The following is a 56,841-nucleotide window of genomic DNA, read 5'->3' on the forward strand; positions in this document are numbered from 1 at the left end:
TCCGTAAAGCGACGGGGTGGAAAGCAGGACCTCATGGCGGCCGAGCCGGCAGTGAATTAACCACCAGATACAGCTGCGGTCCAGCGCGAATAGTGCCGAATCAAATATGCACGGTTACCAGTAGTCGCGAGAGAAGGAGTGGGAATGGCGGATGCAGCTGAGGCGGTGGTCGCCTCGCCCGCTCCCCGAATCGGTCTCGAACTATCCTCTTTGATCTAGGAGCTGAGCCTCGCCTCCATCCTTTCCGAATGTTCCTGGAGCCACGCCCGCCGCCATCTTTGGCGTGTTCTTGAAGCAATTCCTGCCAACATCCTCGGCGGCGATGTGTCGACGGCAGCCCGCTGCTGGACGATGAGTTTTTCGCCCGGCGCCAAGTGCGGCTCACTTGCAGGTCGCTGGCGGCGATCCGCAGCGCCCGTCGTCGGCCCGGCGCAGGACCCGCGAACCTGATCAGCCGGGTACTCCCCTCCCCTGACGCGACGTCCTGCGAGTGGCGGTTTGGCTAACTAGACTGCTCGACGCGTTTCGCGAGTTGACGGATGACCGTGCCCCAACCGTCATGGAATCCCAGCTGCTCGTGCTGGTCCCGATCGGCGATGTTGCGGTGCATGGCCGTGGCGGTGTACTCGGTCCCTTCCGGGTGCTCTTTCATGGTGATGACTGCGGTCAAGAAGGACACTTCCGCCGGCCGCCATCCGGAGACAAGCGCGTCCGTGAAGACAATCCGCTCAAGCTCATCGATGGCGAGGAAGCAGCCGGTGATGTGCGGGGCAAATGCGCCGCCGCCCTCGCTGATTTCGGTGCGGAAGGCACCACCGGGCCTGAGGTCCATCTCCCGCACGCGGCAGACCTGCGGTGCGGGGACCCACCATTGCTCGAAGCTCGTGGGATCGGCCCAGGCATTCCAGATGGCCGAACGTGGGGCCTTGATGATGCGGGAAACGGTGAGGTCCAGCTCGGGATGAAGAGATGTGGTCATGCCGATGCTTCCTTATCTTGAGGCGTCATCTTGAGACGTCATAACGAACTGCTCGAGACGGTCGGTGCGGGACTCCCAGATACGTCGTTGCTCACTGAGCCACGTTTCTATGTCCTCGAACGATTTCGGCTCTAGGGTGCACACGCGCACTCGGCCTGTTTTGCGGGTCGTGATCCACCCAGTGTCCTGGAGGTAGCGGATGTGCTTCATGAACGACGGCAGCGCCATGTCAAAGGGCGCCGCCAGCTCGCTGATGCTCGCCGGCCCAGCCCCCAGCCGGCCGAGCACCGCCCGCCGGGTGGGATCGGCAAGGGCGTGGAAGACGCCGTCGAGCTCCCCTGAATACTGAGCCATATGGCTAAGTTACCGCCTCCGCAACGCTAAGCGCAAGGGCTAAGTTTCTACGCTGCGTTCACTGACGGCGTAGCAGTATCCGGATTAGCGTCGGTCTTGAAATCGTTCCATCTTCACAGCAGTCGTACTCAAGGATTTCCATGGACACCAATGGAATGGGCCCGGACCGTTCCTCTGACAACGATCCGATGGACACCTACTCGGAGACAGTCATGCGTGTGGCCCAAATCGTCACCCCGCATGTTGCCGCGATCGACGTGAGAAACGGGCCCGGCAGCAGGATCCCGGCCGGCAGCGGCTCCGCCGTGGTCTTCACCGCGGACGGCTTTATGTTGACGAACGCCCATGTGGTTGCGGGCGCAAAAGCCGGCTCTGCCGCCTTCGCCGACGGTGAGGTCACGGAGATCGAGATTGTCGGCGCCGACCTCCTGTCCGACCTCGCAGTCATTCGAGGCCTGTCGAACACGCCGACGCCCGCCGAACTGGGCGACGCCGAGTCGCTTCGAGTTGGTCAGCTGGTCATCGCCGTGGGCAACCCGCTGGGGCTGGCCGGATCGGTCACCGCAGGCGTTGTCAGCGGGCTTGGTCGTTCGATTCCCACCCGGTCCCGTCGTGGCCGGCACGTGATCGAAGACGTGATCCAAACCGATGCAGCACTCAACCCCGGCAATTCCGGCGGCGCACTCGCCGACAGCCATGGACGCGTGGTCGGCATCAATACCGCCGTCGCCGGTACCGGTTTGGGATTGGCAGTTCCGATCAACGCCACAACGCGGCGCATCATCTCCGCACTCATGAGTGGCGGCCGGGTACGACGCGCTTACCTTGGCCTGGTGAGCACGCCGGTACGCCTTCCGGTGCACATGGCCCTTCGCTCGGGGCAGCGGGATGCGCTGCGAGTGGTGGAAGTCATGGCCGGCTCCCCCGCCGAACACGCCGGGATCAAACCAGGCGATCTTGTGGTGGACGCCGGACGGCGCCACGTCTCCAGCGCGGAAAGCCTGCAGAAGTTGCTCTTTGCCGACGCCATCGGCGTTCCGTTTCCGATGACCGTCCTGCGGTCCGGAGCCTTGGTGGATGTCATAGCCATGCCCGAGGAAATGGCAGAGGGCCTCTAGCCGCGGACGACGAGGCGGCTGCGCGGCCGGTTCCGGGAGGCTGGAGCTGTCAGTAGCTGCCGTTCCACACGGCCATGGCGGTCAGGACGAATCCAGTCACCGCGCCGATGACGGCTAGCCAGCCGGCGATGAGCATCGTGAGGTGCCTGGAGTGGTCCTGCGTCAGCCGTTCGCCGTGGGGGTGCGAGAGCACGATGGAATCCGCGGCCAGCAGGAAAACCACCAGTCCCACGAGAGCCATGCTCCACGCGAAAAATTCCAGCCAATGCACCAATGGACCAACCGGAGTAAACATACCTACGGTATACGCCCGCGATTCGTCGGCCACAAGGCCTAGCGCCCGCACCGGCCTCCGCAGACACTGACAGGATCCGCCATGCCCTGCAGGCAGGGAGACTAACCGGCGAAGATGGACGGTTGCCGCCCTGTCCACGGCATCGCCTGTTCCAGCTCAGCCGCCACCTGCAGCAGAAGGACCTCGCCGCCCATAGGCGCCACCAGCTGCACGCCGATGGGGAGCCCCTCCCGGCTCTCCCCCAACGGCAAGCTGATGGCTGGATGTCCGGACACATTAAAGACCGCAGTAAATGGCCCGTAATCAAAAAGCTTGCGCAGCCAGGCCCGAACGTCGCCCTCCGGGTCGTCGTAGTCGAGCGTGCCGTGGCGAAGCGGCAGTTGGGCGAGCGTCGGCGTGACCAAAAGGTCGTGGACCTCAAAGAACCGGTCAACCGCTGCCGTGATCCGCTGCTGGGCCTGGGTTGCAGCATGGAGCGCGCCCGCGCCGGCTGCCTGCGCCTCGACCAGAACCTTCCTCGAGACTGCTTCCAGCAGGGACGCGTCGACCGGCCGGGGCGCCGACAGCACCGCACGGCCGGCGGCATAAATCGCCAACATTTCGCCCTCAACTATGTCTTCGCTGTCCAGCCTGGGCTTTCCCGGCACGAGGGAATGCCCGATCCACTCCAGCATCTCCGCAGCAGCCACCGCTGCGGCTGCCACTTGATGGTCGACGGCGGTGGTATTCCACGGCTCGGTGCTGATGCCTATCTGCAGCCGGCGGGGGGCGCGGGAGATGGCGGTGACATGGCGTCCGCTCCCCCACGTTGGCTCCCCCCGAAGGGACAGGCCGACGGCATCCAGCAGGTGCGCCGTGTCGCGGACTGATTTGGTCACCGCGAATTCGACGGCGGGTTCCTGCGCCGGCGCACTCAGCGTCGCGGTGCGGGGTGTCCGCCCCCGGCTCGGTTTCAAGCCGATCACTCCGCAACTAGCGGCCGGAATCCTCAGCGAGCCCGCGCCGTCGTTGCCATGCGCCAGAGGGACCGCACCGGCAGCGACCAGTGCCGCAGCACCGCCGCTGGACCCTCCCACGCCCCGGTCCAGCGCCCACGGATTCCGTGTGACGCCGTACCGCCGGGATTCGGTGGCAAAGCTCAGGCTAAGCTCCGGGGCGGTTGTTTGGCCAAGGGTCGCCAGTCCTGCCGAACGGAAGCGCGTCATCAGCTGGTGGTCCTGGGTGGCAACGGCGCCCCGGATCGCCCGGCTGCCCAGGCTGAATGGCATGCCGCGGGCAAAGGGAGAGCTGTCCTTGACCAGGAGAGGCACGCCGGCTAAGCAGCCGTCGGCGTCGTACTCTTGCGGCTCGTCGAGCAGCGGCGAGGTTAGGGCGTTGAGGTCCGGATTGACGGACTCGACTGCGGCGCGTGCGCACTCCACAACCTCTTCGGCCGTTAGTTCGCCGCGGAGCATCAAATCCCGGAGTCCCACGGCGTCGAGCAGGGCGTACTCGTAGGACTCCAGAGCTGCTCCTGAAGGTGCGTTGGTAACGGGCTATCGGGTCATAAGCCTACCGTCGCCGGTACCCGCCGCCGCAGCCGTGCCCACCGGACCCACTGCTACCCGGCGTCGTAAGCGCGCTGAAGTTCGTCGATATCGATCTTCTTCATCTGCAGCATCGCTTCCATGGCGCGCTGGGCCTTCTGCGGATCCGGTCCGCCGATCAGCCGCGGCAGTGCGGAAGGAATGATTTGCCAGGACAACCCGTACTTGTCCTTAAGCCAACCGCACTGGCTTTCGACGCCGCCGTCTGCGGTCAGGGCATCCCAGAGCCGGTCGACCTCGGCCTGGTCCTCACAGTCCACCTGCATCGACACCGCCTCATTGAAGGAGAACTGCGCTCCCCCGTTCAGCGCAGTGAAAGACTGGCCGTCCAGTTCGAACTCTACGGTCAAGACCTGCCCTTCCGTTCCGGGGCCGCTCTCGCCATAGTGCGTCACGTCGAGAATATTCGAGTTCTTGAACAACTGGACGTAGAACTGCGCCGCTTCTTCTGCTTCACCGTCAAACCAGAGACACGGTGTGATCTTCTGCATGATGAGCTCCTCCCTGTGTACTGGACGCACCTGACTGGACGCAGCACATGTGTTAGGCGTACCAGAACCATCCGACCGGCGCCCACGAGTCGGGCACCTCGTGCCCGCTGAAGGAACCGCATCTGCTGCAGCTGTAGCTGGCGGTTGCCGGTACCCGCTGGCCGCCCGGAAGCAGGCGATACGGAGTGAATTCCTCGACGATGAGAAATTGGTCGGTGCCGCAGGATTGGCAGTCGGGCGCATTCGGGACGTCCGGGCTGGACTGGCCGGAACGCCCGCCGATAGTCAACGTCATGTCGGCCTCCCGGTTCAGCCCGCGGCGCCGGCCATGGCCAAACCTGCCGCAGCCCCGCTGCCCGGCGGATCGATGACCCGGAGGCGGCAAGCCTCCCCGGCCGGGTCCACGTAGCCGGGCAAATGCTCGCTTTGGCTGCAGTTGTGCAGCTCCTCAAGTGCTGCAGCTTCAATGCGAGCGTGCTGCAGGTTGATGATGACGCCCAAGCCGGAAGCCAGTGCACTAGTGCGCCGGACCAGCGAATAAAGCGCCACAATGTTTCGGGTTGTCACATGTCCGCGCACTTCAATCTGGGCGGATTCCCTGTCCATGTCCACACGAACGACCACACGCAATTTGGGATCCATAGTCAGTCCCCTCAAGAGTTCCCCAAGGCCGCTCCTTGACCGAAGACCATAATAGGGGGGGGATGTGACGTGAGCAACAAAGCTCGTAAAATGTTTCGGAATGGACGACACGCGGGCCCCTAAGCCCACCGGCTGATGGTCCGCCCTCCGGAGGTGGCTGCCATGAGTGAGGCCGGTTCAGAGGCACAGCTAGTCGACGCGGTGCAAGACGCCCTGCTCAACAGTGACGATCTGCAAGACTTCCTTGATCAACTCGCCGCGCACGCCGCCGCCGCTATGAATACAGGCGGCCACATTGCCTGCAGTGCGCTGGTGCTCCGCGGCCGCCAAGAACGCACGGTGTCCGCTGCAACCGGGCCGGTCCTTTGGGCGGAGTATCAGGCAGGTTACGACGACGGTCCCGGGCTGAGTGCCCTGCGCACCGGAACCGCGGTACTGGTGTACGACGTCGCTGCGGAGACACGGTGGAATGCTTTGATGGCGGACGCGTCGGCCGCCGGGATCGGCTCTATCCTGGCCGTCCCGCTGCGCGTTGACGTGGGCGGCTTGGGCGCCGTGCTGTCCTTCTATGACCGCGAAGGGTATGGCTTCGACGACCGTTCCGTTGCTGCAGCAGCCGACTTTGCACACATTGCGGCCAAACCCCTCCTGCTGGCGGAACGGCTGGACCGGATGGTCCAGCGAACCACGCATCTGGTGGCGGCCTTGGAATCCCGCACCACCATCAACCTGGCTGCCGGCATCGTGATGGGCCAGAATTCGTGCAGCCAGCTTCAGGCCATGGAGATTTTGCGCCGTGCGTCGAACGCACGCAACGTCAAACTTCGAGACGTTGCCCAGGGGATCGTCGAGCCGCTGGCCGGCGCTGCGGCCACGCGCTTCGACGACTGACCGGCTATTGCCCGGCTCATCGCACCAGCACCGCAATGCCGGTGGCCGCCGCCGCCCAGAGGACGCTCGCGAACGTGCCGAGGATGAATCGCTCGGCCGCCCCGGACTGGCCGAGCTCTGAGTACCGGCCCAAGCCCTTCACCGCCAGGACAACAGCCAGGCCCTCCGGCCAGTCGGCCAACAGCGTCGAAGCAATGGCCGTCCGCTCGAGCACTCCGATCCAGGCGCCTCCGCGCAGAACCGGAGACTCCTCCGGGTCGCTGTGGTTCTCCGGGTGGGAGGCATTGAAGGACAACCGCAGGATGGTGACTGTGGCAGGGCCGCCGCCGATGGCGGCCGCCGCCACACCCAAGGCATAGGCGACTGGTCCCAGCCCGCCCTGGCCCAGCACCGCCAGCAGCGCCGCGACCCCCAGCAGCAGCAGGGAGAGGCCGCTGGCAGCGTAGAGCCAGCGGTTACCCGCCCCCTGGAACCGCTCGAAGTACATTGGACCGGCCACGGCAGCAGCCATGCAGAGCACCACCAGCGCCACAGCGCTCATCGATCGGCTCCTTCCAGCAGTGCCAGTGCCACCGATTGCCCCCGGCGCCATTCGTGCCAGAGTCCACTATGCAGCCTGCTTGAGACAGCTTGCTGTGTGATGCCCAGCCGTTCGGCGATTTGCTGCTGGGTGAGTCCTTGATCACTGAGCTCGCCGGCTTCTCGCGCCTCCTTACTGCGCTTGCGTGCCACGGATACCAGCAACTGCAGCACAGCTTCCGCATGCCCGGCTTCCTTTCGGGCACCGGAGACGGCGATGTTCCCCGGGGCGGTCTTGGCTGCGGTCACCGCTTCCCGCGCACGCTCGAACGCCTCACCCGAGCCGGCCCGCGTGGACTCCGGCAGCGGGTCATCCACGGTGCCGATGCCAATGCCGACGCTCCAGTTGTTGCTGGCGGCCAAACCCAGCGCGATTGCCCCCGCCACCGAGGCGTCGGCAATGACTGCCTGCATCTCATCCCCTGCAGTGCGTTCAAAACCGCGGAGCAGCGGGCGGGCGGAATCTGAGTTCAGGACGTCAACTGCGTCCTCCACCAGATCCTCGCGGCTTCGGGACCGACGCTGGTCAACCGTCAGCACAAACATACAACCCTGCTTCCTTGTATCTATTCTCACAAGTATGCAGGCTTGTGGTTCGGACCGCAAGCCAACGCCGCTATTCCCCCGGCTCGTGGCTGACGAGACCCACCAGGTTCCCTTCGGAGTCACGGACAAATGCCATCCATTCATCCGTTCCGGCAGGCCCCAACGCATCATCGACATGCCGGAAGATGACGTGCGGCTCTTCGACTACCGTGATTCCACGCCCGCGCAGTTCCTCTACGTAGTTTCTGACCGAGTCCACCTGCAGGTACAAGAGTGCCGCCGGCGCTCCAACCTCCAACAGCAGCCGGACGCCGTCGAGATCGAAGAACACCAACCCCGGCGGATCAAAGATGCCGGCTGGCGGATACCCCAATAATTCGGTGTAGAAAGCAGTTGCTCGGTCGAGGTCTTGCACACCCAAAGCAACCTGCGCCAGCTTCATGCTGTCCCTCCCCTCGGTCGCCCTGGTTCCGCCCTCTGGCCGCCTAGCCGAATCGTACGCCCGCGCGCGGCCGATAGTCTGGAGTGGTGACTGAAACTTCCCCCCGGCTTCACGCTGGCCTGCCGCTGGTAGCAGGGTCGCTGGCCCTGGATCTGGCAGCCATCGTTCTTTTTGCGGCAGCCGGCCGAAACACGCATGAACACGGCCTTGCCGTCGTCGGCATTCTCCTGACCGCAGCCCCGTTCCTGATCGGGGCACTGATTGGCTGGGCGGTTGTGCGCGGCCGGCGCCGGCCGATCGCGCTCTGGCCCACCGGCGTCGCGGTCTGGCTGGCCGCAGTGGTCCTGGGTCTTGCTCTGCGCGGCCTGGCAGGAGGTGGGCTCGCAGTATCGTTCCAGATCGTGACGTTCCTGGTGCTCGGCGCGCTGCTGCTGGGCTGGCGCGCGCTGGCGACACTGGTCATCAAACTACGCTTCCGCCGACGGGTGGAATAACCTCGGTGGTAGGAAAGATTCCGCTCCAGCAGAAAGGCAGTGCAGTGGCTACAGCATTCGTTCTCATCCGGACCGATGCAACCCGGATCCCGGAGTGCGCGCAGGAAATCTCCGAGATCGAGGGCATCAGCGAGGTCTACTCGGTCACCGGCGAATGGGACTTGATCGCTGTGGCCCGTGTAGCCAAGCACGACGACCTGGCCGACGTGATCGCCGACCGCCTCTCGAAGGTCAAGGGCGTTCAGGCCACCACAACACACATCGCCTTCCGTGCCTATTCAAAGCACGATCTGGATGCCGCGTTCTCGCTCGGATTCGAGTAGGGCAGCCAGCCGCGGAAGTGCCCCGGAGGCCAGTTCACGGAAACTGGCCTCCGGGGCACTTCCGCTTTAAGCGGTCGGCCGCGCGCACCTGCCGCCAGTAACCGGCAGCAGCAGTAATCAGCGCGTGGCGTCGATCCAACGCTGCAAGGCCCCGGCCGCAGCCCCGCTGTCGATGGCCGAGTTGGCGCGCGCCAGACCGTCCGCCAGCCGTTCCAGCAGCGGTGCGTCCGCGGCCATGTCATTGGCTACCAGCGCTGCCGCAGCATTCAGGACGACGGCGTCCCGCACCGGACCCTTATCCCCGGCCAGGACGCGGCGTACCACCTCGGCGTTCGCAGCCGCATCGCCGCCGCGCAGGTCCTCCAGGGTGGCCCGGGCGATGCCCAGGTCCAAGGGATCCAAGTCATACTCTGTGACGGCGCCGTCCCGGACTTCCCACACCGATGAAGGACCCGTCGTGGTCAGCTCGTCCAGCCCGTCCCCGCCGCGGAATACCAGCGCGCGGATGCCGCGGGCAGCCAGCACGCCGGCGATCAGCGGCGCCAGCCGGGCGTCGGCGACGCCGATGGCGGCCGCCGTGGGGTGCGCCGGATTGGTCATCGGTCCCATGAAGTTGAAGGCCGTGGCCACTCCGAGTTCTCCGCGGACAGCGCCCGCGTAGCGCATGGACGGATGGAAGACCTGGGCAAAGCAGAAGGTGATGCCGGCGTCGACGGCTGTTTGCGCCACCCGCTCCACCGGGAGGTCAAGGCGGACGCCCAGGGCTTCAATCACATCTGCTGAACCGGAGGACGACGACGCCGCCCGGTTCCCGTGCTTCACGATCCGGGCGCCGGCCCCAGCGCACACCAAGGCAGCCATGGAAGAAATGTTGACGGTGTTCTGCCGGTCTCCGCCCGTGCCGACAATGTCCAGCTTCTCGCCGGGAATGTCGATCGGCCGCGCGTTGCCGACCATGGCCTCCACCAGCCCTGTCAGTTCGTCGACGGTCTCACCTTTCGCGCGCAACGCGACCAGGAAGCCTGCCATCTGCGCATCGGTGGCCGCGCCGGACATGATGGCATTCATCGCCCACTCCGTTTGAGCGGTCGTAAGGTCCTGCCGCGAGATCAGGGCTGAAATCAGTTCCGGCCAGGTGGGTGTGTTCTGAGCGTTCGGTTCCGTCGTCACTTCACTAGGTTATCTACGTTTTGTAGAAACTTCCGGATTGTTAACTTCCGCGCCGTTCCGCGGAATACTGCGGGTTGGGAACCCAAACGCCGCGCCACGCGTTCGAATGCATTGGTGAACTAGGCGGATTTATAGACATAATGGCCTTGTGACAACTGCAACCCACGCCCCCAGCACCCCGGCGCATCCAACGCTGAACCGCCCCAACCTGGTTTCTGTAGGAACCGTTGTGTGGCTCTCCAGCGAGCTGATGTTCTTTGCCGGTCTTTTCGCCATGTACTTCACCCTCCGCGCCACTTCCGGCGAGATGTGGGCGATTGAAACCGAAAAGTTGAACGTTCCATTCGCGCTGGCCAACACCATCGTCCTGGTGTCCAGCTCCTTCACCTGCCAGTACGGCGTCTTCGCCGCAGAGCGCCTGCAGGCCCGCCGCACCGGCGGTCTCCTCAATGTCGCCAGGTGGGGCATGGTCGAGTGGTTCCTGTTGACCTTCTTCCTCGGTGCCATTTTCGTCTCCGTCCAGGCCTACGAATACGCGATCCTCGTCTCCGAGGGAGTCTCGCTGTCCTCCAACGCCTACGGGTCAGCGTTCTACATCACTACCGGCTTCCACGGCCTTCACGTCACAGGCGGGCTCATCGCCTTCCTGCTGATCATCGGCCGCGCCTATGTCGCTAAGAAGTTCGGTCATTTCGAAGCCACATCCGCCATCGTCACGTCGTACTACTGGCACTTCGTCGACGTCGTGTGGATCGCTCTCTTCATCATCATCTACTTCCTGAAGTAGACGGCCAGGGCCCGCATCGTGCAGGCCCGACCCGGCCGAACATCTACGCACACGCACCGCAGAGTTAGGAACCATCAAGTGAAGGCACTCTCCCAGAGGCGACGACACCCCCTGGCGGCCGTTGCCCTGTTGCTCTTGGGATTGCTGGTCACCGGCGGCTTGTACGCCGTTGCTGGCAATGTCAACGAGGCCAAGGCCCAGACCACCAACTTTTCCGCGCAGGACATCGAAGAGGGCGAAAAGCTCTTCGTGGCCAACTGCGCAACTTGTCACGGAATTGGTGCAGTCGGGGCCCCGGAGGGTGCACACGGCAACCAGGCAGGCCCGGCACTGATCGGTGTCGGCGCTGCCGCTGTCGACTTCCAGGTGGGAACCGGCCGCATGCCGATGCAGATGTCCGGACCGCAGGCCCAGGTTAAGCCGAACCAGTTCGACGAAGAGCAGACCAGGCAGCTGGCTGCGTACGTGGCATCGCTCGGCACGGGTCCGGCCATCCCGGACGAAGACATTCTCGATGTCTCCAAGGGAGATCCCGCCGCCGGCGGCGAGATCTTCCGCGTCAACTGCGCCATGTGCCACAACGCTTCCGCCGCAGGCGGCGCTCTGACACGCGGCAAGTTCGCCCCCGCCCTGGCCGGCGTCAGCGAAGCACACATTTACGAAGCCATGGCCACGGGCCCCCAGAACATGCCGGTGTTCAACGACGCGAACATCTCCCCCGAGGAGAAGCGCGATGTCATCGCCTTCCTGAAGACGATTGAAGAACAGGGCACCCCGGGTGGCTTCTCGCTCGGCTCGCTCGGTCCGGTCTCCGAGGGCCTGCTGATGTGGACTGCCGGATTGGGTGTCGTCATTGCGTTCACCATCTGGCTGACCCAGCGGTCTTCATAACCTTCGCTTCCGGCGGCCTGCAAAGGCCGCCGCACAAGCGTCACCAGTCATATATGTTTTTGAACTATTTACAGAAGGATGAGAGGGATCATGGGCGACCATAGTCACGGCAGTCCGAGCACCTCGGGCACCGTTGCTACGGCTGGTCAGAGCGACGTGGAGAAGTTTCAGGATCCTGGACTTCCGCCGCATCGCCCGCGCCGTGCCGACAAAGATCCCCGGGCGGAAAAGCGCGCCGAACGCCAGGTTGCGATACTCTTCGTAATCTCCATCATTGGCACCGTACTTTTCTTCGTCGGGTACTTTGGCATCCGTTTGGATGACACCATCGCAACGCTGCGTTTTCAGAACTTCACCTTGGGCATGGGCACGGCCTTCGCCATGCTGGGCATCGGCGTCGGCATTGTCCACTGGGCCAAGACCCTCATGCCTGACCACGAAATCGTGGAAGAGCGCCACGAGGTCCGCACCGAAGAGGACCGCCGGGACGCAGAACAGATCATTGGCCAGGTCCTCGACGAATCGGGCATCTCCCGCCGTCCGCTGATCCGCAACACGCTGATCGGCGCCGGTGTGCTGGCCATCCTGCCTGCCATCGGAATCTTCCGCGACCTCTCCAAGGACCTGAACCCGGAGGTGCTGCGGCACACCATGTGGGATGCCGGCGTCCGCCTGACCCGCGACCCGAGCGGCACCCCGATCAAGGCCTCCGATGTCACCATCGGTTCCGCCTTCCACGTTATCCCGGAAGGGCTGAACGAAGCCGAGCACAAGCTTGAGGAGAAGGCCAAGGCCGTCGTCCTCTTGATGCGCCTGAACCCCGATGAGCTGCATGTCTCCCCCGGTCGTGAAGACTGGAACTACAATGGCATCGTTGCTTACTCGAAAATCTGCACCCACGTTGGATGCCCGGTGGCGCTGTACGAACAGCACACGCACCACCTGCTCTGCCCTTGCCACCAGTCGACCTTCGACCTGACCCAGGAATGCAAGGTGATCTTCGGCCCCGCCGCGCACGCCTTGCCCCAGCTTCCGATCAGCGTTGACGACGAGGGCTACCTGGTCGCCACCAGCGACTTCCATGAACCTGTTGGACCGAGCTACTGGGAGCGTGGCTAAGCATGAGCGCTTCAACTGATACTTACACACCCAAAACGCGGGTCGGACGGATCACCAACTTCGTCGACACCCGCGTCGGCGGCTCCTCGATCGTCAAGGAATTCGGACGCAAGATCTTTCCGGACCACTGGTCCTTCATGTTCGGCGAAGTCGCGCTGTACTCGTTCGTCATCCTGCTGCTCTCCGGCACGTTCCTGACGTTCTTCTTTGACCCGTCGATGGCGGAGACGCACTACAACGGACCGTACGTCCCGCTCAAGGGCGTCGAGATGTCCGTCGCGTACCAGTCCACCTTGCAGATCTCCTTCGAGGTCCGCGGCGGTCTCTTCATGCGCCAGCTGCACCACTGGTCGGCACTGCTGTTCGTCGCCTCGGTGTCCTTCCACATGCTGCGCGTCTTCTTCACCGGCGCTTTCCGCCGGCCGCGCGAGCTGAACTGGGTTGTCGGCTGCGTCCTGCTGATCCTGGCCCTGGCTGCCGGCTTCACCGGCTACTCGCTGCCCGACGATCTGCTCTCCGGAAACGGCCTGCGCATTATCGACGGCGTGATCAAGGGAATTCCGCTCGTTGGTACCTACATCTCCCTGCTGCTCTTCGGCGGCGAGTTCCCGGGTACCGACATCGTGGGACGCCTCTACGTGCTCCACATCCTGCTGGTTCCGGCGCTGATCCTGCTGATGATCGCCATCCACCTGTTCATGGTCGTGGTGCACAAGCACACCCAGTACCCCGGCCCTGGCCGTACCGAATCCAACGTTGTCGGTTTCCCGGTTGGCCCGGTCTACGCAGCCAAGGCAGGCGGCTTCTTCTTCGTAGTCTTCGGCATCCTGGCCGTCATTGCGGCCAACTTCCAGATCCTGGCGATCTGGGACTACGGGCCCTACGACCCCTCCCCCGTCTCCGCCGGTACCCAGCCTGACTGGTACATCGGCTGGGTGGATGGCGCGCTGCGCCTGATGCCCGGTGTGGGCGAGTTCGTCATCTTCGGTCGGACCGTCTCGCTGAACGTGCTGCTCCCGGCGCTTGCGCCGGCCGGCCTGCTGTTCACCCTGATGTTCGCTTGGCCGTGGATCGAACGCTGGGTCACCAAGGACAACCGCGAGCACCACATCCTGGACCGCCCGCGCAACGCTCCGTTCCGCACCGGCATCGGCGTTGCAGGCGTCGTGTTCTACTGTGTGATGTGGGCTGCTGCCAGCTCGGACCTGATCGCCACGCACTTCCACGTGTCGCTGAACGACGTGACGTACTGGCTGCGCGCGCTGTTCTTCCTGGGCCCGATCCTCGGCTTCATCATCACGCGCCGCATCTGCCTTGCACTGCAGCGCAAGGACCGCGAGATCGCACTGCATGGCCGGGAGACCGGACGCATCGTCCGCCTGCCGCACGGCGAGTTCATCGAGGTCCACGAGCCGCTGAACGACTACAAGCTGTACCGTCTGGTCAACTTCGAGTCGCCGCAGGTGCTCCCGGCACAGCCGAACAAGGCCGGCCACATCAAGCGCACTGAGAAGCTGCGCGGCGCCGTGTCGCGGTTCTTCTTCGAGGATCGCGTGGCACCGGTAACCCCGGCCGAGCTGGAGGCTGCCCACAGCCACCATGCCGAGGTTGAGGCCCCCGCCGAAAAGGCAGAAGTCAGCGGCCACTAAAGTACCGTCTGCATGAGAATGGCCCCGGACTGAGTCCGGGGCCATTCTTGTATCTACGTCGGGAACGTCTGTCGGGACCACCCGTCGGCCGGAACTACCGCGTCACGGCGTTGTAGGACCCTTTCTGGGCCCCTAATACCTCTTCATGTTGTAGGCACGCGGCGCGCGTCCCCCAGGCCGTTGCAGCGGCACCCAGAGCTTGTAGCGGTCGGCCCTGTAGTACGAGATGGAAAAGTCCACCATGGTTTTGGACACGTAGGCATGCCGCTGGATTTTCAAGAGCGGCGAGCCGATGTCCACATTCAGCAAGCGGGCGATGGACGGCTGCGCTGCGGTGGCCTCAATGGTGTCCTCGCCCCACTCCATAATCAGCCCGTAGCGTTCGCTCAGAACGTTGTACAGCGACGGCGGCGGGCCCTCGTCCAGGATGCCCGGCACCCGTTGGGCGGGGATGAAGTTTTCGTCCACGCTCATAGGCTCGGCATCGGCCAGCAATTGGCGGCGAAAGCGTACTACCGGCTGGCCCTCCTCGATCTGCAGTTCACGGGCAACCAACGGCGTGGCGCCGATCTGTTCAAAACTGAGCACCCGCGCGTCCGGCACCATCCCGCGGCGCTGCATCTCTTCCGTGTACGAGGTCAGCTTGACCTGCAGGTCCAGCTTGGGCTGGCGTACAAACGTACCCAGGCCCACGATGCGCTCGAGCACCTGCTCGGCAACGAGCGAGTCGATTGCTTGCCGAACGGTCATCCTCGCCACGCCGAAGCGCTCGGTAAGATCCCGCTCCGACGGGAAGGCGCTGCCGGGTTCACAGCGATCCTGGGCATGACGGCGCAGGATGTCCCGGAGCTGGACATGCTTCGCAGTGCGAGAGGTAACGTCGATATCGCCTTCGATCGCAGCCGAACTGATGGACACGCGGCCTCCCTGCTCAGGTGATGGGGTCGAAGCCATTCTATCCCGGTCTAGACCAGCCCTGCGGCAGCGTGGGAGCGTCCCGGGCATGCGAAAGGGCCCGGAACCAAACGGTTCCGGGCCCTTCAGGTAGTGCTATGTGCTTAGTGGGCGTGGTCTCCACGGCTGTACTCGTAGACCCATCCGATGATGGCTACGGTGGTCAGGCCGATGGAAATGTAGACGATCCACCAGCCGACTGCCAGACCCATGAAGCCGGAGGCGGCACCAAGGCCCAAGACCAGCGGCCACCAGCTCCACGGGCTGAACATGCCCTGCTCGCCGGCACCCTCATGGATCTCGGCGTCGACCCGGTCCTCCGGACGGGGTCCGACACGCCGTGCCGTGAACCAGAGGTAGCCGCCGATCATCAGCGACAGTCCGGCGGTCAACCAGAGCGCCAGGTAACCGACAGGTTCGTGCCAGTGCCCCATGAAGCCGTAGACGGTGCCGACAATGGCGAAGAACGGCGCAAGCGCGATGAATAGCCAGGCTTCAATCTTCACAGTTATGCGTCCTTCTGGTCAGCGGGACCGGCCAGCTGGGCCGCCGGCACCGGAGTCGTCGGGGTGTGCCGCGGTGCGAGCTCCGGGTGGTGCAGGTCCAGCGCCGGGCGCTCCGACCGGATGCGGGGCAGCGAGGTGAAGTTGTGCCGCGGCGGCGGGCAAGAGGTGGCCCACTCCAGCGAGGCACCAAAGCCCCAGGGATCGTCAACTTCGACCTTCTTGCCGTTGCGCCAGGTGATGTACACGTTCCAGAAGAACGGGATCATCGAAGCGCCCAGCACGAACGAAGCGACAGTGGAGAACTGGTTCATTGCGGTGAACCCGTCTTCCGGCATGTAGTCCGCGTAGCGGCGGGGCATGCCCTCAACACCCAGCCAGTGCTGGATCAGGAAGGTGCCGTGGAAGCCGAGGAACAGCATCCAGAAGTGGATCTTGCCCAGACGCTCGTTGAGCATCTTGCCGGTCCACTTGGGCCACCAGAAGTAGAAGCCTGCGAACATGGCGAACACGACGGTACCGAAGACCACGTAGTGGAAGTGTGCCACCACGAAGTAGGTGTCGGAGACGTGGAAGTCCAGCGGCGGCGAAGCCAGGATGATGCCGGTCAGGCCACCGAAGAGGAAGGTGGCCAGGAAGCCCAGGCTCCACAGCATCGGTGTTTCGAACGTGATCGATCCGCGCCACATGGTGCCGATCCAGTTGAAGAACTTCACGCCCGTGGGGACCGCGATGAGCATGGTCATGAAGGCGAAGAACGGCAGCAGGACCGATCCGGTGACGTACATGTGGTGTGCCCACACCGTCACGGACAGGGCAGCAATCGCGATGGTCGCGTAGACCAGACCCTTGTAGCCGAAGATCGGTTTGCGGCTGAACACCGGGAAGATTTCGGACACGATGCCGAAGAACGGCAGGGCGATGATGTACACCTCGGGGTGGCCGAAGAACCAGAACAGGTGCTGCCAGAGGATGGCGCCGCCGTTCTCCGGGTTGAAGATGTGTGCACCGAACCGTCGGTCAGCACCAAGCGCGAACAGGGCGGAGGCCAGCGGCGGGAACGCCATCATGACCAGGATGCCGGTGACCAGCGTGTTCCAGGTGAAGATCGGCATCCGCCACATGGTCAGGCCCGGGGCCCGCATGGTGATGATGGTGGTGATGAAGTTGACCGAGCCAAGGATGGTGCCGAAGCCGGACAGCGCCAGGCCGAAGACCCAGAGGTCTCCGCCCACGCCGGGCGAGAACGTGGTGTTGGACAACGGCGCGTATGCGAACCAGCCGAAGGAGGCTGCGCCCTGCGGGGTGATGAAGCCGGCGACGGCGATGACGCTGCCGAACAGGAAGAACCAGAAGGCCAGCGCGTTCAAACGCGGGAAAGCTACGTCCGGGGCGCCGATCTGCAGCGGCATGATGACGTTGGCGAAGCCGGCGAACAGCGGGGTGGCGAACATCAGCAGCATCACCGTGCCGTGCATGGTGAAGAGCTGGTTGTACTGTTCCTTGGTCTGCAGGATCTGCATGCCCGGTTCGAACAGTTCGGCACGGATGACCAGGGCCATCACGCCGCCGAGGCAGAAGAAGATGAATGACGTGATCAGGTACATGTACCCGATGGTCTTGTGGTCCGTGGAGGTGATCCAGTTGACGACGATGCGCCCCTTGGACCTCGGGACGACGCGCGGAGCTACCGTGGTACCCCGGTCGTCAGCTGTGTATTCGTACGTTGACACTTGTGGCCCTCGCTCCTTTACTTCGACGCTTCAGCGTAGGGGTTGCGGTCGTACTCTTCGCCGATCTGGCCGTCCTTGAGCCGCGCCATCTGCGCCTCGAACTCAGCCTCGGAGACCACAGCGACGCGGAAGAGCATTTCGGAGTGGAATTCGCCACAAAGCTCGGCGCACTTGCCGTCGTAGATACCCTCACGGGTCGGGGTGAAGTTCAGGTAGTTGGTCTTGCCCGGGACCATGTCCACCTTCTGCAGGAAGGCGGGAACCCAGAACGAATGGATGACGTCGCGGGAGTTGATCTCCAACTCCACGCTCTTGTTCACCGGCAGGTAAAGCGTCGGCAGGGTCTCCGGAACGCCGGTCTCACCGGTCAGGTGTGCCTGCACGCCAGCGAAGTACTTGTCCTGCTTGACGTAGTTGAAGTCCCAGGCCCACTGCTTGCCGCGCACGTCGACGACGACGTCCGGGTTGTCCGTCCGCGTGGTCAGGTTCGTGGTGGTCTTGTCCGTGAAGTAGAAGAAGACCAACACCATGACGATCGGGACCGCGGTGTAGAAGATTTCGAGCGGCAGGTTGTAGCTGAGCTGGCGGGGGTAGCCGGTCTCGCCCTTTCGCCGGCGGTAAGCGATGATGCACCAGAGGATCAAGCCCCAGGTCAGGACACCAACAGCCAGCGCGGCGATCCAACCATTAACCCACAAATCGATGATTTCCGGAGTGTGGTTAGTAACGTCCCGCTGCGTGGGCAACCAGCCCAGTTGGACTTCTTCTGAACATCCCGTCAACAACAACGCACCGACTGCGCCCAGACCAGTGGCCTTGGCAATTCTGGCGCGTCGACTGCCGGTTCGAACCTGCGAACTCACAGACGGCCCTTCCTCTTTGTTTCGTGCAAGTGATGGGGCCATGGCAGAGCAAAGCCCTGGCCTCATATCCAGTTTTACTACTCACTGTAGAGCTTACCCGCACACATGACTTTCATGTGACAGGCTCCCCTGTGCGTCGGCCGCTGCTGCAGCCGGGGAACGCCCCCGCCAGCTGTTAGTGGAACGAGTCCCCACAGGCGCAGGAGCCACCGGCGTTCGGATTGTCGATGGTGAATCCCTGCTTGGAGATGGTGTCCTCGAAGTCAATCGAGGCGCCGGACAGATAAGGAACGCTCATCTTGTCCACGACCACCTCAACGCCGTCGAAATCACGGACTGCGTCGCCGTCGAGCATCCGCTCGTCGAAATACAGTTGGTAGATCAGGCCGGAGCATCCGCCGGGCTGGACCGCAACCCGCAGGCGCAGGTCGGTACGGCCTTCCTGTTCCAGGAGACTGCGCACCTTCCCCGCTGCCACGTCGGTCAGAGCCACTTCATGCGTGGGCAGTTCTGCGGTTTCTTCAGCCGTGGTGGGGGCGGATGAGTTGGTCGTTGCGCTCATTGCACTTCCTTATCTATAACGGGCCGTCCGGTGACCTGCTGCTATTACTCAGTGGTGCGTCGGGCTACCGTTCCATCGTACGTCCCGACGCCCAAAATGGGATAACTTGGCCGGCCTCCGAGCCTTTCTGGACTCCGCTTCAGATGCCGTGCTCATTCACCCGCGCCAGCAGCAGCGCCTGAGCCAGGACCGCGTTGCGGAAGTCCCCCAGATGCAGCGACTCATTGGCCGAATGCGCCCGCGAATCGGGATCCTCCACACCGCTGATCAGGATCTGTGCCTGCGGATAGATCTCCGTCAGGTCAGCGATGAACGGGATCGATCCGCCCATGCCGGCCTCCACCGGCCGAGTGCCCCAGGCCTGTTCCAGCGCCCACAGCGCGGCCTGGGCCGCGGGTGCGGCGGTATCGGTGGCGAAGGCCTGGCCCCGCTCCCCCGGCACGAACGTGGCCTCGGCCCCGAACGGCGCATGGGCAGCCACGTGGGCCGCTACCGCATCCATCGCCTGATCCGGGTCCTGGCCCGGCGCGAGGCGCAGGCTGATCTTGGCCCGGGCCGCAGGGATCAGCGTGTTGGAAGCCAGCTCCACACTGGGAGCGTCGATTCCGATCACGGAGAGGGCCGGCTTGTTCCACAGCCGGTCGGCGATGCTGCCGGTACCGGCCAGCTGCACTGACTCCAGCACCGAGGAATCGCGACGGAAGTCCTCTTCCGGGTAGTCGACCGACGCGGGCGAAGCAGAGACTAGCCCGTCGATGGCGACAGCGCCGTCGTCGTCGTGGAACGTGGCGATCAGCCGCGCGAGCAGGGTGGGCGCATCCAGCAGCGGACCGCCGAACATGCCTGAATGGACGGCGTGTTCCAGTACGCGCAGTTCCACCGTGCCGTCGACGAGGCCGCGCAGGCTGGTGGTCAGGGCAGGAACGCCGACCTTCCAGTTGCTGGAGTCGGCCACGATGATGGCGTCGGCCCGCAGCAGCTCGCGGTGGGTCTCGAGGAAAGAACGGAAGGTCGGCGAACCTGCTTCCTCCTCCCCCTCGAAGAAGAAGGTGACGCCGACGCCGAAGTCGTCGCCGAGGACCTCCAGCAGCGCCCGCAACGAGGCGAGGTGGACCATGATTCCGGCCTTGTCGTCGGCGGTGCCACGACCGTAGAGCCGCCCGTCGATCTCCGTGGCCTTGAACGGTTCGGTCCGCCACAGGGCCGGATCCCCCGGCGGCTGCACATCGTGGTGCGCGTACAGCAGGACGGTCGGCTTGCCCGCTGCTGCCGGACGGCGGGCCACCACCGCAGGGCCGCCGTCCGATTCGCCGTTCGGCACGCTGAGGATCTGCACGTCCTCCAGCCCGAGCTCGCGGACCAAGCCGGCTACGGCGTCGGCGCTGCGGACCAAATCCTGCGGATCGAAGGCCGCCCAGGCGATGCCGGGGATGGAGACCAGCTGCTCCAGCGAGGAGATGGTGCGCCCCATGTCGGAGTCGACCGCGGCGGCGAGTTGTTGTACGTTCACATTGGTCATAGCCGCCACCCTACCGCCCGCCCAGCGCCTCGCGCCGATGCCCGCAAGGCAGCCGCCGGGCCGGTGCTTCACAGCTGGCGGATAGGCGCGGCCGGTCCGGTATTCTTGACTGGTGTTCGGACGTAAAAAAGAGGCTCCCACGCCCCAAGAAACCATCGACCAGGCCAGCCCGGCCCAGCCCAAGGACGGCAAGGGCGCGCCAACACCTCGGCGCAAGGACCAGGAAGCTGCGCGGAAGCGCCCGCTGGTCCCGAACGACCGCAAGGCAGCGCGCGACGCCAACCGGCTTGCCCAGGCGGACCAGCGGCTGAAGATGCGCGAGGCGATGAACACGGGCGACGAGCGTTACCTGCCGTTCCGCGACAAGGGCCCGCAGAAGCGCTTTGTCCGCGACTTCGTCGACGCCCGCTGGGTGCTGGGCGAATTCCTGATTGTCTTCGCCCTGATCTTCGTGATCCTCAGCTTCGTCCGCGACCTCAACGTGCAGGCCTTCATCCTGGTGGGCTTCTGGGTGCTGCTGGGGCTGGTGGCCGTCGACGCGTTCATCCTGGGCCGGCAGCTGAAGAAGCGCCTGACCGCCAAGTTCGGCGAGGTGGAGCGCGGCGCCGTGTGGTACGGCGTCATGCGCGGACTGCAGTTGCGCCGGATGCGCCTGCCGAAGCCGCAGGTCAAGCGCGGAGAATACCCCAGCTGATTCTGCGCGGAGAACACCGCATCAAGGGTCGGGAGCAACGTTGCTCCCGACCCTTTTTCATGCCCGATATGCTTGCCGGCCGAGTGGGGGCCGGCTTCGGTCTAGTCAGCGCCGCAACTTCGCCAGGCCCCGGTTGATCCGGCTGGCCCAGAATGGCCCCTCGTACAGGAATGCCGTGTAGCCCTGCACCAGCGTGGCACCGGCATCCAGCCGCTCCTGGACGTCGTCGGCCGTCTCCACGCCGCCCACCGCCACCAGCACCAAGTCAGGTCCGACGGCGGTGCGCAGCCGGCGCAGCACCTCAAGCGACCGCTGCTTCAAGGGAGCACCGGACAGGCCTCCGTCGCCGCAGGCAGCGACCTTGGCGGGGTCGGACACCAAACCGTCGCGGGCAATGGTCGTATTGGTCGCGATAATCCCGTCCAGCGCCAGTTCCAGCGCCAGCCGGGCGACGTCGTCGATGTCCTCGTCGCTGAGGTCGGGGGCGATCTTGACCAGCAGCGGCACATGCCGCCCGGCCGCCGTATCGGCCGTCTCCCGGACTGCCTGCAGCAGCGGCCGCAACGTCTCGACGCTTTGCAGCAACCGCAGGCCCGGCGTGTTCGGCGAGGACACATTGACCACCAGGTAGTCGGCAGATGAGGCCAGCAGCCGGGTGCTCTTCAGGTAGTCCTCGGTGGCGTCGTCCAGTTCCACCACCTTGGTCTTGCCGATATTGACGCCGATCACCGGGCGCAGCTCACCATACCGGGCGGCAAGGCCGCGTCGTGCGGCGGCGATCCGCGGTGCGACCGCCGCCGCGCCGTCGTTGTTGAATCCCATCCGGTTAATCACGGCGCGGTCCTCGATCAGCCGGAACAGCCGGGGCTGTGCGTTGCCAGGCTGGGCGCTGCCGGTGATGGTGCCGACCTCCACCGCACCGAAGCCCAGATCCGCCAGCGCCTCGATGCCGTGGCCTTCTTTATCGAAGCCGGCAGCCAGGCCGAACGGCGACGGGAAGCGCAGTCCCAGGGCCTCGGTGGCCAGTGACGGATGCGGATGGGTCAGCCGCCGCAGCACGGCCCCGGCACCGCAGCGGTGTGCGGTCCGGATGAGCTGGAAACCGATTCGGTGTGCGCGCTCGGCGTCCATCCAGGAGAACGCGGCGCGGAAGAAGGCTGGGTACAGGCGCATGGTCCTAGTTTTCCGTGTGCGGGCCGCCGCACCAAACCGTGTCGCCTGAGGAGTTAGCATGGGGTCAGCGACCGTGGCGAAAGGAAGGACCACCCTGGCGATGGCAGCCGACTGGCAGGAAGACATGCTCGGTGCGGAGTTCGAGTCCACCGTCCTGCAGGTTCCGGCCGTGGACGGGGCACCGCAGCGGGCCACGCTGGTCCGCTATCTGCCTCAGTCCCCGCAGCGCTCCCCCGGCGGCCATGCCGTGCTGTACGTGCACGGCTGGAGCGACTATTTCTTCAACACCGAGTTGGCCGGATTCTGGCACCGACAAGGGGTGGCGTTTTACGCGCTGGATCTGCACCACCACGGCCGCAGTCTCCAGGAGGGCGAGCCCGCCGGCTTCGTCACGGATCTGCGCCAGTACGACGACGAGATCTCCCTGGCGCTGGAACTGATCGGCGAGGAAACCGGCGGGTCGGAGACCAACATCACGCTGATGGGACACTCCACCGGAGGGCTGGTGGCGTCCCTGTGGGCGGCCGAACATCCGGGCCGGCTGCGTGCGCTGGTGCTGAACAGCCCCTGGCTGGAAATGCATGGCAGCTCCTTGGTCCGCCGTGCAGCGGGAGCCGTGCTTGAACCGTTGGCCCGGATGAAGCCGGAGGCCGAGATCAAACTCCCCGTCCGGGGCTTCTATTACCGCAGCATCAGCCGCACGGCCGAGGGCGAGTGGGACCTGGACCCCAGGCTGCGTCCGCCGGAGTCCTTTCCGGTGCGGGCCGGCTGGCTCAGCGCCATCTGGGACGGGCAGGCGAAGGTTGCGAAGGGCCTCGACCTGGAGATTCCGGTGCTGGTGATGTCCTCGACGCGCAGCATGAACGGACCGGTGTGGCATGAGGACATGAAGAACACCGACGTGGTGCTCGACATCCGCACGATGACCGAACGGGCGGTGCGGCTGGGCAGCAGCGTCACCATCGAGCAGGTGCAGGATGCCGTGCACGATGTCTTCCTCTCACGGTCGGACGTGCGCGACGACGCCTATGCTCGGCTGCAGCGCTGGGCACAGGCTTACATGCTGGGCACGAGCGAACGCCCGGCCCTTCCACCGCAAACCGCCTAGGCGCCGCCGGCGGCGGCAGCGTCCACAGCTCCCCCGTACCGGCGGTCGCGGCGGGCGTAGATGTCGATGGCCTCCCACAGCGTGCGCCGGTCGACATCGGGCCACAGGGTATCCATGAACACCATCTCGGCATACGCCGACTGCCAGAGCATGAAGTTGGAGAACCGCTGCTCCCCGGAGGTGCGCAGGAACAAGTCGACGTCCGGCAGGTCCGGCTCGTCAAGGTAGCGCTGGATGGTCTTTTCCGAGACCGACGACGCACGCAGCCTCCCGGCCGCAACGTCGGCGGCGATGGCGGCAGCGGCGTCGGCGATTTCCGCCCGGCCGCCGTAGTTCACGCACATGGTCAGGGTGCAGGTGGAGTTCCCGGCGGTCTGGCGCTCGGCGACCTCCAGTTCGTTGACCACCGACTTCCACAGCCGCGGCCGACGGCCGGACCAGCGGATGCGCACACCCCACGCGTCCAACTGGTCGCGCTGGCGCCGCAGCACGTCGCGGCTGAAGCCCATCAGGAAGCGCACCTCCTCCGGGGACCGCTTCCAGTTCTCGGTGGAAAAGGCGTACACGCTGACGTGTTTGACGCCGATCTCGATGGCGCCGGCCATCACGTCCAGCAGCGCGGCTTCACCGGCCCGGTGCCCCTCGGTGCGCGGCAGGCCGCGCTGGTTGGCCCAGCGGCCGTTGCCGTCCATCACAATGGCCACATGGTCCGGAACCAGCGCCGCAGGCAGGGTGGGCGGCTGGGCGCCGGACGGGTGCGGCCAGGGCTGCTGTGGTTGCCGGGAAGTTGGGGTCACACTCGCTCCACATGCTTGAGGGATTTCAGGGTTCGTTCCAGATGCCACTGCAGATAACTGGCCACCAGCCCGGCGGCCTCGCGGCGCGGACCGGTGGCCGAGGCGTCCGCCGCCGGCCAGTCGGCCGAGAGCAGGGCGGCTAGCAGCTCCATGGTTTGCGGCGCGGGCGAGGCCGATCCAGGCGGACGGCAGTCATGGCAGACCGCACCGCCCAGCGGCGCGTTGAAGGCGCTGTGCGGACCCGGAGCACCGCAGCGGGCACATTGGTCAAAACTGGGGGCCCAGCCTGCGGTCGCCAAGGCACGCAGCAGGTAGGAATCGAGGATCAGTTCGGGCGCGTGCACGCTGCGGCTCAGCGCGGAGAGCGCGCCGATGACCAGCCCGTACTGCGCGCTGGCGGATTCGCCGTCCACGTCGGTGAGTTTTTCCGCGGTCTCGCAGATCGCGGCCGCGGAGGTGTATTTGGTGTAGTCGGCGGCGATGTCCCGGCCATAGGGGCCCACCATCTGGGCCTGCGTGACAATGTCGAGGCTGCGTCCGGAGACCAGTTGCAGGTCCGCCACCATGAACGGTTCCAGCACCGCACCGAATTTGCTGCTGGTGCGGCGGACACCCTTGGCTACCGCCCGGATTTGGCCGTGCTGCTTGGTGAGCAAGGTGATGATGCGGTCGGCTTCGCCGAGTTTGTGGGTCCGCAAGATGACGCCCTGGTCCCGGTAGGTACGGGAGGCGAAAGATCTGTTGGACACCGTTCTATTCTCCCACTAAAGCGGGCCTTCCCGCCGCGGTACGGCAGGAAGGCCCGCAATGACGGTTTCGGCGCCGGAGCTAGAGCGAACTGACGCTCTTGGCGGCTTCGTCGCGGATGGCGCGGTTCACCGCGGACACCACGGCCTTCAGCGAAGACATCGTGGTGTTGGTGTCGATGCCGACCCCCCAGAGCACCCGCTCGCCCACGGCGCACTCGACATAGGCTGCTGCCCGGGCGTTGCCCCCTTCGGACAGCGCATGCTCGGTGTAGTCCAGGACCCGCACGTCCACGCCGTCCTGGCGGAAGATCTCCAGCAGTGCGGCGATCGGTCCGTTGCCCTCGGCCGTGCGGCGGCTCTGCACTCCGTCCACGCCCATGGTGGCGGTCAGCTGGAAGGTCCCGTCCTCGGCGCTGTCGGTCTTCACCGAGCCCAGGGTGTAGTGGCCCCAGCTGTTCTCCGGGGTGGGCAGGTACTCGTCGTTAAAGACCTCCCACAGCTGCGCCGGGCTGACTTCGCCGCCGACGGTGTCCGTGCGGCGCTGGATCACGCCGGAGAATTCGATCTGCGCCCGGCGCGGCAGGTCCAGCTTGTGCTCGTGCTTGAGCAGGTAGGCCACGCCGCCCTTGCCGGACTGCGAGTTGACCCGGATCACCGCTTCGTAGCTGCGGCCCAGGTCCTTGGGGTCCACCGGCAGGTACGGTACGGCCCAGGTCAGTTCGTCAACCGTCTTGCCCTGTTCGGCGGCGTCGGCTTCCATGGCCTCGAAGCCCTTCTTGATGGCGTCCTGGTGGGAGCCGGAGAAGGCGGTGAAGACCAGATCCCCGCCGTACGGGGAGCGTTCGGGCACCGGCAGCTGGTTGCAGTATTCCACCGTGCGGCGGACGTCGTCGATGTTGGAAAAGTCGATCATCGGGTCGATGCCCTGGCTGAACATGTTCAGCCCCAGGGTCACCAGGTCCACGTTGCCGGTCCGCTCGCCGTTGCCGAACAGGCAGCCCTCGATCCGGTCGGCGCCGGCCAGGTAGCCCAGTTCCGCCGCCGCCACGCCGGTCCCGCGGTCGTTGTGCGGGTGCAGTGAGAGGATCACATGCTCCCGGTTGGACAGGTTCCGCGACATCCATTCGATGGAATCGGCGTAGACGTTCGGCGTGGCCATCTCCACCGTGGCCGGCAGGTTCAGGATCACGTTCCGGTCCGCCGAGATTTCAAAGACGTCGGTGACCGCGTTGCAGATCCGGGCGGCGAACTCCAGTTCGGTCCCGGTGTAGGACTCGGGCGAGTACTCGTAGGTGATCTCGGTGCCCTTCAGGCCCTCTTCGTACTTGCGGCACAGCCGGGCGCCCTGCAGGGCGATGTCCACGATGCCGTCCTGGTCCTCGCGGAACACCACGCGGCGCTGCAGCACGGAAGTGGAGTTGTACAGGTGAACGATGGCGCGGCCGGCACCGGCGATCGATTCGTAGGTGCGCTCGATCAGATGTTCGCGGGACTGCGTCAGGACCTGGATGGTGACGTCGTCGGGGATCCGGTCGCCTTCGATCAGTTGGCGGACAAAGTCGAAGTCGGTCTGCGACGCCGAGGGGAACCCGACCTCAATCTCCTTGAAGCCCATGCCCACCAGCAGGTCGAACATTTTGTGCTTGCGCTCGGGGCTCATCGGGTCGATCAGCGCCTGGTTGCCGTCGCGCAGGTCCACGGCGCACCAGCGCGGGGCCTTGGTCATCACCTTGTCCGGCCAGGTGCGGTCCGGCAGTTCTACAGTGATCTGGTCCTGGAACGGAATGTACTTATGGATGGGCATTCCGGAGGGCTTTTGTGCGTTTCGCATTTTAGTGTGTGGCCTTTTCTCATGAGAGCTAATTGAAGAATTTTGGCCGGGCAACACAAACTCCGCAGCGAGGGTTCGGCCTGTCAAACAGTAGTTCGCGTGGCCTCGCCGCGGCAGCTAAGAAGGAGCATTCCTGCGCGCACAATTTCACACTAGCACGGTGCGTAGGATGTGAGGGAAACGCTGACACAACTATGAAATGAGGCGCCACATGAGCCGCTCCGGAATCGTATTGTCCAACGTCGACCCGGCCGTCCGCCCGCAGGACGACCTCTTCCGGCACGTCAATGGCACGTGGCTCGCGGTGACCGACATCCCGGACGACCGCGCCTTGGAAGGCTCCTTCACCGCCCTGCGCGATGCGTCCGAAGAGGCCGTGCACGCCATCATCGAAGACGCCGCCAAGCATCCCGACCCGGCCAGCCCGGCCGGCAAGATCGGCATGCTGTATGCCGGCTTCATGGACACCGCAACGGTCGAGGCCAAGGGCTTCTCCCCGTTGGCCGAGCAGTTTGCCGCCGTTGCCAAAATCTCCGACCGGGACGGCCTGCGTGAGGTCATCGGGGCCTTCAGCCGTAGCGGCGCGGCCTATCCGTTGGCCTTCTTTGTCAACAACGACGCCGGCGACCCCACCCGCTACGTGATCTACCTGTATCAGGCCGGGCTCGGCCTGCCGGACGAGGCCTACTACCGCGAGGAGGAATTCAGCCCCATCCGCGACGCCTACCTGGACTACGCCGGGAAGATGCTGCAACTGGCCGGCTTTGATCCGGCACAGGCCGACGCAGCGCTGGACCTGGAGCACAAACTGGCGGCCGGCCACCTGGATAAGGTTTCCTGCCGCGACCCGCAGCAGACCTACAACCTGCGCACCGCCGAACAGGTGGAAGCGGTGGCCGGATGGATGCCGGAATGGCTGGCCGCACTGGGGCCGGAAGCAGCCGGCGCTGCCGATATGGTGGTCTGCCAGCCGGAATTCCTGCGCACGCTGGACGCATTGCTGGACAGCGAACCTCTGGAAGCCTGGCAGGCCTGGCTGCGCTTGCAACTGCTGACGACGGCGGCACCCTACCTTCACGACGAGGCGGTGCAGACCCACTTCGGCTTCTACGGCCGTACGCTGAGCGGTACTCCGGAACTGAAGGAGCGGTGGAAGCGCGGGGTGGCGCTGGTGGAAGGTGCCCTCGGCGAAGCCATCGGGGAGGAATACGTGGCCCGGCATTTCCCGCCGACGCACAAGGCACGAATGGAAGAACTGGTCGGCAACCTGCTGGCAGCCTACCGGGAAAGCATCTCCGGCCTGCCATGGATGACCGAGGCCACGATCGCGAAGGCGCTGGAGAAGCTGGCAGGCTTCCGGACCAAAATCGGCTACCCGGAAAAGTGGATCGACTATTCCAGCTTCGTGCCGGTGGAGGATGTCTGGGCCAATGTCCACGCCTCCAATGAGTTTGAGGTCCGCCGCAATCTGGCCAAATTGGGCGGTCCTATCGACGACGCCGAGTGGCACATGACCCCGCAGACGGTCAACGCGTACTACATGCCGACCATGAACGAAATCGTCTTCCCGGCCGCGATCCTGCAGCCGCCCTTCTTCGACGCCGACGCCGATGCTGCCGCCAACTACGGAGCCATCGGCGCGGTCATTGGCCACGAAATCGGCCACGGCTTCGACGACAAAGGCTCGCAGTACGACGGCACCGGCGCGCTGCGGAATTGGTGGTCGGACGAAGACCGGGCTGCCTTCGAACACCTCACCGGCAAGCTGGTGGCGCAATACGCGGCGCTCAGTCCGGCGGAGGCTCCCGGCAGCACTGTCAACGGCGAACTCACCCTGGGCGAGAACATCGGCGACCTCGGCGGCCTGGCCATCGCCTACCGCGCCTACCAACTGAGCCTGCAGGGCGAGGAAGCCCCGGTGGTCGACGGGCTGACCGGCAGCGAGCGGTTCTTCTACTCCTGGGCCGAATGCTGGCGCCAGAAGATCCGCTCCGAAGAGGCGGTGCGCCGGCTGGCCATCGATCCGCACTCCCCGAACGAATTCCGCTGCAACCAGGTGGTGCGCAACCTGGATGCCTTTCACGACACGTTCGGAACGGCCGAGGGCGACGGACTCTGGCTCGACCCGGAGCAGCGGGTCCGGATCTGGTAGCGCCGGCTAGAAGGCGCCGGACTGCTGACAGGTCACCTGATCGGCGGTCTGGCCCTTGAAGCCGCCTGCCACACCGCCGGTCTTCGCCAGCTGTTTACCGCTGGCGAAGTCCTGCCCCACCGACAGCGCGACGCCGTAGTAGTCGCCGGAGACCAGTACGTTGGCCTGCGGAACGTTGAGTTCCTTAGCCAGGGACTGGGCAACCTGTTCGAAGCCGGCGGAGTAGAACAGCTGGGTGGTTGTCCGCTCCGCGTCGCCGGCCACCGGAGCGGCCAGCAGGTAGCCCAGTTCATGCAACTGCTTGGCCATTTCCTCGCCGCGGTCCGCTGCACCGGAGGCATTGATCACCTGGACAGGCTGCACGGCCGGATCGAAGGCCGGCACGTCCTCACCGGCCGTGGGGTCGTTCCCGGGGGCGGTGGATGCGTCGGCGGCAGCACCGCCGTCGTCGCTGTTCGGCGTTCCGGCGCCCGTATCGCCGGTGGCGCCGTCGGTGGCCTGCGCGTCGGAGGACTGGGCACCGGAGGATCCGGCGGCGTTCACCTCGGGGGCGGTGACGTCGCCGTCTTTGCGCAGGATCCGGAACAGCTCCTGCGCCGGTTCCTCGTCCAGGACCAGGCGGTTCTCGTCCACCGGAGAGGCCTGGGTGGGCAGCGAGACGAAGGCGACCTTGCCGAGATCCACGGACTTGATCCGGTCCGCCAGCGCCAGCAGCCGGGGAATTTCCGCCAGTCCCTCGTCCACGGTCAGGTTGCTGACCACTGCCTCGGCAATGGAATACAAACGGGGCACATTGGTCAAAGTCCCCTCGGACTGGATCTTGCGGGCCATCGAGGCCAGGAAGCTCTGTTGTGCCCTGATCCTGCCGCGGTCTCCGCCGTCGCCGAAGGAGTGGCGGGTGCGCAGGAACGCCAGCGCCTGCTCGCCCTGCACCGAGCTGACGCCCGCCGGCAGCTTCAGCTTCGAGTAGCTGTCGTTGATCGGTTCGTTGACGCAGACGTCCACGCCGCCGATGACGGTGGAGAGTTCCTTGACCGCGTTGAAGTCGGCCATCATGAAGTGGTCGATCTCCAGTCCGGTCATCTCGTTCACTGCCGCGACGGTGCAGCCCGGGCCACCGTAGCTGAGGGCGGCGTTGAGCTGGGCAGACTGCTGTTCCGGATAAACCTGGCCGGTCTCCGGATCCGTGCAGCTGGGGATCGTAGTGAGCAGGTCACGGGGCAGGCTGACCACGGTGACGCGTTTGCGGTCCGCGGACATGTTGACCAGCATCATCACGTCCGATTTGCCCCAGCCCGACGACGAATCATTCGAGCCGTACTTGCCGCCGGTGCCGTCCCGCGTGTCCGTCCCCAGGACGAGGATCTGCACGGGATCCCGGCTCAGATCCACCGGAAGACCCGGCCCGCCGGTGCTCAGGTTCAGCGGCGACGTGGTGATGCTGTCGCGCAGGCCGACGATTTTGAAGACGACGACGCCGACGCCGGCCGCCAGCGCCAGGGCCAGCACACCGGAGACGATCTTCAGCCACAGCAAACGGGGGCCCCGGCCCATGTGGCGCGGGGTGGAACGCCGCGACGGTCCGGGCCGCTGCGGGGTTGGCCCGGTCGGGGTCTGCGGTTCATCACTGGAGCTGCCGCGATGAGCCACTGGCTTTCCCCTCAATCCATTGAAAAATTTGATGCACAATTGGCCTACGCGAACGCAGGCCGCTAAGTATTGTACGGCCTGCAGCTGGGTAAAGTTCCCGGATTAAGCCCCAGCCTAGAAACCCAGGCGTACCAACTGCTTGGGGTCGCGCTGCCAGTCCTTGGCGATTTTCACATGCAGGTCCAGATAGACCCGGGTGCCGAGCAGGCCCTCGATCCCCTTGCGGGCCCGGGTGCCGACGTCGCGCAGCCTGGCCCCGCCCTTGCCGATGATGATGGCCTTCTGTGACGGACGTTCCACGAACAGGTTCACCCGGACGTCCAGCAGCGGGTTGTCGGCGCTGCGGCCTTCGCGCGGAACGATCTCCTCCACCACCACGGCCAAGGAGTGCGGCAACTCGTCGCGCACACCCTCCAGCGCGGCCTCGCGGATCAATTCGGCCACCATCACGGCCTCCGGTTCATCCGTGAGTTCGCCGTCCGGGTACAGCGGCGGCGACAGCGGCATCTGTTGGACCAAGACGTCGGCGACGGTCTGGACCTGGTCGCCCTTGGCGGCGGACACCGGCACGATGGCAGCGAATCCCTCCGCACCGAAGACTTCGGTACCGAGTCCGGCCACCGACAGCAGCTGCTCGGCCAGCGCCTGCTTGTCCACCAGATCGGTCTTGGTCACCAGTGCCACCACGGGCTTGCGGGCCAGGCCGGCCAACTGGCTGGCGATGAACCGGTCGCCGGGGCCGATCTTCTCATTGGCCGGCAGGCAGAAACCGATCGCATCGACTTCCGAGAGCGTATCGGCCACCAGGTCGTTCAGCCGCTGCCCCAGCAGGGTCCGCGGCCGGTGCAGTCCGGGGGTATCCACCAGCACCAGCTGGGCGTCCGGCCGGTGCACGATCCCGCGGATGGTGTGCCGGGTGGTCTGCGGCTTGGCGGACGTGATGGCCACTTTCTGCCCGACCAGGGCATTCGTCAGCGTGGACTTGCCCGCGTTGGGCCGGCCCACCAGCGAGACAAAACCGGCGCGGTAGTCGTCCGGCCAGCCGCTGGACGGCATCGCCATGGGCTTTCCAGCATCGGATGTGTTCTCTGTCATCGTTCCCTCTCAGTCCCGGGCAGGCGCGCGGTGTCAGTGGCGGCAGCTCCGTCGTCGTGGCTGGACTGCGCCTCTGGCGGCGCGTCGTACCAGGCCAGCACGTGGCTGACGCGGTTGCGCCGCCCCTCCAGCCGTTCCGCGCGCAGGTGCAGGCCGTCCAGCAGGACCTCGCTGCCCACGATCGGCACCCGGCCCAGGCTTTTGGCCAGCAGCCCGCCGACCGTGTCCACCTCTTCATCGTCCAGCTCCAAGCCGAACAGTTCACCGACGTCGTCGATGCCGGTGCGGGCGCTGACGCGGAACCGTCCGTCCGGCAGCGCTTCGATCTCGGGGCGCTCGGTGTCATACTCGTCGACGATTTCGCCGACGATCTCTTCGATCAGGTCCTCCAGCGTGACCAGCCCGGCGGTTCCGCCGTACTCGTCGATCACGATCGCCACATGCGTGGACTCGCGCTGCATTTCCTGCAGCAATTCCCCCACCGCCTTGGACTCCGGCACGTAGCGGACCTCGCGGCAGATCTGGTCCACCAAGATGCCGGCGCCGTGGTCGGCCCTCCCATGGATCCGGGCAGCGACGTCCTTCAGGTAAAGGATGCCGCGGACCTGGTCGGCGGTGTCCATGATCACCGGGATGCGCGAGTAGCCGGACTGCAGGAACAGCGTCATGGCCTCCTGCAGGGTGGAGCCGGAATCGATGCTCAGCATGTCCGTGCGCGGCACCATCACCGACTTGACCTTGGTGTCGCCCAGTTCGAAGACCGAATGGATCAGTTCCGCTTCCGTGTCCTCGATCATGTCCGATTCGTTGGCCCGGTCCACTAGTTCGCGGAACTCTTCTTCGGTGAAGAAGGCGGCGTCGGCGCGGGGCGCGTTCGGCGCAACCGCACTGCCCAGGCGCACCAGCCACTGCGGCACCGGCCCCAGCACCGCGCACAGCATCCGGACCAGCAACGCGGTGGAGAGCACCACGGCGCTGGCGTGCATCCGGCCCAGCTGGCGCGGCGAAACCCCGACCAATACGAACCCGACGCCGGCCATGGTGGCGGTGGCGAGCAGACCCGCCAACCAGATGTTGTCCAGCAGATCGTGGAAGAGCAGCGCGATGGCTACGGCTGCGGCCATCTCGAACCAGACCCGCCAGAAACGGAGCGCATGCATGTGCGCGGCCGGCGAGGCCAGGATGACGCGCAGGCTGCGGCTCCGTCCGGACCGCAGCAACTGTTCGGCGTCATGGCGCGGCAAATACGTGAACGCTGCCTCGGCAGCCGTGAGCGCGCCGGCGACAAGTATAAAAGCCAGCGTCATGCCGGCAAGAACCCAGAGCATCGTCGCGTCTCTACAGCGTGGTTTCGGTGGGGGCGGCCTTGCCCGTGAAGGAGGAGAGGAGTTGGCGCTGAAGGCCGAACATCTCTTCCTTTTCGGCCGGCTCCGCGTGGTCGAAGCCGAGCAGATGCAGGATGCCGTGCGTGGTCAGCAGCAGCATTTCGTCCAACAGCCCGTGGCCCGCCTTCTGCGCCTGCTCCTGCGCTACCTGCGGACAGATCACGATATCGCCGAGTACGCCGGCCGGGCCGGGCCTCATGGCGGTACCGGGACGCAGCTCATCCATCGGGAAGGACAGCACGTCGGTGGCACCCGGCTCGTCCATCCATTCGATGTGCAGCCGTTCCATCGCCTCGGTGTCCACCATGATGATGGACAGTTCGGCTTCCGGATGCACGTAGAGCGAATCCAGCACGAACCGAGCCAGCCGCACCAGCTCTTCTTCGTCCGCCGCGATGGTTGATTCGTTATTGACCTCGATGCTCATGCTCCACGCTCCGGGCTCGGGTCTTCCGCTTCAGTCTTCCGTCGAGCGGCCGGGGCGCGGTGCGGGATGCGCCCGCCCGCGCTGCGACGGCGCTCGTCCCAGCGGCTGTAGGCCGTCACAATGTCGCTGACCAACCGGTGCCGGACCACGTCGGTGGCATCCAGCTGGGAGAAGCGGACATCCTCGACGCCGTCCAGGATTTCACTGACCACTTTCAGGCCGGAGCTGGTGCCGCCGGGCAGGTCGATCTGCGTGACGTCGCCGGTCACCACCATCTTGGAGCCAAAGCCCAGCCGGGTGAGGAACATCTTCATCTGTTCCGGTGTGGTGTTCTGCGCCTCGTCCAGGATGATGAAGGCGTCGTTCAGCGTGCGGCCGCGCATGTAGGCCAGCGGCGCCACCTCAATGGTGCCGGCCGCCATCAGGCGCGGAATCGATTCCGGGTCCATCATGTCGTGCAGCGCGTCGTAGAGCGGGCGCAGATACGGGTCGATCTTGTCGTTGAGCGTGCCCGGGAGGAAGCCGAGCCGCTCCCCTGCCTCGACGGCGGGTCGGGTCAGGATGATCCGGTTGACCTCTTTGTGCTGCAAGGCCTGCACGGCCTTGGCCATCGCCAGGTACGTCTTTCCGGTGCCGGCCGGACCGATGCCGAAAACCACTGTGTGGTTGTCGATGGCCTCCACGTAGTTCTTCTGGTTCAGCGTCTTGGGCCTGATGTTCCGGCCGCGCGAAGACAGGATGTTCAGCGTGAGCACTTCGGCCGGCCGCTGCGCAGTCTGTTCGCCGAGCATGCGCAGCAGCTGGGCCACCACCTGCGGCGTGATCCGGGTGTCCTTGGCGGCCAGCGCACGGATCTCTTCGACCAGGTTAAGCGTGAGTTGGACTGCGTCGGCGGGGCCGGAGATGGAGAGCTCGTTGCCGCGCACATGGAGGTTCACGTCGCTGAACTCGGCCTCAATGACCTGCAGCACCTCATCATGGGCACCGAGCGCCCTCACCATGTGTTCCGGCGAATCGAAATGGACGGAACGGCTGCTTGATCCCAGCGGATCGACATCCAGGCGTGATTGGGACATAGTCCGGCCGATGCGGCCTTTCATCGCTCCTTCGGTGGGCGCTGCTTGCGGTGCTGACGACGGTACTGGCGGCGGTGCTGCCAGTGGTGGGCCGGAAGTCCTCCAGCCCTGACGGTACAAGGTACATGCTACGGCACAGGTCACCGCGCAGTCCTCTGCGCGGCCAAAAACGCCTTGATCTCGATCCTGCATCAATCGTGCATCAGTCCGGTTGAGAGCTGGTTAAAGCAGCCATCAGCCCCCCTCCCCTATGCCAAGCTAGTGGGGCAGGAAAACGGACGCCCCCGATTCCTGCCCTGAATCTACGCAGTCTTTCCGGCCAACCAGCCGAGCAACCAGAAGGGAACCAGGTATCACCAGCAACCAGCTCCGACAGCCTTCGGGCTCGGTCCCGGCACGCCGCTTCGGCGCGTGGCTGGCGCTGGTTACCGCATCCTCGCTGGTGCTGCTCGGTTGCACACCCCAGGGAACGGCCGGAGGCGGGCAGACCTCCATGCCCGTCCCCACGGCACCTACCGCCGCCAGCAGCCCGCTGGTCTCCAGCGCACCGGTGGAGACGCTGCGTTCCTCCGAGCTCTCCCCGCTGTACTGGCTGGGCACGAACGCGGACAACGTGTTCCTCTACCGCGAATACCGTGAAGCAGAAAACCTCGGAGACCCCATTACGACGGCGGTGACGGCCTTGACCCGCCAACAGCCGCTGGATCCGGACTACTTCAATCCGCTCAGCCCCGCCACCAAGGTCGGCGCATCCATCACCAACGGCTCGGTCATCACGCTGGACATCTCCTCGGATGCCTTTAAACGCCGGGTGGACGCCGGCATCGCCGAACGCGCCGTGCAGCAGCTGGTATATACCGCCACCGCTGCCGCGGCCAACGCCGGGCTCAGCAACTCGGATAATCCTCTCGAGGTAGTGATCCTGGTAGACGGCCACCACGGCTACAAAGCCTTCGGCCATGTGACGCTGGGCGAACCGATGTCCCGCGACGGCAGCCTGGCCGCCCCGGTGTGGATCATCGACCCGGCCCAGGGCGTCACGTCAGAGGGGCGCGTGGAGGTATTCGGCCGAGGCGTCGCCTTCGAATCACAGCTGCGCTGGCAGATCTTCCGGATTACCGACCTCGACAAGCCTTCGGAAGGCAAGCTGGTGAAGGCCGGAACGGTCTCGGTTGACGCGCCGGCCGGCGAAATCGGCGAGTACAAGTTCAGCCAGAAATTGGATCCGGGCACCTACGAGCTCTATGTCTTCCACGAGGACGTCAGCGGGCAGACCGAAGAACGGCAGAACGCGGACAGCAAGGTCTTCACGATCAAGTAGACCGCGGCCACCACGCTGGAACGCGGACAGCAAGGCCTTCGCGATCAGTAGGCCGTGGCCACCACGCTAAACGCGGCCGCACCGGCTATTGGTTTACCGCCAGCGGCCCAACATCTCGCTGAGCAGGGTCAGGGCGGTCGGCCCCGCCGTGGAGGAACGCAGGACGTGAGGCCCCAGCCGCACGGCCACCGCCCCGGCGTCCAGCATTGCGTCCACTTCGGCCTGGCTGATTCCGCCTTCGGGACCCACAATCATCAGCACCCGGTCCGCTCTGCCGTCGCTTGACGACTCGCTGTCGACGCTGGCGGCAGCGTCTTCGGACGAGGGGCTGCCAGCAGGCGAGGCGCCATCATCGGGCGAGGCACCGCCGTCGTTCCCGCCCCTGACGTCGGTACGGTACGGGCCAGGGCCAAAGTCCGCGCGGTGCACGGCGTCGGCCACGCTTCCCGCGGCGTCTTCGTGCAGCAGCAGCGACAACCGGCTGGTGCGGATCATGGCACACAGCCCGGCCCGTTCCACCAGCGGTTCCACGTCCGGTACGCGCGCCCGCCGCGATTGCTTGGCGGCCGCCCGGACCGCCATCTGCCACTTGGCCGCGCCCTTGGCGGCCTTGTCCGCTTTCCACCGCACGATGCTGCGTTCGGCCTGCCACGGGACCACGGCGTCGACGCCGAGCTCGGTGGCCGCCTCGATCGCCAGTTCGTCGCGGTTGCCCTTGGCCAGCGCCTGCACGAGCACCAGTTCCGGGTGCGGCTCCGGCTCCTGCACGATCCGCAGGGTGCGGACGGTGAGTTCGCCGGCTCCGCCCGAGATCGCCTCGCCGACCAGCCTGCGGCCCCGGCCGTCGGCTAGGTCAACCGGCTCGCCGGGCTCGATCCGCTTCACCGTGACGGCATGCCGCGCCTCGTCCCCGGTGAGGGTGAAGCTGTCGCCGGTGACGACCGCGTCGAGCTCGCCCGGAGCGGTAAAAAACAGGTGGCTGGTCACGCCTAAAGGTTACCGAGCCGCTCGCGCAGCCGGGCGAAGACGCCGGTGCCGGAGGACGCCAGCTTGCCCTCGGTGTATTCCTCGCCCCGGGCCTGCGCCAGTTTGCGGAGCAGATCCTCCTGCTCCGAGTCCAGCTTGCTGGGAGTCTCCACATGCACATGCACCTGCAAATCGCCGCGCCCGTAACCGCGCAAGTGGGTCACGCCCAGACCCCGCAGCGTCACGGTCTCCCCCGCCTGGGTGCCGGGCTTGATGTTCAGTTCGCGTTCGCCGTCGAAAGTATCCAGGGTGACGTCCGTGCCCAGCGCTGCCGCGGTCATCGGCACCGTGAGGGTGACGTGCAGGTCATCGCCCTCGCGGATGAAGTTCTTGTCCGGGTTGACCCGGATTTCCACGTAGAGATCGCCCTGCGGCCCGCCCGCGGGACCCGCCTCGCCTTGGCCGGCCAGCTGGATCCGGGTTCCGGTTCCGACGCCGGCCGGAAGCTTGATGGTCAGCGACCGGCGGCTGCGGATGCGTCCCTCGCCGTTGCACTCGTTGCAGGGGTCGGGAATGATCGTGCCGAAGCCCTGGCAGCTGCCGCAGGCGGCCGTGGTCATGACCTGGCCGAGGATGGACCGCACGGCGCGCTGGACCTGGCCGGAGCCGCCGCAGATGTCGCAGGTGCGCGGGCTGGTGCCGGGGCGGCAGCAGCTGCCGTCGCAGGTGGGGCAGACCACGGCGGTGTCCACCTCGATCTTCTTGTTGATCCCGAAGACCGCGTCCTTGAGGTCGATCCGCACGTTGATCAGGGCGTCCTGGCCGCGGCGGGTGCGCGACGCCGGACCTCCGCCCGCTCCGGCACCGCCGAAGAAGCTCTCGAAGATGTCCTGGAAGGCGAAGCCGGACCCGGAGAAACCGCCGCCGAACCCGGTGTCGTTGCCGTTTTCGTTGCCCGTGGTGTCGTAGACCCGACGCTTCTGCGGGTCCGAGAGCACCTCGTAGGCGTGGCTGACCTGCTTGAACTGCTCCGCAGCTTCCGGACCGGGGTTCACATCCGGGTGCAGTTTGCGGGCCAGCTTGCGGTAGGCCTTCTTGATTTCCTCGGTCGAGGCGTCCTGGCTGACACCGAGGGCGTCGTAGTGGTTGCTCACCTTGTAATACTTCACTTCCTGGAGATTGGTTCACCGGCGACGACTGCCGGCGCGGACAGGGCGCGGCCTAGGGCTGGCCGGCGAGTATCCGTGACAAATAGCGTGCGACAGCGCGCACTGCCGCCATCGTGGTGGGATAGTCCATCCGGGTAGGGCCGAGAATGCCGACCTTGGCCGTGGCGCCGGGGCCGTAGCCGGTGGCGACCACCGAGGTTTCGGCCAGCGAGCCGTACGGATTCTCGCGGCCGATGCTGACCGACATGCCGTGCGCGTCCTGATGCATCTCGGAGAGCAACTGCAGCAGGATGACCTGTTCTTCGAGTGCCTCGAGGATGGGCCCGATGCTCAGCGGGAAGTCCACTGTGGAACGGGCCAGGTTGGCCGTTCCGGCCATCAGGATCCGCTCTTCGCTGGTGGCAGCGGCCAACTGGGCAAGGGCAGCGGAGAGTTCTTCGACGATCTGCGCATGCGCGGGCTCCGCCGGCACCGCTGAGCTCTTCAGCCGGTTCGGCACACCAGCCAGCGGTTTCCCGGACAGCGCGGCCAGGAATGAAGTGCGCACGGTGGCCAGGGCATCTTCCGCCACGTCCACCGGCAGCACGGCAACATGCTGGTCCACCTTGCCGTTGTCCGCGATCAGCACCACCAGCACCCGACGGGGCGCCAGCAAGACAAACTCAATGTGCCGCACCTTGGCAGCGCCCAACTGCGGGTACTGGATCACTGCAACCTGGTTGGTCAGCTGGGAGAGCAGCCGCACGGTCCGTTCCATCACGTCATCCAGGTCATCGGCTCCCTCCAGCAGTTGCTGGATGGCCCGGCGTTCCGGTGCAGAGAGCGGCTTGACGTCCGAGATCCGGTCCACGAACAGGCGGTAGCCCTTGTCCGTGGGAATCCGGCCGGCACTGGTGTGCGGGGCGACAATCAGCCCGTCTTCCTCCAGCGCCGCCATGTCGTTGCGGATCGTGGCAGAAGACACGCCCAGGCTGTGCCGGTCGACCAGTGCTTTGGAGCCGACTGGCTCCCGTGAATGCACATAGTCTTCGACAATGGCGCGGAGCACTTCCAGCCTCCGGACCTCGCTCACTGCACTCCTCCTGTCTACGGCTCAACCTGATGACGGGTTGTTAGCACTCAACACGTCCAAGTGCTAAGTCTAATACGTTGCCCCCGTTGTTAGCATTGTCTTCGCGGCGGAGCCGTAGACGTACTACCTGTGTAAGGACTTGAAGCATATGAGCAGCTACGGCTGGGGCCCCCAGGATCTCACCGCTCCCAAGGCCCGGGCCTTGCGCGAAGTCGCCGCCGGGCCCGGGCTGGTGCTGGAAGATGCGCAGAGCGGCTGGGTCGGTGCCGTGGTCCGCGTGGAGAAGTCCGGCGGCGTGCATCTGGTCTCGCTGGAAGACCGCAGGGGCAAGGTACGTTCCTTCCCGCTGGGCTTCGGCTTTCTGTTGGAAGGCGAGCCGGTGAATGTTGTTCCGCCGACACCCACAGCGAAGGCTCCGGTCCGCCAGCGGACGGCCTCCGGCTCGGTAAAGGTGGAGGGCCAACGAGCCAGGGTGGCGCGGGCCAGCCGCATTTGGGTCGAAGGCAAGCACGATGCCGAACTGGTGGAGAAGGTCTGGGGAGACGACCTGCGGGTGGAGGGCATCGTCGTCGAACCGCTGCACGGCGTGGACGACCTGGCCGCGGCAGTGGCGGAGTTCTCCCCCGGCCCGCAGCGCAGGCTCGGCATCCTGGTGGATCATTTGGTGCCGAATTCCAAGGAGTGGCGGATCGCCGAGGCCGCGATGGCCGTTCCAGCGGCCGCCGGGAATGTGCTGATTGTGGGTCACCCCTACGTTGATGTCTGGCAGGCCATCAAGCCCTCGGTGATCGGCCGGGAGCAGTGGCCGGTGGTTCCGCGCGGTACGGACTGGAAGACCGGCATCCTCGCTGGCCTCGGCTGGCCGCACCGGACCCAGATCGACGTGGCCGATGGCTGGAAGCGGCTGCTGGGCAGCGTCAACAGCTACGCGGATCTGGAGCCCAGCCTGTTGGGCCGGGTAGAGGAAGTCATCGACTTCCTCACGGTCTGAGCTGTTTCTGCGGCGGCAGTATGCAACGGGCCGCAGGATGTAACCGCTAGGCTAGGAACAGCAGTGAGCCATCAGCAGATTTTCCAAAGGTAGGTCAAGTGTCCGAGAACTCTGCTCGCAACCAGCAGCCGGGACGCAAGTCGGCACCGCGCCCGCAGTACCAGAGCGCGTCGGCTTCCGCCTTGCCGCTGACCCCCTCCGAGGACCGGCAGTGGGCAACCATGGCGCACTTCGGTGGGATCCTGGGCTGCTTCCCGTCGCTGGTGATCTACCTGATCTTCAAGGACCGGGGACCGTTCACCGCCCAGGAGTCCAAAGAGGCGCTCAACTTCACCGTCCCGCCCACCGTGGTGGCCATTGTGGCGAACCTGTTGATCGTTATCCCGGCAGTCAGCGGCATCTTTGCCGTCGTCGCCGCCGCCATTTGGGTGTTCCTCACGGTCTACTCAGTGATCGCGGGCATCAAGTGCAACCGGGGCGTGCCGTACCGCTACACCTACAACCTGCGCTTGTTCCGCTAAGTTCGCGGCCCCCATGCTGCCCCCTGCGGCGGCAAACTCCCGGGCAACCCCTGTTCATTCCTCTTTCGCCACGGCAGGCATGCCGGGCGCTTGGGCAGCCCTGCCCTGCCATGGCCACTTGCCAGTGATTTCCAACTCCAGCGACCAACTGAGGAACGTTCGAATCAGCACGATCGCGGCCAGCACCGCCACGCTTTCGAGCGTCGGACTGATGGCGACGGTTCGGATAATGTCGGCGGCGACCAACAGTTCCAGGCCGAGCAGGATTGACCGGCCCAGAAACCGGCGGAATTGCTCATAGACCCCGGCCCGTCTCCGGACCAGCCGCGGGACGGCGATCAGTGCAGCCATTATTGCGCCGGCCACGATGGCAGCAACCCCGGCTGCGTCCATGACCCGGCCGACTGCCTCGATGATCTCCCCGAACTCCATGGCATCCCCTGACCTTTACGGTCCGTCACGGCACCGGCCCTACTCCAGCGGCGGTTCAGCGGAAATCCTGCGCAAGGCACCGAGGCTACCGGTGGCTCCTTGCACCTCACCGCCTCGGCAGCTTTGCTTCATTGTTGGGCCTCATTGTCCGCCCGGGGAACGAGGTGCGCAATGGACAAAGACCCGGCCGCCCGGGTCAGGATGTGCCGCTAGCCCGCGGCCCCTCGACCGCGCCGGCTGCCAAACGCTGGCGGGCTGTGTTCTACCCTGCCCCCACCGGCACGTGGCCGGTGGCCGCCGCCAGCCCGAAGACCGGCATGTCGCTATACACGCTTTCCCTCCCGCCCGGCGCTGTCTGGTAGGTCTCGTGCCATACACCGACATCCCCGGTGCCGGCGGATTCCCGCATGAACCGACGCCACGGCTCCAGGTGCGGCGCCGACCGGTCCGCCGCGAACCGCTGCAAATGCTCCGGGCTCTTCCAGTAGCTGACCATGATCGTGGTGCGCCCGAACCACTGCTGGTAACCCAGCAATCCGGCCTCCGGCGTCTTGGCCAAGTGGGCCAGCATTCTGGGCATGGCCGCCCCCACCCGTGCCACCTTCCCGATCTTCCACCACCGATTGGCCCGCATCCCGATCAGGAAGACCGTCACCGGGCCTGCCTCGGGATTGGCAGTGAAACGACCTGCGTGCACTTGTTCCGACATGAGCTTTTCCTTCCATAACAGTGTTACAAAACAGTGTTATGCAATACTGGTCGCATGGCAAGACCCATAGTCCACGATGAGACCCTGCGCCGCAGTCTGCTCGACACTGCAGCGTCCCTGATTGCCCGCGACGGCGCCGCCTCGGTATCGCTGCGCAGCATAGCCGCTGCAGCAGGGACGTCGACGACGGCGGTGTACTCGCTCTTCGGGGGCAAGGCGGAACTGTTGACAGCCGTGCTCGACGACGGCTTCGCTTCCTTTGCTGCCTCCCAACAAGGCGCCGCCGCAGCGGGCCTCGAAGCACTGGGCCGGGCCTATCGAAGCTGGGCGCTGGAACATCCGGTCCTGTACGGCCTGATGTTTGGCGGCTCGCTGGCCGGCCAGGTGCCGTGCCGTCCGACGCCGGGAGCAGCTGAACCCTCGATAGCTCCGCTGTTCAGCGCGGTTGCGGCCGCGCTGCCCGGAGCGGCGGACGACGAGATCGCCTCGATGGTCGGCGTCGTGTGGGGCCAGGTCCACGGGCTGGTGTCACTGGAGTTGGCCGGAGCGCCGGCGGCTGGCTGGAGCTGGGATGCGTCCTATGATGCGGCCCTTAGGCAGATTGGCCGCACGTTGGGACGCTAGGAAGATCAGTCTTCCAGCAGCCGGCGGACCACGGCGTCGGCCAGCAGCCGTCCCTTGAGCGTGAGACGAATGGTTCCCGCGAAGGCCGCTGCCGGGTCGACAAGGGCATCCGCGATCAGTCCGGCTACGGCTATCCGGCCGTTCGGCCCCAGGTCCTGGGTGCGCAGCCCGTCGATGATGCGGGTCTGCAGCATCACGTGCTCCAACTGCCGGGTGCCCGGGTCCAGCGTTTCACGGCCGGCAGCCGGGGAGACTCCGGTGGCCAGACGCTGCGCGTAGGCGGCCGGATGCTTCACGTTCCACCAGCGGACACCGCCCATATGCGAATGGGCGCCAGGACCGGCGCCCCACCAATCGTCGCCGCGCCAGTAGGCGAGGTTGTGCCGGCAGCGGTCTTCCGGAGTGCGGGCCCAATTGCTGACCTCGTACCAGCCGTACCCTGCCGCCGCCAACCGCGCATCGACAATCTCGTATTTGGTGGCATGGTCGTCGTCGTCGATGCCGGGCACCTCACCCCGGCGGATCTGCGCAGCCAGTTTGGTGCCGTCCTCGACGATCAGGGCGTAGGCGGAGATATGGTCCGGCGCACAGGCGATCGCGGAGTCCAGGCTGGCCTCCCAGTCGGCGAGGGACTCCCCCGGCGTGCCGTAGATCAGGTCCAAGCTGACCTTGAGCCCGGCCTCGCGCGCCCACTGCACCGCCTGCGGAACCCGTTCCGGGTTGTGCGTGCGGTCCAGCACCTTCAGTACGTGCGGCACGGCCGACTGCATCCCGAAGGAGACCCGGGTGAAACCTGCATCGGCCAGGATCTTCAGCGATTCCGGCGTCACCGAGTCCGGGTTGGCTTCCGTGGTGACCTCGGCGTCCGGCTCCAGTCCCCATAAGCGTTCCGCCTGGCCAAGCATGCCGGCCAGGTCAGTCGCCGGCAGCAGGGTCGGTGTGCCGCCGCCAAAGAACACCGTGGCCAGCGGACGGTCGGGCAGGCCGGAACCGCGCAGCACCCGCGCCGCCAGATCCAGTTCGGTGTTCAGCGTGCCGGAGTACTCATCCTGCGAGGCCCCGGACCCGAGTTCCTTGGCCGTATAGGTGTTGAAGTCGCAGTAACCGCAGCGCACCCGGCAGAACGGAATGTGCACATACAGGCAGAAGGCCCGGCTTTCCGCCCCGTCTGCTGCCTGGGCAGGCAGCAGGCCGTCGGCCGGGGCCGGGTCCCCGAGGGGCAGGACGCTAGGCACTGAGGCGAGCCTCCGCCGTCGTTGTCTTTACTGGCACTGCAGAACTACTTCTTTGCCTTGTCCTTGGAATCGTCCGACGAGAGCGCGGCGATGAAGGCCTCCTGCGGGACTTCCACGCGGCCGACCATCTTCATCCGCTTCTTGCCTTCCTTCTGCTTCTCCAGCAGCTTGCGCTTCCGGGAGATGTCGCCGCCGTAGCACTTGGCGAGCACGTCCTTGCGGATGGCGCGGATGTTCTCGCGGGCGATGATCCGGGAACCGATGGCGGCCTGGATGGGCACCTCGAACTGCTGCCGCGGAATGAGCTCGCGCAGCTTGGAAGTCATCATCACACCGTAGCTGTAGGCCTTGTCGCGGTGCGTGATGGCGCTGAACGCGTCCACCTGTTCGCCCTGCAGCAGGATGTCCACCTTGACCAGATCGGCCACTTGTTCGCCGTCGGCCTTCCAGTCCAGCGAGGCATAGCCGCGGGTGCGCGACTTCAGGTTGTCGAAGAAATCGAAGACAATCTCGGCCAGCGGCAGCCGGTACCGCAGCTCCACGCGGTCCTCGGAGAGGTAGTCCATGCCCTTCATCTCGCCGCGGCGGGACTGGCAGAGCTCCATGATGGTGCCAACGAACTCGTTGGGCGCCAGGATGGTCGCGGAGACCATCGGCTCTCGGACCTCGGAGACCTTCCCGTCCGGATATTCGCTCGGGTTGGTGACCGTCAGGACCTTCTTGTCCTCCAGCGTGACCTCGTAGACCACGTTGGGCGCGGTGGAGATCAGGTCCAAGTTGAACTCGGCCTCAAGCCGCTCGCGGGTGATCTCCAGGTGCAGCAGGCCCAGGAAGCCGACGCGGAAGCCGAAGCCGAGGGCCGCGGAGGTCTCCGGCTCGTAGATCAGTGCCGCGTCGTTGAGCTTGAGTTTGTCCAGTGCGTCGCGCAGCACCGGGTAGTCCGTGCCGTCGATCGGGTAGAGCCCGGAGAAGACCATGGGCTTGGGGTCTGCGTAGCCGCCCAGGGACTCCGCCGCCGGCTTGGCCAGGTTGGTGACTGTGTCGCCCACCTTAGACTGGCGGACGTCCTTCACGCCGGTGATCAGGTAGCCGACCTCGCCGACGCCCAAGCCGTTGGACGGCGTCGGCTCCGGCGAGCTAACGCCGATTTCGAGCAGTTCGTGGCTTGCCCGGGTGGACATCATCTGGATGCGTTCGCGCGGCGCCAACTTGCCGTCGACCACCCGCACATACGTGACCACGCCGCGGTAGGTGTCGTAGACCGAGTCGAAGATCATGGCGCGGGCCGGGGCGTCCGGGTCGCCGACCGGGGAGGGCAGATCGCGCACGATCTTATCCAGCAGCGCTTCGACGCCGACGCCGGTCTTGCCCGAGACCTTGAGCACGTCCTCGGGATCGCCGCCAATCAGGTTGGCCAGCTCGGCTGCGTACTTTTCCGGTTGAGCGGCCGGCAGGTCGATCTTGTTCAGCACCGGAATGATGGTGAGGTCGTTTTCCATCGCCAGGTAGAGGTTGGCCAGCGTCTGCGCCTCGATACCCTGCGCGGCATCCACCAGCAGGACGGCACCTTCACAGGCGGCCAATGACCGCGACACTTCGTAGGTGAAGTCAACGTGGCCCGGCGTGTCGATCATGTTGAGGGCGTAGCTGGCGCCGTCGAGTTCCCAGGGCATGCGCACCGCTTGGGACTTGATGGTGATGCCGCGTTCGCGTTCGATGTCCATCCGGTCCAGGTACTGGGCCTTCATGTCGCGCGGCTGGACAACGCCGGTGAGCTGGAGCATCCGGTCGGCCAGAGTGGACTTACCGTGGTCGATGTGGGCGATGATGCAGAAGTTCCTGATGATCGCCGGATCGGTGGCGGCGGGCACCGGTGCGGTGCGGGCCATCGGTGACACAGATGGTTCCTTACTCTCGGACAAGCGGACTGGCAAAGCGCGCCGGTACCACCAGCACGCAGATTTTGCTCAACTATAAGTGTCCCACGCCTATCAGGCATCCGCGCACCTTTACGCCGGTGATGTACTGCGGTGATGGTCCTAGATGACCTGCGGCAGCCTTCGTTCAGTAGCCTAGGGACATGGCATTTTCCCCGCAGGGACTCAATCGGCTCCTCAACAACGCTGTTCGGGCCATAAGGGCCTTGTCCGGTTCCGGCGGTTCCGGCACCGCCGGAACCGCCGGAACCGCCGGCACGGCACGGCGGCGCGGGGCGGCAACCCGCAACCGTCCGCAGTCCCGCGGAAACGGCTCCGGCCGCGGCGCAGCGAGTAAGGGTCCAGCGGGCGGTGGCACAGGCTTGCCGTATCCCGGCGACTACCGTGGCTCCGGGACCATCAGCTACTCCCCGGCTGCCGACGGCTCCCCCGACCCGGGCGAAATCGTCTGGACGTGGGTGCCCTACGAGGAAGACTTTTCCCGGGGGAAGGATCGTCCCGTCCTGGTCATCGGGAACCACCGCGGCCGCCTGCTGGCGCTCATGATGACCTCCCGGGACCGCAACAACGCGCGCAGCCGCGACGAGGACTACGTGGACATCGGCTCCGGTGCTTGGGACTCGCAGGGCCGTCCCAGTGAGATCAAGCTGGACCGTGTTCTGCAGTTGGATCCGGAGGCAGTGCGGCGCCAAGGCGCAGTGCTCCCACGCGCCACGTTCGAGAAGGTCGCCCAGGGCATGCGCCGCCGAGGTTGGAACTGACTGCCAGGAACTGTGCTTGGAACTGACCGCGGCCGGCGTGTCAGCCAAGCACCATTCGCCCGGTGGCCAAGCACCGTTCGCCCGTCCCGGCCGTCGGCGTGTCGGCCAAACACCATTCGCCCGGCGCGGGTGCTGATCTGCTAACATTTATAGCTGTGTGTCCGCGCAGGTCGACGGGCACCTCGGGCCGGTTGCCATTACGGTGCCCCACGCCGCTCAGTCAATGACCGGACCGAATGCCCTCAAAGACCAAAGTTCCTCAACAACAGAGAGTTATTTCGTGGCCAATATCAAGTCCCAGAAGAAGCGCATTCTCACCAACGAGAAGGCACGCCAGCGCAACAACTCGGTCAAGTCCGAGCTCAAGACCGCTATCCGCGCCGTGACCGGTGCCATCCAGTCCTCCGATCAGGAAGCCGCCAACACCGCTCTGGTTGCCGCGAGCCGCAAGCTGGACAAGGCCGTCAGCAAGGGCGTTCTGCACAAGAACAACGCCGCCAACCACAAGTCGGCACTGGCCAAGCAGGTCAACGCGCTCTAAAGCGCGTCCGGCCGACAGGCCGAACCAAGCCAAGGCCGGAGGCCGTCACCCGCTCAGGGTGGCGGCCTCCGGCCTTTTCCGGTGGTTCATCCGGATTCCGGTGGTTCACCCGGATTGGGTGATCCATCCCCCTGGTCGCCGCGCTTACTCTGGCCACATGAAACGGGCCACACTCGTCACCGCACTGGCAACAGCAGCGATCCTGCTGGCAGGCTGCTCAGGTCCATCGGGAGGCGAAAGCACCGCAAGCCCAATGCAGACTGCGCCTGAAGCGACGGCTTCCCCGTCGGCGACTACGCAAGGCGCGTTGAGCGGGTTCCTGTGTTCTGCGGACAAGGACGGGGTATGGCGGGGCAAGGCCAGCCTGACGAACGTCGGCGCTGCCGCCAACACGTACACAGTCCGCTTCTCGGTGATCCGCACCGGAAGCCAGGACGTCCTCGGCATGAAGGAGGAGTCCTTCACCGTCGCGCCTGGCGATTCCACCGACGTCGCCTTCGCCAGTATCTACACCAGCAATGCCTCGGGCCTCGAGTGCGTTGCGCGGGTGACGGCGGTGCCGGCGGCCCAGTCAGGGTCGCCGGCAGAGTCCCCCGAGGGGTCGCCGGCGGAGTCGCCGGACGGCAGCTGAACCCGCAGCCGCCAGCTAGAGGAGGACCCAATCTCACCCACCGTGGGTGATGCCGGTGAGATGCCGCCTTGAGGTGGGGAAGCGTGCGGCTTCCATGCTCGCTGTGCCCGGACGCAGACCGCCGGGTCAGCCCGTTAGCGACGGGCGCTGGTGGCGATCAGCGTGACGGCCCGTTCCACGGCGTATTCCGGGTCGCGGCCTTCGCCTTTGACCTGGGCGTCGGTCTCGGCCAGCACCTGGATGCAGCGGGCCAGCGCCTCCGATTCCCACAGCCGTGCGTCCCTGCGGGCCTGGTCGAACTGCCAGGGGGCCATGCCCAGGTCCCTTGCATTGGCCGAGGCGCTTTTGACCTTGGCGATCTGGCGCAGCTTCATGGCCAGCACGGCAACGATCGGCACCGGATCCACACCGGTTGCCAGCGCGTGCCGGAGGGAGGCCAGTGCGGCGGCGCCCCGGCCGGAGATGGCAGCGTCGGCGACCTTGAAGCCGGTTGCCTCCACCCGGCCGCCATAGTACTTTTCCACGGTCTCTTCGGTGACGGCGCTGTCGGCGTCGGAAATCAATTGGGAACACGCGGCCGCCAGATCCGGCAGCGACGAGCCGACGGCGGACACCAGCGCCTGGGCCGCGGCCGGCTCGATCGCCCGACGGGCGGCCTTGAACTCCTGCCTGACAAAGTCCAGCTTGTCCGCGTCCTTCTTCATCGCCTGACAGTCAACCACGGGGGCGCCCGACGCCTTGACCGCATCAAGCAGTTTCTTGCCCCGGGTTCCGCCGCCATGGTGCAGGACCAACCAGACGTCGTCGGCCGGAGACGAGAGATAGGCGAGCGTATCCGTCAGGAACTCATCATTCATTTGCGCCAGCGAGGAGGCTTCAATGAGTTTCGCTTCGCCGAAAAGGCTGGGGCTGGCCAGCATGGTGAGCTCACCGCTGGTGTAGGAGGAAGCGTCCAGCTGCGTCAGCTCAAGATCCGGCTGCTGGCCGCGCAGCAGGTTCCGGACGCGCTCCTTGGCCCGGTGGGCCAGGTACTCTTCCGGACCGCTGACCAGCACGACGGGGGCAGGCTCGACGTCACGCCAAGAGACAGTCGCGGCGCTCTTCTTGGCGGCAGAAGCGCGGGATCCGGGGGGCGGGTTCACGTCAGGTTCCTCCTTGTTCAGGTCAAGAGTTTCACGTTCCGTGGCTTTTGCCCAAAGCCGTCCGAAACCTAGCTGCCGGTGAGCACGGCGAGCTTTCCGTGGTCGGCATCCAGCAGCACCGTCCCTAACTGGTCGGTCCGCAACACCTGCACGCCGGCGGCCCGCAGCGCGGACAGGATTTCCGCCGCCGGATGGCCATAGTCGTTCTCCGCGCCTACCGAGATAAGGGCAGCGGCAGGCCGCAGCCCGGTGATGAGCGCAGTCCCGCCGTTGCGGGCGCCGTGATGGCTGACTTTCAGGACGTCCACGGCGAAATCCGGCCCCAGACGCCGCGCCAGCTTAGGCAACTGTTCCTGCTCCAGATCACCGGTCAGAAGCATCCTCACCTCTCCCCCGCTGTCCACCCGCAGCTTCATCCCGACGACGAGGCTGGCATCGTTCTCGGACAGGCCGGCGCTGTTTTCCACGGGCCAGTGCACGGCCCAGTCAACGGCTCCGGCCGTGCCGGTTAGTCCTGCCGCGGCGCGTTCGGCGTCCAGCCCGTGGACCTGGAGCGAAGCGCGGACCGGCTCGGGCAGTGTTTCCTTCGCGCTCGAATACAGGACGCGCTCGATCTGGCGCCCGGCCAAGACGCCGTCCAGCCCGCCGTAGTGGTCCAGGTGCATGTGCGTGAGCATCAAGACATCGATCCGCTCCACGCCCAGCCCGTCCAGGCAGCGGCCCATCAGGTCAGCTTCCGGTCCGGCGTCCACCACGATGGCGCTTTGCGGGCCGGTGCGGACTACCACACCGTCCCCCTGACCCACATCGCAGGCTGCTACATCCCACGATGTCTGGGGGCCACTCGGGACCCGCAGTCCGACCAGCAGGCCAACCCCACTTCCTGCCAGCAGCGCCGGAATTGCCGTCCAGCACGCCAGCCGCAGAACCCGCCGGCGCGAATTGGCCCCGCCGTGTCCGCCGCGGCGGGACGAGTTCCCGGATGACCCGTCCTTCGAGTCCGGGTTGCTTCCGGAACTGCTGCCGACCGAGATCCGGCGGACGCCCCACAGGAGTGCCAGGCCAGCCGCGGCTGCACCGGCGGCGCCCAGCGGGCCGCCAGCCCACGGCAGTGCCGCCAGCGGCAGCTCGGAGAACCACCGGGCGACACCGGCCACCCACAGCGTCATCCATCCCGCCGTGTTCAGCACCAACATCCCGAGGCCCGGGAGGAGCGGCAGCAGGGCGGTGCCAATCATTCCGGTAATCGTGATGAAAGGAACCACCGGCCCGGCTGCCACGTTCGCCGGTATGGAGTACAGAGCCAGTTCCGGCTGCAGTTGCACAATCACCGGCGCGCAGAACACCTGGGCCGCCATCGGCATCGCCACGGCGTGGGCCAGCGGCACCGGAAGGAACCGCTGCAGCCAGCGCGAACAGGCCGCACCCAGCAGCACGAGCGACAAGGTTGCCAGCACCGAGAGGATGAAACTGTAGTTGGCGGCCAACCACGGATCCATGACGAGCAGCATCAGCACCGCCAAGGCCAGGAAAGAGAGCGACGCCCTCCGCCGCCCGCTGAGCACAGCGGCCACCCCGATGGAGCCCATCACCGCCGCCCGCAGGACACTGGGCTCGGGCCGCACCAGCAGCACGAATCCGGCGAGGCTCGCCACCCCGGCAACTGCCTTGGCCCAGCGCGGTAAGCGCACCGCCGAACCGAGCAGGTAGACGAACCCCAGCACGTAGGACACATTCGCGCCGCTCACGGTCAGCAGGTGCGTCAGCCCGGTGCGCCGCATGGCGTCTTCCAAGTCGTCGGCCTGGTGTTCCTTGTCGCCCAGCACCATGCCGGGCAGGAGTCCGCGTGCGTCCGGCGGCAGTGCAGCCAGTGCCAGGACGAACTGAGCGCGAAGACCGGAGACCCACGCGTCCAGCGGCGGTGTGGTCCGATCCGCGGGCACAGTCGACGCAATCAACAGCGCCGCCACCGCCTGGCCAGAGTCGGCCCTGACCAGGGTGCCGGACGCCCGGAGCCGCTCTCCATATCTAACGCCGGACCACTCCGGGCCGCCCAGCACCAGCACGGGCGTGTGGGCCTCAAAGCGCGTGCCCGCGGACGTTGCCTCGACGATGGTTGCCTTGAGATGGAAGCGCGGTCCGCCGCCGAATTGCTGCGACGCCTGTACCTGAGACGCGTCACCAGTGGCGACGAGGCGGGCGGTAATGGTTTCCTCTGCGGCGATGGCGCCCCCGATTGGCCCGGCAAACCGTTGTATCTGCCCCACACCCACCATCAGCGCCAGCAGTCCGGTGCAGCTGGCCAGCACCAGCACGACGGCGGTGGCTCCCGTCCCGCCGTTGCCCCGCCTGAGCCAGGGACGCCGCCTACGCTCGGGGCGCCGCCTGCCATCCTCCCGGCCATTGAGTGCGTCGGAAGGCGGGCGCCGTGACTTTAGGCCACGCTCCGGCGACGGCCGGTTCTTCGGCTGCCGTCTCCCGGTCCCGCGCAGCCCGGTCCGGAACAACCTCGCCGGAAGCAACAGGCGGGCCGACGCGCTACCGGCAGCCCCCAGAAGCAGGGCAGCCGTTGTCAGCGACACGCCGGGCGGGGCATGCGGCAAGGCCAGCGCCACTGCCCAGCAGGTCAATGCGGCGAGTCCGAGGCGGAGGTCCAGCCGCCGGGTTTCTCCCTGCGCTGCCGCGGCCGGATCCGGCGTGATGTGCTTCAGCACCAGCCGCTGCAGTTCCGCCCGGCGTCTTCCCTTGGACCGACCGCTACCCCGCCGGCCGGGGACTGCGCCGAGCGCGTCGGTTGCAGCGCCGGGGACAGGGCCACGCCCGTCGATTGCAGCGCCGGTTTCCGGGCGGCCAGAGGCGCTGCCTGTCTCCCGTTCACGGGGGACACTAGTCTCCACCGGCCCGGCGGAGATCGGCCTGCGGGCCGCATCCGCGTACCGCTGCCACCGTGCGCCGCTCACACCGTCACCAGCTCCACCAGCGCCTCAAGCATGACCGGCCCGATGCCCGGGACCGCGTCCAGATCGGACGGTTGCGCGTAAGGCCCGTGCTGCTCGCGGAACTCCACGATCCTGCCAGCCAGCACCGGCCCTACGCGCGGCAACTCCGCCAGTTCCTCGGCGCTGGCCGTGTTGATGTTGATCTTGCCAACAGGACCGCCGACTGCCCCGCCACCAGCGGCGCCGCCGCCGCTCCCGGGTCCGCCGGTGCCGCCGCCGGTCCCGCTGCCCGGCGCCGGCGGCGGTCCGACGTCGTCCGGTGTGGGCACATAGACCTGCTGGCCGTCGGTCAGAGGTGCGGCCAGGTTCAGCGCCTCGAGCCGTGCTTCCTTTCTGGCGCCGCCAGCCGCTTCGATCGCCTCGAACACCCTGGCGCCCGCGCCCAGCCGCACGATGCCTGGTGAGGCGACGGCTCCAGCCACGTGGACGATGATGAGTGTTCCGGCGTCGCCGCCGCCGTCGTCCTCGCCGCTCATACCGCCGTCAGCTTCGGCGTCTGCTCCGCCGCCACTGTTCGAGCCGTTGTCGCCGTCCGGAGGCATCGCTGGCCCTCCACCCTCGCTGGCGGCGGGTGAATCCCCGCCGCCCCCGCCGCCCTCACGGGTGTCTGGCCCCGAGGAAGGGCCGGACCGCAAAGGGATGCCGTCCACAACCGGCGCGGACGAGCGAGTCAGGTCCGCGGTCGCTATCGAAACGATCCCGTAGCCCAGACACAGCCCGGCCACGACGAAGGCGGCCCCGAGGGCAATGCGGAAGCGAGGCGTTCGCTTCAGCCGTGATGCAGCGCCGTCGCGGGCGGCTGCGGGAAGCCAGCGGTGTCGGCCCATGCGGAAACTGTAGGTCCGCGGCGCAGGCACCTTTCCTCGTCATCGGGTGTTCGTGGATGACCCGACCAGAGGCGCCGACTGTGGAGGGAATGACGCTCAGCTGAGCCAATACAACGGCGTGTCCGGCCGCGCAGTCCGCTCCGCGCCAGCCCTACGGCAGCCGCCGGTCCTCGGGGCGCTGCAGGCGCAGCCACTGGTAACCGAAGCCCTCGAGCGGCACGGTGCATGTGCCGTCCTCGGCGATTTTCACGTCCGAGTCGCCCAGCAGGTCCAGCAGCAGCACGTCCCGGAGCTTCTCCGCGGGCAAATCCTCCGTGGTCAGGTCCAGCGTGACGGTGGCCGGATCAGGTGAGAGATTGTGCAGCAGGACCATGCTGGACTCCTCCCAACTGCAGCGGTGGGCCAGCACGGACTTCTCCCGCTGCTTGAGGACCTCGAAACGCCCCCAGCCCAGCTCCGGGCACTCGCGGTAGCGCTTGATCAGCATGGCCATGAAGTTCCAGAGCGAATCCGGATCCCGTTTGGCCTGCGCGGCGTTGACGAACTGCGGGCTGAAGCCTCCGTCCACCATCGGCGAGATCAACTGTCCGGGCTCCGCGGTGGAAAAGCCCGCGTTCGGGCCATCCGTCCACTGCATGGGCGTGCGGACCGCAAGGCGGCCCTCGGCATCCAGGTTCTCCCCCATGCCGATTTCCTCGCCGTAGTACAGCACCGGGGTGCCCGGCAGGGAAAACAGCAGCGAGTACACCATCCGGATCCGGCGCGGATCCCCGTCCAGCATTGGGGGCAGCCGGCGCTTGAGTCCGCGGCCGTAGAGCTGCATCTGTTCCTCGGGCCCGAAGGCCTCGAAAACCTCTTGGCGCTCCTCGTCGGTGAGCTTGTCCAGCGTCAGCTCGTCGTGGTTGCGCGCGAACGTTGCCCACTGGTTGTCCGGATTGATGGCAGGCCTGCCCTTCAGCGCCTTGGCCAGCGGGCCCGCGTCCTGCCGGGCGAGGGACAGGTACATGTTCTGCATGGCGATGAAGTCGAACATAACGTTCAGTTCGTCGCCGTCGCTGCCGCCGAAGAAGGTCAGCTGGTCCTTGTACGGCAGGTTGACCTCGCCCAGCAGGATTCCGCCGCCGCGGCGGCGGCTCACGTAGCTTCGAAGGTCGCGCAGGACCTCGTGGGGATCCGGCAGCCCGGACCCGTCCTGTCCCACGGTTTCAAGAAAGAAGGGCACCGCGTCCACGCGGAAACCGTCGAGGCCCAGTTCCAGCCAGAAGCCCATGGCCTTGGCGATATGGTTCCTGACCTCCGGGTTGGTCACGTTCAGGTCCGGCTGATGCTTGTAGAAGCGGTGCAGGTACCACTCCCCGGTCGACTTGTCCTTGGTCCAAATCGACTGCTCCTGGTCCGGGAACACCACCTCCTTGGAGGTGTCCGGCGGCGGGTCCGACCGCCACACGTAGTAGTCCCGGAAAGGATTGTCTTTCGACTGGCGCGCGGACTGGAACCAGGGATGCTGGTCCGAGGTGTGGTTGACCACCAGGTCCGCGATGACCCGCATGCCGCGGTCCCGGGCGGTGCGCAGGAATTCCACCAGATCCCCGTGGTCCCCCAGCCGCCGGTCCACGCCGAAGAAGTCGGTGATGTCGTAGCCGTCGTCTCGCTCGGGCGTGGGATAAAAGGGCATCAGCCAGATGCAGGTGACGCCCAGTTCGGCCAAATAGTCAACGCGCTGGGCCAGACCGGCGAAGTCGCCCACGCCGTCGCCGTCGGAATCGAAATACGTCTCCACGTCCAGGCAGTAGACAACGGCTGTCTTCCACCACAGGTCGGAGGTATCGGTAATCCTCACTGGCCTCTCCTCGCTTTCCGTCCGGACGGTCCGGGGCAGTCCGTTAGCGCAGCTTCGGCAGGACCTCGCCGGCGAAGGTCTCGATGAAGGGCCGCTGCTCCTGGCCCACGAAGTGCAGGTACAGCTCGTCGAAGCCCAGGTCCAGATACTCCTGCAGCCATTCCACGTGGCGGCCGGTACTGGCCGAGACGTTGACTGCCTTGCGCAACTGGTCCTCGCCGACGTGCTCGCTCACGGCGTCAAAGTGCACGGCCGTGGCCAGGTCCGCGGCCACATGCGGGGCAAAGGTGTTGGAGCGCCACTGGTCCAGGCCGATGGTGACGGCGGCCTCCTCGGACGGCGCCCAGGACAGGTGCACCTGCAGGGCGGCCTTCCCGCGCCCGCCGTTGTCCCGGTAACCGGCCAGGACCTTCCTCAGCTGCTCCGGCGGCTGGTTGACCGTGATCAGCCCGTCCGCCCAGCGTGCGGCACGGCGGGCGGTCTCTACGCTGATCGCGGGTGCAATCAGTTCGGGCTTGGGCTCCGGCACCTCCCAGATCCTGGCGTGCTCCACGGTGACCAGACCGCGGTGGGTGACCTCCTCGCCGTCGTGCAGGCGGCGGATCACCTCCACGGACTCCTCCAGCCGCTGCTGGCGCACGTCCTTGGACGGCCAGGCATCGCCGGTGATGTGCTCGTTGGAGTTCTCGCCGCTGCCCGGCGCCATCCAGAACCGCCCCGGAAACATGACGGCCAAGGTGGCCGCGGCATGCGCGATGATCGCCGGATGGTAACGCTGGCCTGGAGCGGTGACGACGCCGAAGCGCAACGTGGTGGTGGCCAGGGCTGCACCGAGCCAGGACCAGGCGAAGCCGGAATGCCCCTGGCGCGCGGACCACGGCTCTATGTGGTCCGAGCACATGGCGGCATCGAAGCCCGCTTCCTCCGCCAGTTTCACGTCCTTCAGCAGCTGGGCGGGCGAGATCTGTTCGTGGGATGCATGGAATCCAATGACAGTCACTCCCCCATCCTTACCGAGCCCTGCACGGGTTGTCGAGGGACCGGGGCGGCGCGGAAAGTCCGTTCAGGCCAGGTGCGGGGCGGGCGGCCCGACCACCACGGCGATGACGCCCAGTCCGGTGTGCGCAGCCAGAACCGACGGCACCGGCGTGACCAGGACGTCGTCGCTGAGGTGTTGCTGCAGGGTTTCCGCGATGGCCCGGCTCTCGGATTCATTGCCGAAATAGTGCACCGAGACCCGCGGTTCGTAGTCCAGTTCCTCGATCCGGCGCACCACCAGCTGCTGCAGCCGCGCCTGCGCACGCGCGGCGGTGCGGATCTTCTCCAGCGGGACAATTGCGCCGTCGCGGATGCCGAGCAGCGGCTTAATGGACAGCAGCGAACCCAGCACGCCGGAGGCGGCGGAGATCCGGCCGCCGCGGCGCAATTGGTCCAGGCTGGGCACGTAGAAGTACACGTCCGAGCAGACTGCGGCGGCTCGGGCGCGCTCTGCCACGGTTTGCCGGTCGAAGCCGCTCTGCGCCGCGATCACCGCGTCGATCACGGCGAAGCCTTGGCCCAGCGCGGCACTCCGGGTGTCCACCACTTCCACCGGGATGCCGACGCCGTCGGCAGCCAGGCCTGCGGCCTCGATGGTGCCGGAGAGCTCGGCGGAGAGGTGGATGGAGACGATCGACTCGAAGCCCAGCTCCTCGAGCTCGCGGTAGGTCCGTTCCAGCAGCCCCGGCGACGGCCGCGACGTCTTGATGTCGCGGCCCTCGGCGAGGCCGATCGCGAGGGCGGAAGCGACGTCGTCGACCCCTTCCCCGTAGATCTGGCCGGAAATCATCACGGGCATCGGCACCACCCGGAGCCAGTCGGCGGTGTCCGGCTGGTTGACCCAGTCGGCGGGCAGTGAGGCGGCCGAATCAGTGACGACGGCGACGCGGTGCCGCGGCGGCTGGCCCGGCCGGGCAGGCGGCTGCTGCAGCAGCCGTTTGGACCGCTGCAGCAGTTGCTCGAGCCAATTCACGGGTGCCGGCCTGATCAGGCCGGAACGATGTTGACCAGCTTCGGTGCACGCACAATGACCTTGCGCACGTCGCGGCCTTCGAGGGTGCGGATGACCTGCGGCGAGGCCAGCGCGAGCTTCTCCAGTTCGTCCTCGCTGACGTCCGCCGCCACCTCCAGCCGGTCGCGAACCTTGCCGGCAACCTGCACCACGGCCGTGACCGTGTCCTGCACCAGCAGCGACTCGTCCACGGTCGGCCAGGAAGCCTTGACCACCGACGGTTCGTGGCCCAGCTGGGCCCACAGGTCCTCCGCGGTGTACGGGGCGAACAGGCTCAGGATGATGGCCACCGCCTCGGTGGCTTCGCGCACCGCCGGATCAGCCGCGCCGGGGCCGGCGTCAATGGCCTTGCGGGTGGCATTGACCAGCTCCATCAGCTTGGCGATGACCACGTTGAACTTGCCGGCGTCCAGCAGTTCCGCAGCGTCGGAGACCGTCCGGTGGGT

At 66.1% G+C, this 56,841-nt stretch carries 58 protein-coding genes (1 of these 58 only partly in view); 18 read left to right on the forward strand and 40 right to left on the reverse strand.

The annotated features are described in order from the left end of the window. Nucleotides 1-502 precede the first annotated feature (502 nt). A complete protein-coding gene (locus E4J89_RS06310) occupies nt 503-979 on the reverse strand; it encodes an SRPBCC family protein (RefSeq protein WP_136785299.1) in 477 nt (158 codons plus the stop codon). 12 nt (nt 980-991) lie between these two features. Continuing rightward, the gene (locus E4J89_RS06315; RefSeq protein ID WP_136785300.1) at nt 992-1,333 is read right to left on the reverse strand and encodes a metalloregulator ArsR/SmtB family transcription factor; all 342 of its coding nucleotides are present in this window, start codon (nt 1,331-1,333) and stop codon (nt 992-994) included. Nucleotides 1,334-1,473: 140 nt separating this feature from the next. Here E4J89_RS06315 and E4J89_RS06320 point away from each other — a divergent pair, with 140 nt between their 5' ends. Continuing rightward, entirely contained in the window at nt 1,474-2,451 is a 978-nt protein-coding gene (locus E4J89_RS06320; protein ID WP_136785301.1) for a trypsin-like peptidase domain-containing protein, read from the forward strand. Between the two features lie 49 nt (nt 2,452-2,500). On the opposite strand, the gene E4J89_RS06325 is transcribed toward E4J89_RS06320, so the two are convergent. From E4J89_RS06325 to E4J89_RS06345, 5 genes are all read right to left on the reverse strand, one after another. Further along, entirely contained in the window at nt 2,501-2,746 is a 246-nt protein-coding gene (locus E4J89_RS06325) for a hypothetical protein (RefSeq protein WP_136785302.1), read from the reverse strand. Between the two features lie 101 nt (nt 2,747-2,847). After that, nucleotides 2,848-4,218, reverse strand: coding sequence for an amidase family protein (locus E4J89_RS06330; protein ID WP_205754424.1), 1,371 nt, complete (start codon nt 4,216-4,218; stop codon nt 2,848-2,850). A 128-nt stretch (nt 4,219-4,346) separates the two neighbouring features. Further along, entirely contained in the window at nt 4,347-4,823 is a 477-nt protein-coding gene (locus E4J89_RS06335) for a VOC family protein (RefSeq protein WP_136785303.1), read from the reverse strand. Nucleotides 4,824-4,875: 52 nt separating this feature from the next. After that, nucleotides 4,876-5,118, reverse strand: a complete 243-nt coding sequence (locus E4J89_RS06340; protein WP_136785304.1) for a hypothetical protein — start codon at nt 5,116-5,118, stop codon at nt 4,876-4,878. A 14-nt stretch (nt 5,119-5,132) separates the two neighbouring features. After that, the gene (locus tag E4J89_RS06345; protein WP_136785305.1) at nt 5,133-5,465 is read right to left on the reverse strand and encodes a hypothetical protein; all 333 of its coding nucleotides are present in this window, start codon (nt 5,463-5,465) and stop codon (nt 5,133-5,135) included. A gap of 162 nt (nt 5,466-5,627) precedes the next feature. Between E4J89_RS06345 and E4J89_RS06350 the strand changes: the two genes are divergently transcribed. Further along, nucleotides 5,628-6,356, forward strand: a complete 729-nt coding sequence (locus E4J89_RS06350) for a GAF and ANTAR domain-containing protein (protein ID WP_169303931.1) — start codon at nt 5,628-5,630, stop codon at nt 6,354-6,356. 16 nt (nt 6,357-6,372) lie between these two features. Here E4J89_RS06350 and E4J89_RS06355 read toward each other — a convergent pair whose 3' ends face one another. The 3 genes from E4J89_RS06355 to E4J89_RS06365 form a co-directional block, all read right to left on the reverse strand. Next, entirely contained in the window at nt 6,373-6,897 is a 525-nt protein-coding gene (locus E4J89_RS06355; RefSeq protein WP_136785307.1) for a hypothetical protein, read from the reverse strand. Beyond that, entirely contained in the window at nt 6,894-7,481 is a 588-nt protein-coding gene (locus tag E4J89_RS06360) for a sigma factor-like helix-turn-helix DNA-binding protein (RefSeq protein ID WP_136785308.1), read from the reverse strand. The genes E4J89_RS06355 and E4J89_RS06360 overlap by 4 nt, the downstream gene beginning before the upstream one ends. A gap of 70 nt (nt 7,482-7,551) precedes the next feature. Continuing rightward, nucleotides 7,552-7,923: a VOC family protein gene (locus tag E4J89_RS06365; protein ID WP_136785309.1), complete on the reverse strand. Its 372-nt coding sequence runs from the start codon at nt 7,921-7,923 to the stop codon at nt 7,552-7,554. Between the two features lie 86 nt (nt 7,924-8,009). On the opposite strand from E4J89_RS06365, the gene E4J89_RS06370 reads away from it, so the two are divergent. Together E4J89_RS06370 and E4J89_RS06375 are read left to right on the forward strand one after the other, a co-directional pair. After that, the gene (locus E4J89_RS06370; RefSeq protein WP_240691752.1) at nt 8,010-8,417 is read left to right on the forward strand and encodes a DUF3054 domain-containing protein; all 408 of its coding nucleotides are present in this window, start codon (nt 8,010-8,012) and stop codon (nt 8,415-8,417) included. A gap of 44 nt (nt 8,418-8,461) precedes the next feature. Then, a complete protein-coding gene (locus E4J89_RS06375; protein WP_136785310.1) occupies nt 8,462-8,740 on the forward strand; it encodes an Lrp/AsnC ligand binding domain-containing protein in 279 nt (92 codons plus the stop codon). A 117-nt stretch (nt 8,741-8,857) separates the two neighbouring features. Here the strand turns inward: E4J89_RS06375 and trpD are convergent, their stop codons facing one another. Beyond that, complete coding sequence (gene trpD, locus E4J89_RS06380; protein ID WP_136785311.1) at nt 8,858-9,910, reverse strand: anthranilate phosphoribosyltransferase; 1,053 nt, start codon at nt 9,908-9,910, stop codon at nt 8,858-8,860. Between the two features lie 148 nt (nt 9,911-10,058). Here trpD and E4J89_RS06385 point away from each other — a divergent pair, with 148 nt between their 5' ends. The 4 genes from E4J89_RS06385 (at nt 10,059) to E4J89_RS06400 (ending at nt 14,356) form a co-directional block, all read left to right on the forward strand. Further along, nucleotides 10,059-10,697 carry a heme-copper oxidase subunit III gene (locus tag E4J89_RS06385; RefSeq protein ID WP_136785312.1) on the forward strand — a complete coding sequence of 213 codons (639 nt, stop codon included), beginning with the start codon at nt 10,059-10,061 and terminating at the stop codon, nt 10,695-10,697. A 78-nt stretch (nt 10,698-10,775) separates the two neighbouring features. Beyond that, nucleotides 10,776-11,588 carry a cytochrome c gene (locus E4J89_RS06390; protein ID WP_136785313.1) on the forward strand — a complete coding sequence of 271 codons (813 nt, stop codon included), beginning with the start codon at nt 10,776-10,778 and terminating at the stop codon, nt 11,586-11,588. Between the two features lie 90 nt (nt 11,589-11,678). Continuing rightward, entirely contained in the window at nt 11,679-12,707 is a 1,029-nt protein-coding gene (locus E4J89_RS06395) for a Rieske 2Fe-2S domain-containing protein (protein WP_136785314.1), read from the forward strand. A 2-nt stretch (nt 12,708-12,709) separates the two neighbouring features. Then, nucleotides 12,710-14,356: a cytochrome bc complex cytochrome b subunit gene (locus E4J89_RS06400; RefSeq protein WP_136785315.1), complete on the forward strand. Its 1,647-nt coding sequence runs from the start codon at nt 12,710-12,712 to the stop codon at nt 14,354-14,356. 132 nt (nt 14,357-14,488) lie between these two features. Here the strand turns inward: E4J89_RS06400 and E4J89_RS06405 are convergent, their stop codons facing one another. The 6 genes from E4J89_RS06405 to E4J89_RS06430 form a co-directional block, all read right to left on the reverse strand. Beyond that, on the reverse strand, nt 14,489-15,274 hold the full coding sequence (locus E4J89_RS06405) for a GntR family transcriptional regulator (protein WP_240691753.1): 786 nt from the start codon (nt 15,272-15,274) through the stop codon (nt 14,489-14,491). Between the two features lie 140 nt (nt 15,275-15,414). After that, the gene (locus tag E4J89_RS06410; RefSeq protein ID WP_136785317.1) at nt 15,415-15,816 is read right to left on the reverse strand and encodes a cytochrome c oxidase subunit 4; all 402 of its coding nucleotides are present in this window, start codon (nt 15,814-15,816) and stop codon (nt 15,415-15,417) included. Nucleotides 15,817-15,818: 2 nt separating this feature from the next. Beyond that, nucleotides 15,819-17,546, reverse strand: coding sequence for a cytochrome c oxidase subunit I (gene ctaD / locus E4J89_RS06415; RefSeq protein WP_127512614.1), 1,728 nt, complete (start codon nt 17,544-17,546; stop codon nt 15,819-15,821). A gap of 17 nt (nt 17,547-17,563) precedes the next feature. After that, entirely contained in the window at nt 17,564-18,409 is an 846-nt protein-coding gene (gene coxB / locus E4J89_RS06420; protein WP_136785318.1) for a cytochrome c oxidase subunit II, read from the reverse strand. 175 nt (nt 18,410-18,584) lie between these two features. Beyond that, nucleotides 18,585-18,971, reverse strand: coding sequence for an iron-sulfur cluster assembly accessory protein (locus tag E4J89_RS06425; protein ID WP_136785319.1), 387 nt, complete (start codon nt 18,969-18,971; stop codon nt 18,585-18,587). A gap of 139 nt (nt 18,972-19,110) precedes the next feature. Beyond that, entirely contained in the window at nt 19,111-20,490 is a 1,380-nt protein-coding gene (locus tag E4J89_RS06430; RefSeq protein ID WP_136785320.1) for a dipeptidase, read from the reverse strand. 112 nt (nt 20,491-20,602) lie between these two features. Between E4J89_RS06430 and E4J89_RS06435 the strand changes: the two genes are divergently transcribed. Continuing rightward, nucleotides 20,603-21,184, forward strand: coding sequence for a DUF3043 domain-containing protein (locus E4J89_RS06435; RefSeq protein WP_136785321.1), 582 nt, complete (start codon nt 20,603-20,605; stop codon nt 21,182-21,184). Between the two features lie 105 nt (nt 21,185-21,289). Here E4J89_RS06435 and E4J89_RS06440 read toward each other — a convergent pair whose 3' ends face one another. Then, nucleotides 21,290-22,357: a quinone-dependent dihydroorotate dehydrogenase gene (locus E4J89_RS06440; protein WP_136785322.1), complete on the reverse strand. Its 1,068-nt coding sequence runs from the start codon at nt 22,355-22,357 to the stop codon at nt 21,290-21,292. Nucleotides 22,358-22,415: 58 nt separating this feature from the next. Between E4J89_RS06440 and E4J89_RS06445 the strand changes: the two genes are divergently transcribed. After that, nucleotides 22,416-23,465 (forward strand): alpha/beta hydrolase, encoded by a 1,050-nt coding sequence (locus tag E4J89_RS06445; RefSeq protein ID WP_240691754.1) that lies wholly within the window; start codon nt 22,416-22,418, stop codon nt 23,463-23,465. Here E4J89_RS06445 and E4J89_RS06450 read toward each other — a convergent pair. The 3 genes from E4J89_RS06450 to leuA all read right to left on the reverse strand — a co-directional run bounded on the left by E4J89_RS06450 (nt 23,462) and on the right by leuA (nt 26,842). Further along, the gene (locus E4J89_RS06450; RefSeq protein WP_240691755.1) at nt 23,462-24,262 is read right to left on the reverse strand and encodes an isoprenyl transferase; all 801 of its coding nucleotides are present in this window, start codon (nt 24,260-24,262) and stop codon (nt 23,462-23,464) included. The genes E4J89_RS06445 and E4J89_RS06450 overlap by 4 nt on opposite strands. Continuing rightward, nucleotides 24,259-25,011: a DNA repair protein RecO gene (recO, locus tag E4J89_RS06455; protein WP_136785323.1), complete on the reverse strand. Its 753-nt coding sequence runs from the start codon at nt 25,009-25,011 to the stop codon at nt 24,259-24,261. The genes E4J89_RS06450 and recO overlap by 4 nt, the downstream gene beginning before the upstream one ends. A gap of 79 nt (nt 25,012-25,090) precedes the next feature. Then, entirely contained in the window at nt 25,091-26,842 is a 1,752-nt protein-coding gene (gene leuA, locus E4J89_RS06460) for a 2-isopropylmalate synthase (RefSeq protein WP_136785324.1), read from the reverse strand. Nucleotides 26,843-27,053: 211 nt separating this feature from the next. On the opposite strand from leuA, the gene E4J89_RS06465 reads away from it, so the two are divergent. Continuing rightward, nucleotides 27,054-28,994, forward strand: coding sequence for a M13-type metalloendopeptidase (locus E4J89_RS06465; RefSeq protein ID WP_136785325.1), 1,941 nt, complete (start codon nt 27,054-27,056; stop codon nt 28,992-28,994). A gap of 6 nt (nt 28,995-29,000) precedes the next feature. On the opposite strand, the gene E4J89_RS06470 is transcribed toward E4J89_RS06465, so the two are convergent. The 5 genes from E4J89_RS06470 to E4J89_RS06490 all read right to left on the reverse strand — a co-directional run bounded on the left by E4J89_RS06470 (nt 29,001) and on the right by E4J89_RS06490 (nt 34,627). Beyond that, the gene (locus tag E4J89_RS06470; protein WP_240691756.1) at nt 29,001-30,644 is read right to left on the reverse strand and encodes an LCP family protein; all 1,644 of its coding nucleotides are present in this window, start codon (nt 30,642-30,644) and stop codon (nt 29,001-29,003) included. A gap of 114 nt (nt 30,645-30,758) precedes the next feature. Then, on the reverse strand, nt 30,759-31,706 hold the full coding sequence (gene era / locus E4J89_RS06475; RefSeq protein ID WP_136785479.1) for a GTPase Era: 948 nt from the start codon (nt 31,704-31,706) through the stop codon (nt 30,759-30,761). Between the two features lie 29 nt (nt 31,707-31,735). After that, a complete protein-coding gene (locus E4J89_RS06480) occupies nt 31,736-33,067 on the reverse strand; it encodes a hemolysin family protein (protein ID WP_136785326.1) in 1,332 nt (443 codons plus the stop codon). Between the two features lie 10 nt (nt 33,068-33,077). Next, nucleotides 33,078-33,551, reverse strand: coding sequence for an rRNA maturation RNase YbeY (gene ybeY / locus E4J89_RS06485; RefSeq protein ID WP_136785327.1), 474 nt, complete (start codon nt 33,549-33,551; stop codon nt 33,078-33,080). After that, nucleotides 33,548-34,627, reverse strand: a complete 1,080-nt coding sequence (locus tag E4J89_RS06490; RefSeq protein ID WP_205754426.1) for a PhoH family protein — start codon at nt 34,625-34,627, stop codon at nt 33,548-33,550. The genes ybeY and E4J89_RS06490 overlap by 4 nt, the downstream gene beginning before the upstream one ends. Nucleotides 34,628-35,120: 493 nt before the next feature. Between E4J89_RS06490 and E4J89_RS06495 the strand changes: the two genes are divergently transcribed. Beyond that, nucleotides 35,121-35,948 carry a GerMN domain-containing protein gene (locus E4J89_RS06495; protein WP_136785329.1) on the forward strand — a complete coding sequence of 276 codons (828 nt, stop codon included), beginning with the start codon at nt 35,121-35,123 and terminating at the stop codon, nt 35,946-35,948. 93 nt (nt 35,949-36,041) lie between these two features. Here the strand turns inward: E4J89_RS06495 and E4J89_RS06500 are convergent, their stop codons facing one another. The 3 genes from E4J89_RS06500 to hrcA all read right to left on the reverse strand — a co-directional run bounded on the left by E4J89_RS06500 (nt 36,042) and on the right by hrcA (nt 39,155). Next, on the reverse strand, nt 36,042-36,935 hold the full coding sequence (locus E4J89_RS06500) for a 16S rRNA (uracil(1498)-N(3))-methyltransferase (protein WP_136785330.1): 894 nt from the start codon (nt 36,933-36,935) through the stop codon (nt 36,042-36,044). A 2-nt stretch (nt 36,936-36,937) separates the two neighbouring features. Continuing rightward, entirely contained in the window at nt 36,938-38,068 is a 1,131-nt protein-coding gene (dnaJ, locus tag E4J89_RS06505; RefSeq protein ID WP_136785331.1) for a molecular chaperone DnaJ, read from the reverse strand. Between the two features lie 67 nt (nt 38,069-38,135). Continuing rightward, nucleotides 38,136-39,155 (reverse strand): heat-inducible transcriptional repressor HrcA, encoded by a 1,020-nt coding sequence (gene hrcA / locus E4J89_RS06510; RefSeq protein ID WP_136785332.1) that lies wholly within the window; start codon nt 39,153-39,155, stop codon nt 38,136-38,138. A gap of 148 nt (nt 39,156-39,303) precedes the next feature. Here hrcA and E4J89_RS06515 point away from each other — a divergent pair, with 148 nt between their 5' ends. Next, nucleotides 39,304-40,146 carry a DUF3097 domain-containing protein gene (locus E4J89_RS06515; protein ID WP_136785333.1) on the forward strand — a complete coding sequence of 281 codons (843 nt, stop codon included), beginning with the start codon at nt 39,304-39,306 and terminating at the stop codon, nt 40,144-40,146. Nucleotides 40,147-40,244: 98 nt separating this feature from the next. Beyond that, on the forward strand, nt 40,245-40,667 hold the full coding sequence (locus E4J89_RS06520; protein WP_136785334.1) for a DUF4870 domain-containing protein: 423 nt from the start codon (nt 40,245-40,247) through the stop codon (nt 40,665-40,667). Between the two features lie 54 nt (nt 40,668-40,721). Here E4J89_RS06520 and E4J89_RS06525 read toward each other — a convergent pair whose 3' ends face one another. Continuing rightward, a complete protein-coding gene (locus E4J89_RS06525) occupies nt 40,722-41,099 on the reverse strand; it encodes a DUF1622 domain-containing protein (RefSeq protein WP_136785335.1) in 378 nt (125 codons plus the stop codon). A 262-nt stretch (nt 41,100-41,361) separates the two neighbouring features. Continuing rightward, entirely contained in the window at nt 41,362-41,808 is a 447-nt protein-coding gene (locus tag E4J89_RS06530; RefSeq protein WP_136785336.1) for a DUF4188 domain-containing protein, read from the reverse strand. Nucleotides 41,809-41,862: 54 nt separating this feature from the next. On the opposite strand from E4J89_RS06530, the gene E4J89_RS06535 reads away from it, so the two are divergent. Beyond that, nucleotides 41,863-42,432 carry a TetR-like C-terminal domain-containing protein gene (locus E4J89_RS06535; protein WP_136785337.1) on the forward strand — a complete coding sequence of 190 codons (570 nt, stop codon included), beginning with the start codon at nt 41,863-41,865 and terminating at the stop codon, nt 42,430-42,432. 5 nt (nt 42,433-42,437) lie between these two features. Here the strand turns inward: E4J89_RS06535 and hemW are convergent, their stop codons facing one another. Next, nucleotides 42,438-43,667 (reverse strand): radical SAM family heme chaperone HemW, encoded by a 1,230-nt coding sequence (hemW, locus tag E4J89_RS06540; protein ID WP_136785338.1) that lies wholly within the window; start codon nt 43,665-43,667, stop codon nt 42,438-42,440. A 44-nt stretch (nt 43,668-43,711) separates the two neighbouring features. Further along, nucleotides 43,712-45,565, reverse strand: coding sequence for a translation elongation factor 4 (lepA, locus tag E4J89_RS06545; RefSeq protein WP_205754427.1), 1,854 nt, complete (start codon nt 45,563-45,565; stop codon nt 43,712-43,714). Nucleotides 45,566-45,747: 182 nt separating this feature from the next. Here lepA and E4J89_RS06550 point away from each other — a divergent pair, with 182 nt between their 5' ends. From E4J89_RS06550 to E4J89_RS06560, 3 genes are all read left to right on the forward strand, one after another. Then, a complete protein-coding gene (locus E4J89_RS06550; protein WP_136785339.1) occupies nt 45,748-46,365 on the forward strand; it encodes a type II toxin-antitoxin system PemK/MazF family toxin in 618 nt (205 codons plus the stop codon). A 280-nt stretch (nt 46,366-46,645) separates the two neighbouring features. Beyond that, complete coding sequence (rpsT, locus tag E4J89_RS06555; protein WP_136785340.1) at nt 46,646-46,906, forward strand: 30S ribosomal protein S20; 261 nt, start codon at nt 46,646-46,648, stop codon at nt 46,904-46,906. A 307-nt stretch (nt 46,907-47,213) separates the two neighbouring features. Continuing rightward, nucleotides 47,214-47,537: a hypothetical protein gene (locus E4J89_RS06560; protein WP_136785341.1), complete on the forward strand. Its 324-nt coding sequence runs from the start codon at nt 47,214-47,216 to the stop codon at nt 47,535-47,537. A 134-nt stretch (nt 47,538-47,671) separates the two neighbouring features. Here the strand turns inward: E4J89_RS06560 and holA are convergent, their stop codons facing one another. From holA to leuS, 7 genes are all read right to left on the reverse strand, one after another. Further along, complete coding sequence (gene holA / locus E4J89_RS06565; RefSeq protein ID WP_136785342.1) at nt 47,672-48,679, reverse strand: DNA polymerase III subunit delta; 1,008 nt, start codon at nt 48,677-48,679, stop codon at nt 47,672-47,674. Between the two features lie 68 nt (nt 48,680-48,747). Continuing rightward, on the reverse strand, nt 48,748-51,639 hold the full coding sequence (locus E4J89_RS06570; RefSeq protein ID WP_136785343.1) for a ComEC/Rec2 family competence protein: 2,892 nt from the start codon (nt 51,637-51,639) through the stop codon (nt 48,748-48,750). Further along, nucleotides 51,636-52,505, reverse strand: a complete 870-nt coding sequence (locus tag E4J89_RS06575; RefSeq protein ID WP_136785344.1) for a ComEA family DNA-binding protein — start codon at nt 52,503-52,505, stop codon at nt 51,636-51,638. The genes E4J89_RS06570 and E4J89_RS06575 overlap by 4 nt, the downstream gene beginning before the upstream one ends. A gap of 151 nt (nt 52,506-52,656) precedes the next feature. Then, complete coding sequence (locus tag E4J89_RS06580; protein WP_136785345.1) at nt 52,657-54,345, reverse strand: alpha-amylase family protein; 1,689 nt, start codon at nt 54,343-54,345, stop codon at nt 52,657-52,659. A gap of 43 nt (nt 54,346-54,388) precedes the next feature. Next, complete coding sequence (locus tag E4J89_RS06585) at nt 54,389-55,345, reverse strand: TIGR03885 family FMN-dependent LLM class oxidoreductase (RefSeq protein ID WP_136785346.1); 957 nt, start codon at nt 55,343-55,345, stop codon at nt 54,389-54,391. 63 nt (nt 55,346-55,408) lie between these two features. Continuing rightward, nucleotides 55,409-56,356, reverse strand: a complete 948-nt coding sequence (locus tag E4J89_RS06590; protein WP_169303932.1) for a DegV family protein — start codon at nt 56,354-56,356, stop codon at nt 55,409-55,411. A 14-nt stretch (nt 56,357-56,370) separates the two neighbouring features. Beyond that, nucleotides 56,371-56,841: the 3' end of a leucine--tRNA ligase gene (leuS, locus tag E4J89_RS06595; RefSeq protein ID WP_276606336.1), read on the reverse strand. It continues 2,019 nt past the right edge of the window; the window shows 471 of its 2,490 coding nt (coding positions 2,020-2,490); its start codon lies off the right edge, out of view; its stop codon occupies nt 56,371-56,373.

This window comes from Arthrobacter sp. CAU 1506 (genome assembly GCF_005047635.1).
Lineage (GTDB): Bacteria > Actinomycetota > Actinomycetes > Actinomycetales > Micrococcaceae > Crystallibacter.

Coding starts and splice junctions, on each gene's coding strand:
- E4J89_RS06310 (WP_136785299.1), bottom strand. CDS start 979: ATGACCACATCTCTTCATCCCGAGCTGGACCTCACCGTTTCCCGCATC.
- E4J89_RS06315 (WP_136785300.1), bottom strand. CDS start 1,333: ATGGCTCAGTATTCAGGGGAGCTCGACGGCGTCTTCCACGCCCTTGCC.
- E4J89_RS06320 (WP_136785301.1), top strand. CDS start 1,474: ATGGACACCAATGGAATGGGCCCGGACCGTTCCTCTGACAACGATCCG.
- E4J89_RS06325 (WP_136785302.1), bottom strand. CDS start 2,746: ATGTTTACTCCGGTTGGTCCATTGGTGCATTGGCTGGAATTTTTCGCG.
- E4J89_RS06335 (WP_136785303.1), bottom strand. CDS start 4,823: ATGCAGAAGATCACACCGTGTCTCTGGTTTGACGGTGAAGCAGAAGAA.
- E4J89_RS06340 (WP_136785304.1), bottom strand. CDS start 5,118: ATGACGTTGACTATCGGCGGGCGTTCCGGCCAGTCCAGCCCGGACGTC.
- E4J89_RS06345 (WP_136785305.1), bottom strand. CDS start 5,465: ATGGATCCCAAATTGCGTGTGGTCGTTCGTGTGGACATGGACAGGGAA.
- E4J89_RS06350 (WP_169303931.1), top strand. CDS start 5,628: ATGAGTGAGGCCGGTTCAGAGGCACAGCTAGTCGACGCGGTGCAAGAC.
- E4J89_RS06355 (WP_136785307.1), bottom strand. CDS start 6,897: ATGAGCGCTGTGGCGCTGGTGGTGCTCTGCATGGCTGCTGCCGTGGCC.
- E4J89_RS06360 (WP_136785308.1), bottom strand. CDS start 7,481: ATGTTTGTGCTGACGGTTGACCAGCGTCGGTCCCGAAGCCGCGAGGAT.
- E4J89_RS06365 (WP_136785309.1), bottom strand. CDS start 7,923: ATGAAGCTGGCGCAGGTTGCTTTGGGTGTGCAAGACCTCGACCGAGCA.
- E4J89_RS06395 (WP_136785314.1), top strand. CDS start 11,679: ATGGGCGACCATAGTCACGGCAGTCCGAGCACCTCGGGCACCGTTGCT.
- E4J89_RS06400 (WP_136785315.1), top strand. CDS start 12,710: ATGAGCGCTTCAACTGATACTTACACACCCAAAACGCGGGTCGGACGG.
- E4J89_RS06425 (WP_136785319.1), bottom strand. CDS start 18,971: ATGAGCGCAACGACCAACTCATCCGCCCCCACCACGGCTGAAGAAACC.
- E4J89_RS06430 (WP_136785320.1), bottom strand. CDS start 20,490: ATGACCAATGTGAACGTACAACAACTCGCCGCCGCGGTCGACTCCGAC.
- E4J89_RS06440 (WP_136785322.1), bottom strand. CDS start 22,357: ATGCGCCTGTACCCAGCCTTCTTCCGCGCCGCGTTCTCCTGGATGGAC.
- E4J89_RS06445 (WP_240691754.1), top strand. CDS start 22,416: ATGGGGTCAGCGACCGTGGCGAAAGGAAGGACCACCCTGGCGATGGCA.
- leuA (WP_136785324.1), bottom strand. CDS start 26,842: ATGCGAAACGCACAAAAGCCCTCCGGAATGCCCATCCATAAGTACATT.
- E4J89_RS06465 (WP_136785325.1), top strand. CDS start 27,054: ATGAGCCGCTCCGGAATCGTATTGTCCAACGTCGACCCGGCCGTCCGC.
- era (WP_136785479.1), bottom strand. CDS start 31,706: ATGGCGATGCCGTCCAGCGGCTGGCCGGACGACTACCGCGCCGGTTTT.
- E4J89_RS06480 (WP_136785326.1), bottom strand. CDS start 33,067: ATGCTCTGGGTTCTTGCCGGCATGACGCTGGCTTTTATACTTGTCGCC.
- ybeY (WP_136785327.1), bottom strand. CDS start 33,551: ATGAGCATCGAGGTCAATAACGAATCAACCATCGCGGCGGACGAAGAA.
- E4J89_RS06490 (WP_205754426.1), bottom strand. CDS start 34,627: ATGTCCCAATCACGCCTGGATGTCGATCCGCTGGGATCAAGCAGCCGT.
- E4J89_RS06495 (WP_136785329.1), top strand. CDS start 35,121: ATGCCCGTCCCCACGGCACCTACCGCCGCCAGCAGCCCGCTGGTCTCC.
- E4J89_RS06515 (WP_136785333.1), top strand. CDS start 39,304: ATGAGCAGCTACGGCTGGGGCCCCCAGGATCTCACCGCTCCCAAGGCC.
- E4J89_RS06525 (WP_136785335.1), bottom strand. CDS start 41,099: ATGGAGTTCGGGGAGATCATCGAGGCAGTCGGCCGGGTCATGGACGCA.
- E4J89_RS06530 (WP_136785336.1), bottom strand. CDS start 41,808: ATGTCGGAACAAGTGCACGCAGGTCGTTTCACTGCCAATCCCGAGGCA.
- E4J89_RS06535 (WP_136785337.1), top strand. CDS start 41,863: ATGGCAAGACCCATAGTCCACGATGAGACCCTGCGCCGCAGTCTGCTC.
- E4J89_RS06550 (WP_136785339.1), top strand. CDS start 45,748: ATGGCATTTTCCCCGCAGGGACTCAATCGGCTCCTCAACAACGCTGTT.
- E4J89_RS06575 (WP_136785344.1), bottom strand. CDS start 52,505: ATGGGCCGACACCGCTGGCTTCCCGCAGCCGCCCGCGACGGCGCTGCA.